The organism is Rhodococcus sp. IEGM 1307 (assembly GCF_030056915.1).
GTDB classification, from domain to species: domain Bacteria; phylum Actinomycetota; class Actinomycetes; order Mycobacteriales; family Mycobacteriaceae; genus Rhodococcus_F; species Rhodococcus_F opacus_D.
In genome coordinates, this window is record NZ_JASHKW010000020.1 from 1 (window position 1) to 56732 (window position 56732).

General features: G+C 66.1%; 55 protein-coding genes and 2 pseudogenes (1 of these 57 running past the window's edge). 41 read left to right on the plus strand and 16 right to left on the minus strand.

Translation table 11 applies throughout. The features are described 5' to 3' along the window. Positions 1-87: 87 nt before the first annotated feature. Both QM841_RS31315 and QM841_RS31320 read right to left on the minus strand, forming a co-directional pair. Positions 88-426, minus strand: a complete 339-nt coding sequence (locus QM841_RS31315; protein WP_283334968.1) for a YciI family protein — start codon at positions 424-426, stop codon at positions 88-90. Positions 427-534: 108 nt separating this feature from the next. Then, positions 535-975, minus strand: a complete 441-nt coding sequence (locus tag QM841_RS31320) for a VOC family protein (RefSeq protein WP_283334969.1) — start codon at positions 973-975, stop codon at positions 535-537. 719 nt (positions 976-1694) lie between these two features. On the opposite strand from QM841_RS31320, the gene QM841_RS31325 reads away from it, so the two are divergent. Then, entirely contained in the window at positions 1695-2156 is a 462-nt protein-coding gene (locus tag QM841_RS31325) for a MerR family transcriptional regulator (RefSeq protein ID WP_283334970.1), read from the plus strand. Between the two features lie 106 nt (positions 2157-2262). Then, the gene (locus QM841_RS31330) at positions 2263-3303 is read left to right on the plus strand and encodes an NAD(P)-dependent alcohol dehydrogenase (RefSeq protein WP_283334971.1); all 1041 of its coding nucleotides are present in this window, start codon (positions 2263-2265) and stop codon (positions 3301-3303) included. Between the two features lie 85 nt (positions 3304-3388). Here QM841_RS31330 and QM841_RS31335 read toward each other — a convergent pair whose 3' ends face one another. The 3 genes from QM841_RS31335 to QM841_RS31345 form a co-directional block, all read right to left on the minus strand. Beyond that, on the minus strand, positions 3389-3544 hold the full coding sequence (locus QM841_RS31335) for a hypothetical protein (protein ID WP_283334972.1): 156 nt from the start codon (positions 3542-3544) through the stop codon (positions 3389-3391). 209 nt (positions 3545-3753) lie between these two features. Further along, positions 3754-5106 carry an MFS transporter gene (locus tag QM841_RS31340; protein ID WP_283334973.1) on the minus strand — a complete coding sequence of 451 codons (1353 nt, stop codon included), beginning with the start codon at positions 5104-5106 and terminating at the stop codon, positions 3754-3756. Positions 5107-5136: 30 nt separating this feature from the next. Next, positions 5137-6027, minus strand: a complete 891-nt coding sequence (locus QM841_RS31345; RefSeq protein ID WP_283334974.1) for an SMP-30/gluconolactonase/LRE family protein — start codon at positions 6025-6027, stop codon at positions 5137-5139. Between the two features lie 333 nt (positions 6028-6360). Between QM841_RS31345 and QM841_RS31350 the strand changes: the two genes are divergently transcribed. The 8 genes from QM841_RS31350 to QM841_RS31385 all read left to right on the plus strand — a co-directional run bounded on the left by QM841_RS31350 (position 6361) and on the right by QM841_RS31385 (position 14310). After that, positions 6361-7065, plus strand: a complete 705-nt coding sequence (locus tag QM841_RS31350; RefSeq protein ID WP_283334975.1) for a LacI family DNA-binding transcriptional regulator — start codon at positions 6361-6363, stop codon at positions 7063-7065. Continuing rightward, positions 6971-7426 (plus strand): substrate-binding domain-containing protein, encoded by a 456-nt coding sequence (locus QM841_RS31355; RefSeq protein ID WP_283334976.1) that lies wholly within the window; start codon positions 6971-6973, stop codon positions 7424-7426. The genes QM841_RS31350 and QM841_RS31355 overlap by 95 nt, the downstream gene beginning before the upstream one ends. Before the next feature lie 152 nt (positions 7427-7578). Then, positions 7579-8913 (plus strand): MFS transporter, encoded by a 1335-nt coding sequence (locus QM841_RS31360; protein ID WP_283334977.1) that lies wholly within the window; start codon positions 7579-7581, stop codon positions 8911-8913. Further along, positions 8910-9923, plus strand: coding sequence for a ketopantoate reductase family protein (locus QM841_RS31365; protein ID WP_283334978.1), 1014 nt, complete (start codon positions 8910-8912; stop codon positions 9921-9923). Before QM841_RS31360 ends, QM841_RS31365 begins: the two co-directional genes overlap by 4 nt. Positions 9924-9975: 52 nt before the next feature. Beyond that, positions 9976-10902: a beta-keto acid cleavage family enzyme gene (locus QM841_RS31370; protein ID WP_283334979.1), complete on the plus strand. Its 927-nt coding sequence runs from the start codon at positions 9976-9978 to the stop codon at positions 10900-10902. 43 nt (positions 10903-10945) lie between these two features. Then, entirely contained in the window at positions 10946-12169 is a 1224-nt protein-coding gene (locus tag QM841_RS31375; protein ID WP_283334980.1) for a glycerate kinase, read from the plus strand. 21 nt (positions 12170-12190) lie between these two features. Continuing rightward, positions 12191-13744, plus strand: a complete 1554-nt coding sequence (gene pyk, locus QM841_RS31380) for a pyruvate kinase (RefSeq protein ID WP_283334981.1) — start codon at positions 12191-12193, stop codon at positions 13742-13744. Beyond that, positions 13741-14310, plus strand: a complete 570-nt coding sequence (locus QM841_RS31385; RefSeq protein WP_283334982.1) for a gamma carbonic anhydrase family protein — start codon at positions 13741-13743, stop codon at positions 14308-14310. Before pyk ends, QM841_RS31385 begins: the two co-directional genes overlap by 4 nt. A 183-nt stretch (positions 14311-14493) precedes the next feature. Here the strand turns inward: QM841_RS31385 and QM841_RS31390 are convergent, their stop codons facing one another. Beyond that, entirely contained in the window at positions 14494-15552 is a 1059-nt protein-coding gene (locus QM841_RS31390) for a LacI family DNA-binding transcriptional regulator (protein ID WP_283334983.1), read from the minus strand. Between the two features lie 250 nt (positions 15553-15802). Between QM841_RS31390 and QM841_RS31395 the strand changes: the two genes are divergently transcribed. The 8 genes and pseudogenes from QM841_RS31395 (at position 15803) to QM841_RS31430 (ending at position 24048) form a co-directional block, all read left to right on the plus strand. Next, positions 15803-16339, plus strand: a complete 537-nt coding sequence (locus tag QM841_RS31395) for a 2,4'-dihydroxyacetophenone dioxygenase family protein (RefSeq protein WP_280780192.1) — start codon at positions 15803-15805, stop codon at positions 16337-16339. 131 nt (positions 16340-16470) lie between these two features. Further along, positions 16471-17475 (plus strand): alcohol dehydrogenase catalytic domain-containing protein, encoded by a 1005-nt coding sequence (locus tag QM841_RS31400; RefSeq protein WP_283334984.1) that lies wholly within the window; start codon positions 16471-16473, stop codon positions 17473-17475. A 38-nt stretch (positions 17476-17513) separates the two neighbouring features. Further along, complete coding sequence (locus QM841_RS31405; RefSeq protein WP_283334985.1) at positions 17514-18875, plus strand: MFS transporter; 1362 nt, start codon at positions 17514-17516, stop codon at positions 18873-18875. A gap of 86 nt (positions 18876-18961) precedes the next feature. Continuing rightward, positions 18962-19750: an SDR family oxidoreductase gene (locus QM841_RS31410; protein ID WP_280780189.1), complete on the plus strand. Its 789-nt coding sequence runs from the start codon at positions 18962-18964 to the stop codon at positions 19748-19750. 28 nt (positions 19751-19778) lie between these two features. Then, complete coding sequence (locus QM841_RS31415; RefSeq protein WP_283334986.1) at positions 19779-20627, plus strand: HpcH/HpaI aldolase/citrate lyase family protein; 849 nt, start codon at positions 19779-19781, stop codon at positions 20625-20627. A gap of 69 nt (positions 20628-20696) precedes the next feature. Then, positions 20697-21415 (plus strand): annotated as a pseudogene (locus tag QM841_RS31420) (cyclase family protein). 1811 nt (positions 21416-23226) lie between these two features. Then, complete coding sequence (locus QM841_RS31425) at positions 23227-23718, plus strand: SRPBCC family protein (RefSeq protein WP_280780187.1); 492 nt, start codon at positions 23227-23229, stop codon at positions 23716-23718. A gap of 216 nt (positions 23719-23934) precedes the next feature. Beyond that, positions 23935-24048 carry a carotenoid oxygenase family protein gene (locus QM841_RS31430; RefSeq protein ID WP_280780186.1) on the plus strand — a complete coding sequence of 38 codons (114 nt, stop codon included), beginning with the start codon at positions 23935-23937 and terminating at the stop codon, positions 24046-24048. 305 nt (positions 24049-24353) lie between these two features. On the opposite strand, the gene QM841_RS31435 is transcribed toward QM841_RS31430, so the two are convergent. From QM841_RS31435 to QM841_RS31445, 3 genes are all read right to left on the minus strand, one after another. Then, complete coding sequence (locus QM841_RS31435) at positions 24354-25745, minus strand: DUF2252 domain-containing protein (RefSeq protein ID WP_283334987.1); 1392 nt, start codon at positions 25743-25745, stop codon at positions 24354-24356. A 226-nt stretch (positions 25746-25971) separates the two neighbouring features. Further along, positions 25972-26634 (minus strand): TetR/AcrR family transcriptional regulator, encoded by a 663-nt coding sequence (locus tag QM841_RS31440; RefSeq protein ID WP_280780184.1) that lies wholly within the window; start codon positions 26632-26634, stop codon positions 25972-25974. A gap of 125 nt (positions 26635-26759) precedes the next feature. After that, positions 26760-27347: a hypothetical protein gene (locus tag QM841_RS31445; RefSeq protein ID WP_280780183.1), complete on the minus strand. Its 588-nt coding sequence runs from the start codon at positions 27345-27347 to the stop codon at positions 26760-26762. A gap of 293 nt (positions 27348-27640) precedes the next feature. Here QM841_RS31445 and QM841_RS31450 point away from each other — a divergent pair, with 293 nt between their 5' ends. From QM841_RS31450 to QM841_RS31480, 7 genes are all read left to right on the plus strand, one after another. Then, positions 27641-28774, plus strand: coding sequence for a VOC family protein (locus tag QM841_RS31450; protein ID WP_283334988.1), 1134 nt, complete (start codon positions 27641-27643; stop codon positions 28772-28774). Then, positions 28771-29709, plus strand: a complete 939-nt coding sequence (locus QM841_RS31455; RefSeq protein WP_283334989.1) for a fumarylacetoacetate hydrolase family protein — start codon at positions 28771-28773, stop codon at positions 29707-29709. The genes QM841_RS31450 and QM841_RS31455 overlap by 4 nt, the downstream gene beginning before the upstream one ends. Further along, positions 29706-31595, plus strand: a complete 1890-nt coding sequence (locus QM841_RS31460) for an acyl-CoA synthetase (RefSeq protein WP_283334990.1) — start codon at positions 29706-29708, stop codon at positions 31593-31595. The genes QM841_RS31455 and QM841_RS31460 overlap by 4 nt, the downstream gene beginning before the upstream one ends. Next, on the plus strand, positions 31592-31948 hold the full coding sequence (locus tag QM841_RS31465) for a DoxX family protein (RefSeq protein WP_280780179.1): 357 nt from the start codon (positions 31592-31594) through the stop codon (positions 31946-31948). Before QM841_RS31460 ends, QM841_RS31465 begins: the two co-directional genes overlap by 4 nt. Then, positions 31945-33486 carry a bifunctional 3-(3-hydroxy-phenyl)propionate/3-hydroxycinnamic acid hydroxylase MhpA gene (mhpA, locus tag QM841_RS31470; RefSeq protein WP_283334991.1) on the plus strand — a complete coding sequence of 514 codons (1542 nt, stop codon included), beginning with the start codon at positions 31945-31947 and terminating at the stop codon, positions 33484-33486. Before QM841_RS31465 ends, mhpA begins: the two co-directional genes overlap by 4 nt. A gap of 198 nt (positions 33487-33684) precedes the next feature. Continuing rightward, the gene (locus QM841_RS31475) at positions 33685-34920 is read left to right on the plus strand and encodes a fatty acid desaturase family protein (RefSeq protein WP_283334992.1); all 1236 of its coding nucleotides are present in this window, start codon (positions 33685-33687) and stop codon (positions 34918-34920) included. Positions 34921-35187: 267 nt separating this feature from the next. Beyond that, positions 35188-35889 carry an MspA family porin gene (locus QM841_RS31480; RefSeq protein WP_280780176.1) on the plus strand — a complete coding sequence of 234 codons (702 nt, stop codon included), beginning with the start codon at positions 35188-35190 and terminating at the stop codon, positions 35887-35889. Positions 35890-35967: 78 nt separating this feature from the next. Here the strand turns inward: QM841_RS31480 and QM841_RS43520 are convergent, their stop codons facing one another. Then, positions 35968-36195: a three-helix bundle dimerization domain-containing protein gene (locus QM841_RS43520; RefSeq protein WP_411194590.1), complete on the minus strand. Its 228-nt coding sequence runs from the start codon at positions 36193-36195 to the stop codon at positions 35968-35970. On the opposite strand from QM841_RS43520, the pseudogene QM841_RS31485 reads away from it, so the two are divergent. Then, positions 36154-36333, plus strand: a pseudogene (locus QM841_RS31485) (MFS transporter); the annotation flags it as partial. The gene QM841_RS43520 and the pseudogene QM841_RS31485 overlap by 42 nt on opposite strands. A gap of 247 nt (positions 36334-36580) precedes the next feature. Here QM841_RS31485 and dmpG read toward each other — a convergent pair. The 3 genes from dmpG to QM841_RS31500 are packed head-to-tail and all read right to left on the minus strand — an operon-like array spanning position 36581 to position 39425. Further along, the gene (gene dmpG, locus QM841_RS31490; RefSeq protein WP_283334993.1) at positions 36581-37609 is read right to left on the minus strand and encodes a 4-hydroxy-2-oxovalerate aldolase; all 1029 of its coding nucleotides are present in this window, start codon (positions 37607-37609) and stop codon (positions 36581-36583) included. Next, a complete protein-coding gene (locus tag QM841_RS31495; RefSeq protein WP_283334994.1) occupies positions 37606-38589 on the minus strand; it encodes an acetaldehyde dehydrogenase (acetylating) in 984 nt (327 codons plus the stop codon). Before QM841_RS31495 ends, dmpG begins: the two co-directional genes overlap by 4 nt. A gap of 5 nt (positions 38590-38594) precedes the next feature. Further along, positions 38595-39425: a 2-keto-4-pentenoate hydratase gene (locus tag QM841_RS31500; RefSeq protein WP_283334995.1), complete on the minus strand. Its 831-nt coding sequence runs from the start codon at positions 39423-39425 to the stop codon at positions 38595-38597. A 151-nt stretch (positions 39426-39576) separates the two neighbouring features. Here QM841_RS31500 and QM841_RS31505 point away from each other — a divergent pair, with 151 nt between their 5' ends. Then, on the plus strand, positions 39577-40344 hold the full coding sequence (locus QM841_RS31505) for an IclR family transcriptional regulator (protein WP_283334996.1): 768 nt from the start codon (positions 39577-39579) through the stop codon (positions 40342-40344). A 61-nt stretch (positions 40345-40405) separates the two neighbouring features. Next, on the plus strand, positions 40406-41149 hold the full coding sequence (locus QM841_RS31510; protein ID WP_283334997.1) for an IclR family transcriptional regulator: 744 nt from the start codon (positions 40406-40408) through the stop codon (positions 41147-41149). Here QM841_RS31510 and QM841_RS31515 read toward each other — a convergent pair. Both QM841_RS31515 and QM841_RS31520 read right to left on the minus strand, forming a co-directional pair. Beyond that, a complete protein-coding gene (locus tag QM841_RS31515) occupies positions 41112-42356 on the minus strand; it encodes a multidrug effflux MFS transporter (protein WP_283334998.1) in 1245 nt (414 codons plus the stop codon). The genes QM841_RS31510 and QM841_RS31515 overlap by 38 nt on opposite strands. After that, a complete protein-coding gene (locus QM841_RS31520; RefSeq protein ID WP_283334999.1) occupies positions 42353-43204 on the minus strand; it encodes an alpha/beta fold hydrolase in 852 nt (283 codons plus the stop codon). Before QM841_RS31520 ends, QM841_RS31515 begins: the two co-directional genes overlap by 4 nt. Before the next feature lie 101 nt (positions 43205-43305). Here QM841_RS31520 and QM841_RS31525 point away from each other — a divergent pair, with 101 nt between their 5' ends. The 13 genes from QM841_RS31525 to QM841_RS31585 all read left to right on the plus strand — a co-directional run bounded on the left by QM841_RS31525 (position 43306) and on the right by QM841_RS31585 (position 55364). Continuing rightward, positions 43306-43791, plus strand: a complete 486-nt coding sequence (locus tag QM841_RS31525; RefSeq protein WP_283335000.1) for a hypothetical protein — start codon at positions 43306-43308, stop codon at positions 43789-43791. Next, positions 43788-44207, plus strand: coding sequence for a hotdog family protein (locus QM841_RS31530; RefSeq protein WP_283335001.1), 420 nt, complete (start codon positions 43788-43790; stop codon positions 44205-44207). Before QM841_RS31525 ends, QM841_RS31530 begins: the two co-directional genes overlap by 4 nt. Positions 44208-44302: 95 nt before the next feature. Next, positions 44303-45619, plus strand: a complete 1317-nt coding sequence (locus QM841_RS31535; RefSeq protein WP_283335002.1) for a Rieske 2Fe-2S domain-containing protein — start codon at positions 44303-44305, stop codon at positions 45617-45619. A 125-nt stretch (positions 45620-45744) separates the two neighbouring features. Continuing rightward, a complete protein-coding gene (locus QM841_RS31540; RefSeq protein WP_283335003.1) occupies positions 45745-47088 on the plus strand; it encodes a M20 family metallopeptidase in 1344 nt (447 codons plus the stop codon). Next, on the plus strand, positions 47088-48041 hold the full coding sequence (locus QM841_RS31545) for a DODA-type extradiol aromatic ring-opening family dioxygenase (RefSeq protein WP_283335004.1): 954 nt from the start codon (positions 47088-47090) through the stop codon (positions 48039-48041). Before QM841_RS31540 ends, QM841_RS31545 begins: the two co-directional genes overlap by 1 nt. A 36-nt stretch (positions 48042-48077) precedes the next feature. Beyond that, positions 48078-48950, plus strand: coding sequence for an alpha/beta fold hydrolase (locus QM841_RS31550; RefSeq protein ID WP_283335005.1), 873 nt, complete (start codon positions 48078-48080; stop codon positions 48948-48950). 334 nt (positions 48951-49284) lie between these two features. Continuing rightward, positions 49285-50265, plus strand: a complete 981-nt coding sequence (locus tag QM841_RS31555; RefSeq protein WP_283335006.1) for an ABC transporter substrate-binding protein — start codon at positions 49285-49287, stop codon at positions 50263-50265. Then, entirely contained in the window at positions 50262-51152 is an 891-nt protein-coding gene (locus tag QM841_RS31560; RefSeq protein ID WP_280780161.1) for an ABC transporter ATP-binding protein, read from the plus strand. Before QM841_RS31555 ends, QM841_RS31560 begins: the two co-directional genes overlap by 4 nt. Beyond that, the gene (locus QM841_RS31565) at positions 51149-51982 is read left to right on the plus strand and encodes an ABC transporter permease (RefSeq protein WP_283335007.1); all 834 of its coding nucleotides are present in this window, start codon (positions 51149-51151) and stop codon (positions 51980-51982) included. Before QM841_RS31560 ends, QM841_RS31565 begins: the two co-directional genes overlap by 4 nt. A 226-nt stretch (positions 51983-52208) precedes the next feature. Continuing rightward, the gene (locus QM841_RS31570) at positions 52209-53219 is read left to right on the plus strand and encodes an NAD(P)/FAD-dependent oxidoreductase (RefSeq protein ID WP_283335008.1); all 1011 of its coding nucleotides are present in this window, start codon (positions 52209-52211) and stop codon (positions 53217-53219) included. Positions 53220-53221: 2 nt separating this feature from the next. Beyond that, positions 53222-53542 (plus strand): DUF362 domain-containing protein, encoded by a 321-nt coding sequence (locus QM841_RS31575; protein ID WP_283335009.1) that lies wholly within the window; start codon positions 53222-53224, stop codon positions 53540-53542. After that, a complete protein-coding gene (locus QM841_RS31580) occupies positions 53542-54381 on the plus strand; it encodes an alpha/beta fold hydrolase (RefSeq protein WP_283335010.1) in 840 nt (279 codons plus the stop codon). Before QM841_RS31575 ends, QM841_RS31580 begins: the two co-directional genes overlap by 1 nt. Positions 54382-54470: 89 nt before the next feature. Next, positions 54471-55364, plus strand: a complete 894-nt coding sequence (locus QM841_RS31585; protein ID WP_283335011.1) for an IclR family transcriptional regulator — start codon at positions 54471-54473, stop codon at positions 55362-55364. A gap of 24 nt (positions 55365-55388) precedes the next feature. Here QM841_RS31585 and QM841_RS31590 read toward each other — a convergent pair whose 3' ends face one another. Then, positions 55389-56732, minus strand: partial view of an AMP-binding protein gene (locus QM841_RS31590; protein WP_283335012.1) — the 3' portion only. Its footprint extends 201 nt past the window's final position; the window shows 1344 of its 1545 coding nt (coding positions 202-1545); its start codon lies off the right edge, out of view — the gene reads right to left on this strand; the stop codon is at positions 55389-55391.

A 56732-nucleotide genomic window follows, 5' to 3' on the forward strand; every position in this document is an offset into this window, starting at 1 on the left:
TTGCCATGACCAATCTTAACAACCGATGGCTTATTTATGACTCAGGACACTAGGACCGTCCCGCTGCCTGCGTGACGGAGAGTGCGGCTACTCAGGCAGCGTGTCGCCCGGGAAGCCGAGGCACGGGAGGACCTCGCAGGTCATGATTCCGGCCTGCACACACGGGTCGGCGGCCATGATCTGCCGCGCCCGTTCAAGGGGCTCAGTCATGATCGCCACGCCGGCAAAGGTGTCAGAGATGACGGGACAGAGGATCGCGATCACACCTTCGGCGCGTAACGACACCATGCGACGTTGGTGTTCAAGTTCAATCGCCCCGGCTCCGTCCTGATATCGGTCCGAGCTCCAACGAAGCTGAACCAGACTAAAGGGCTTGGCGGTCGCGGCCAGGGCTTGAATCTGGTCGTCAGTCACGTCCGAGCTCATCTCGTTCACCTCCCACCTCTTGGCGTTCGACCTCGATCAAACCCACGACCCGCTCCTGATTTCGCCCGTACGGTGCTCGAACAGCCACACGTGGCACGCTCACGCGCGTCAGCCGATCTGCTCGAAAAGGGACACGATGATCCCTTCGGGCCCACGCACGTAGGCCATCCGCACGCTGTTCTCGTACTCGCCGATGCCGCCGATGAGCCCGTACCCGTCCGCAGCCACCGCGTCAACGGCCGCCTGGAGGTCGCCGACCTCGAAGGACACGTTGCGCAGCCCGAGCTCGTTGGCCATCGCCGTGGGCGATCCGGGTTCGTGGTCGGGCGTGACGAAGGCCGCGAGCTCCAGCCGGGACCCTCCGTCGGGCGGCCGCAGCATCGCGATCTCACAGTGCGCGCCGGGGATACCGCAGACGGTCTCCACGAACTCGCCCTCGACGGATCCGGTGCCCTCTAACTCGAGGCCCAGTCCGACGAAGAACGCCGTTGCCGAGTCGAGGTCCGCGACGGTGATGCCGATGTGGTCGAAACGTTGTACGTGTGCCATGGGATCCATCCTCCGGTTGTTGTCTTGTGTTGTCTTGCCGATTCGATGCTGGGACGGAGCCGGTGCCGGGATCTCGACATGTTCTTGCCGCAAAGCTGCGGTCAGCCCAGGGTTTCGAAAGATCGTTCGGGACGACAGGTTGCTGTCGCGGCTGGAAGACGCGGGAACGCCCCTGGTGCGTGACGGTCCCCGTGAACCTCTCGCGGCCTTTCGTTGAGTGCGTGTCCCCTACTGGCATCTGAGGGTCGAAGCCCATCCTCAAAATGCCGTCCTGACGCGTAATCGATCGGTCCACACGCCCGATCCCGCCAGTACCGTGCGTGTCGCTGGCCGTGCCGCCGGAGCAGAAGGGTGAGTCGCGGTAGTTGATCCGTCACCGGCAAAGCGGGGTCACCGGTGGGCATCTTGTGAACAAGTGGCTCGTAGTGCGCGAGAATTCGACAATGACGAGGTCGGACTCAGAAGAGAACCGGTCAGACCCGGGTCTGGTTCAGCTCAGCTCCCGCGCTGTCCACCCCTCAGCAGTCTTGGCTGCACCTTCACAGTCGGAGCGGTTCGATGCCGTATGTGCCGGTGTAGGCGTCGTGCAAGGTGGCCGGTCGCCAGCGAACTGATCGTGTGCCTGGCAACGAGCGCGCTGATCTATCGAGGTCGGGGAAGACGGGTGTGACTCATCCGACCTTTGACTTCAAGTACTTGAAGTTCCTAGCGTCGATGGTGTGAGTACACAAACCACCCCACGCGACTACACGATCAAGGACGCGGCCGCCCTGACCGGACTTCCGGCCAGCACACTGCGCTACTACGAGTCGGTCGGGGTGATCGCGCCGATCAGCCGCGGGGAAAGCAGTAAACACCGGGTCTACGACGAGAACGACCTGGGCCAGCTGTTGGCCATCGCGTGCCTGGCAGCGACCGGGATGTCGGTGAATGACATGAAGGAGTACGTCGCCAACGGGCAACTCGGGGCCGCGGCCGCCCCCGCACAGATCGCGTTGCTGACGGAACGCCGGCAGCAACTTGCACTCGAGGCCCAACAGATCGCCCTTCGTCAACGCTACGTCGACCTCAAAATCGACTACTGGCACGCGATCGACGCGGGCGACGAGCACCATGCCGCGCTCCTCGGTGCCGAGGCGAGCGCACTGGCCGACGAACTCCACAACACCAAGAAGCGATAACCCCACCCAATTCGCCCGGTGCGCCCCTCGACTGCTGCGCCACCGGTTACTCAGCCCTGCCCTGCTCACCACCACTGTGACCCCCAGAGAAGAAGGAAGATCTGCCATGCGTGTCAACGCGTACGCCGCCCCCGCCGCGGGCCAGCCGCTGGTCCCCACCACCATCGAGCGCCGCGACGTCGGCCCTGACGACGTCCTCATCGAGATCCAGTACGCCGGCATCTGCCACTCCGACATCCACACCGTCAACGGCGACTGGGGCCCGCAACCCTTCCCGGTCGTGCCGGGCCACGAGATCGTCGGCATCGTCACCGAGGTCGGCGCCGACGTCACCCGCCACAATGTCGGGGACCGCGTCGGCGTCGGCTGCCTGGTCAACTCCTGCGGTCACTGCACCAACTGCCAGGGCGGCGACGAGCAGTACTGCACCAACGGCATGGTCCCCACCTACGCCGGCGTCGACCGCGACGGCACCACCACCCAGGGCGGCTACTCCACTCATGTCGTCGTCGACGCCGACTACGTCCTTTCTGTACCGGAGAGCCTGGACCCGGCCGCAGCAGCACCCCTGCTGTGCGCCGGCATCACTACGTACGCCCCGCTGCGCCGCTGGGGTGCCGGTCCCGGCAAGAAGGTCGCCATCGTCGGCCTCGGCGGGCTCGGGCACATGGCCGTCAAGATCGCCCACGCCCTCGGCGCCGAGGTCACCGTGCTCTCCCAAACTCTGAAGAAGCAGGAGGACGGACTCCGCCTCGGCGCCGACGCCTACTACGCCACCTCCGACCCCAACACCTTCGAGCAGCTCGCCGGCCGATTCGACCTCATCATCAACACGGTCAGCGCCAGCATCGACCCCAACGCCTACCTCGGCCTGCTCGCCGTCGACGGCACCCTGGTCAACGTCGGCGCCCCAGCCGAACCGCTCAGCCTGAACGTGATGTCACTGATCGGCGGCCGCCGCAACTTCGCCGGATCGATGATCGGCGGCATCACGCTCACCCAGGAGATGCTCGACTTCTGCGCCACCCACGGCATCGGATCCGAAGTCGAGGTGATCCCCGCCGACCGAGTCAACGAGGCATACGAGCGGGTCCTCGCCTCGGACGTCCGATACCGGTTCGTCATCGACACCGCCACCCTGAACTGACCCCACCGTGAACGCCCGCCGCAGACAAGTTCCGGCGGGCGTTCACCAACACCACAAAAGTGCAGGGCGGGAATCAGTTCGGATCTCACGGCGATTGTTCGAGACTGTTGACCTCATCGAGAACCTGGTCGACGGCGGTGGTCAGGAGCCGGAAGTCTGTGCCCTCCCACGCCTGGAGGCGGTCCCGTACGTAGGCGGGCGTGGGAGTCACGCACGAGAATTGCTGCAGTTCGTCGCTCACGTCCTCATCCTGGGGCGAGCGGTTTGCGACCAGGATTCTTGCCCCACGGCGGCGTTGAGGAGAGCTGGTAACACCCGCGGCGCCGAGAACGGATCTCTTGTCAACTTTCCGGCCCTGTGCCGAGCAACTGCGCCGCACCATCTCCCCTGGCCCACTCAATCCGCTGGCGCAGGAATCTCGAAAGTCGCCAGCGCACAAGCGAATCCCGGTCACTGGGCCACCGATTCTTGTGATGCACTCTCATCATGCTGCGCCGAATCATGTTTCGGCCTTTCGGTGAAGAGCTGGAGCAGCACCCCGAACAGGGCGCAGCCAGACATGACGAAGAAGCAGACGATGTACCCCCCACGCTCACCCCATCCACCGCTGAGAGAGATCAGTTTGCCCATGAAGAGCGGTGCAATACCTCCGCCGACGAACATTGCCGTGGTGATGATGCCGTTTGCGGTGGACACGGCGCCTTCTGGTGCGGCATCAGAGGCGGCTGCGTAGTAGATCGGCCACACAGCGTTAGCGACCAGACCAAACGCCAACTGGATGAGGACAACCAAGAGCGAGGATGTGGCGAGGTAGAAGCAGGCCACGCTGACAGCCATCCACATACCGCACACCACGATGGTGGTACGCCGGCCGATGACATCGGACAGGGTCGGCCACAGCACCTGCCCAAGAATGCCGGTGAGGGCGAATACGACACTGAGTCCGGCTGATTCGGCTAGTGACAGTCCGACGACGTTGTACAGATACGCCGGGAGGACAACGTTGACGCCCATGTAGACGATCTGGGTCAGCATTGTGGTGAGTGCCGTCAAGTTGATGTTCCGGTTCCGGAAGCACGCTGCGATAGGTCCCCGTTCGCCGTTTGCGCGTACCTGAACCTGGTCGCGGTCCGGCGGGGTCAATCCCTGCGCGGAAATGTGCTCGTAGAGGGTGTCGATCTTGTCTGCGGTGGAGTACCGACCCCAGAAAATCATCACTGGTACTGCGATCATCAGGCCCAGAAACAGCGTGTAAGACCAATTCGCGGGACCGAACATGGCCAGCACCGCGGCGGCGGAGAGGCCGCTGAGAAGCGACCCGATCGGGTATCCGGTGTGGTGCACGCCGAGAGCAAAGCCTCGGCGTTCTTTCGGCCACCATTCGGCGGTGTTGCTGATACCCACCGGCTCACCCCAGCCTGCACCGAGATTGACGCCGACCCGCAGGGTGATGAAGGCGATGAGGTGCGAGCTCGCCGCCTTGAACCCGGAGACGAACGACAGGGCCGTGTATCCAATGACGAGAGGTACTTGGAACCGGGCACGTCTCCAGCCGCCGCCGTACTTGTCACTCAGCGTCGATCCGGGAATCGCCAAGACGGCGAGAGAGAGCATGATCAGCGAGGCGATCACGCCCCATGCTTCCGGGCTGAGGTCGAACTGCTCGGAGATCGTGGGTCCCAGGCGGAGAATGATCTCGCGGTCGTACGCATTGAGGATCCAGATCAGCCAGCACACGGCTAGTGAGATCCAGGAGTATTTGTGGGTGTTGCGCAGCGATCCGCGTCGTGAGGGGCGTGCCATGAGGTGTCCTTGGTCTGTGCGTGCTCGGCGCTATGCGCCGAAGCGGTGTTCCCGGACGCCACGTACGCCGAGGCCGTGGATGGCGAACAGGGATCCGCGCAGTTGTCCGTCGTCGGGGAATCTGGGCAGCGGCGGTTTCGCCATCGAAGTGACGAACAGGGTGTCGAGGTTCGGTCCACCGAACATGACACTGGTCGGCTTGAGTACGGGGAAGTCGATGGTGCGGTCGACCGTTCCATCCGGCGCGTATCGGATGATCCTGCCGCCGTAGACCAGGGCTTGCCAGAGGTAGCCGTCCGCGTCGACGGTCGCCCCGTCCGTCGCGCCGCCGAAACTGGTGTCGACGTGGGCGAAGGTGCGGCGGTTGGCGACTTCACCGGTGGCGAGGTCGTAGTCATAGGCCCAGATTTCGCCGGTCCAGGTGTCGGAGAAGTAGAGCGTCCTGCCGTCCGGGCTCCAGCACGGTCCGTTGGAGACGGTGATGCCCTCGTCCAGGACAGCGAGGGATCCGTCGGGGCTGTAGCTGTAGAGCCTGCCGCTGGGCGAATCTTCGAGGGTGTCCATCGAGCCGAAGACGAAGCGGCCGGCCCGGTCCACCTTGCCGTCGTTGAGGCGGTTGTTCGGCAGGCCCGGTTCGGGATCGACCAGGGCGGCGAGGTGGCCCGTCTGCAGGTCGAGGTTCCAGAGCCCGTTTTGCAGAGCGACAAGCGCGTTCGCGCCATCCTGGCACACTGCCATGGACCCGATCTTCTGGCCGACCTCCCATGCCCGGATGTGTGATCCCTGTGCCGTCGAGCGGAAGATTCTGCCCTCCGCGCTGTCGATCCAATAGAGAAGTTGCTGCTCGACATCCCACAGCGGTCCCTCGCCAAGCGTGGTCTTCAGATCTGCGACGACGTCGATGCTGAAACTACTGCGCATGGTCGTACTCCTCGGCTCTGACGGAGTCCTGACCGTAGCGATGTCGGGCATGGGCTGCTCCATTTCATGGGCGGTAAAAAGGCAGGGCGCGGACGGTGCGCCACGAGCGGCGCGGGGAAGAACGCTAGAAGCACCGGTCAAGTTCAGCAACGTTAAGTTGTGACGTGCATCATTCGCGAACCGTCTGACCCTTGCCGTCACTTCGGCACGCTCTGCATGCGCGGTCACGGCCCCTCCAACGGGCGCCAAGGGAGTCTTTCAACTTAACGTTGCTTAATGATTCGGGTCACACTTAACGTCGATGTATCCGATCAGTGAGGAGGAGGTGAACCAGTGAGAACAGCCAATGTAGGCAGCGGCAGGCAGCGGCCCCCTCGGGTGTCCGCGGCCGATGTCGCGCGTGCGGTCGGCGTCTCGCCGGCCACCGTCTCCTACGTGATGAACGGGCGATCGGGGGTGTCGGAGGAGACTCGAGAACGGGTTCTCGAGGTCGCGGAGGAGCTCGGACACACCTCGAGTGCCCGCGCGAACCGTCTCCGCTCGCATCAGTCCCGGGTGATCGGGCTCGTGCTGACCGATATCGCCAACCCGTTCTATACCGAGATCGCGGCGGGGACCATCGACGCCGCCCGCGCCCGCGGGTACGAGGTGTTCCTTGCCCACACGCAGGAAGATCCCGACACGCTGCGGTCCGTCGTGGACGCGATGATCGCCCGGCACGTCGACGGTGTCGTGGTCACCGTCCTGCACCCCGACGACGGTGACGTCGTCCGGTCGCTGCGCAGCGCCCGTATCCCGCTGATCCAGTTGTCCCGGCGCATCGAACGGGTCGAGGCCGACTTCGTCGGAATCGATGACCGAGCTGCGGCGGCGGAGATGATGGAACACGTTGTCGGGCATGGATATCGGGACATCGTCACGATTGTGGGGCCGCGCACCTCGAGTGCGTCTGCCGTCGGAGGAGGGGTTTACCCGTACCGCCGAAGCTCATGGTATTCGCAGTATCGCCTCGCATCGCATCAGCACCTACCTCAGTGAGCAGGGCGGGTATGCGGCGGTCGAAAAACTCCTCGCGCACAAGGCCCTGCCGAGGGTGATCGTCTGTGGCAGCGACGCTATTGCGCTCGGCGCGATCAGCGCCCTGCGTGCGCACTCGATCACCGTCCCCGGCGATGTCGCCGTCACCGGTTTCGACGGCCTCTTCCCCGGAGCCTCCCCGTTGGTCGAATTGACCACCGTCAACCAGCCGCGGCGAGAGATGGCCGAGCAGGCTCTCGAGCTTCTCACCCGCCGGATCGACGGTGCCGGGGGCTCGTACCAGTCCGTTCTTCGCGCCCACCAACTCCGCATCGGTATCACCTGCGGTTGCCCACGAAAGGATCCCACGGCCACCCCCTAGTGGCCGGGCCCGCCTCCCGAGCGTGCCAGAACCAACTTCATTCCCCACCCGGACTGTCGTTTCTCACACCATCCGGGGGTCCTCCCGACCGAGTTCTCCGGAGCGCTCCGCTCACGGGGACCACCTCTCGACACCCTGAGAAGGGCTTTGCCATGTCTGAAAACCACACTCCGGCGGCCTCCGCGCCTCCCGGTGAAGAACTGAACAGGCTCATCTTCCGCAAACTGATGCCGCTGCTGATCGCCGCGTACATCATCGCGTTCATCGACCGCACCAACATCGGCCTGGCCAAACATCATCTCGAAGCCGATCTGGGAATTTCTGCCGCCGCATACGGTTTGGGTGCGGGATTGTTTTTCCTCGCGTATTCGCTGTGCGAGGTGCCGAGCAACCTCATCATGTACCGAGTCGGCGCCCGGCTGTGGATCACCCGCATCATGGTCACGTGGGGTCTGCTCTCGGCGGCGATGGCATTCGTCGAAGGTCCCACCTCCTTCTACATCCTGCGAGTGCTTCTCGGTGCGGCGGAGGCGGGGCTGTTCCCCGGCGTGATGCTCTACCTCACCTATTGGTTCGGCCGGGAACAACGTGCCCGCGCGAACGGGTCGTTCCTGGTCGCGGTCTGCCTGGCAAACATCCTGGGAGCGCCCATCGGTGGCGCACTGCTCGGATTGGATGGGCTGTTCGGCTGGCACGGCTGGCAGTGGATGTTCGTCCTCGAGGGAATTCCGGCAGTGATCCTTGCCGTCGTGGTGTTCAAATACCTGCCCAACGGTCCTCTCGACGCGAAGTGGCTCGACCCGAAGCAGGCCCGCGACCTTACCACCCGTCTGGCCAAGGAACAACAGGAGGGCGCCGCCGCCTCGGGCACGCACTCGTTCGCCGGCGTCTTCAAGGACAAGCAGATTCTGCTGGTCATCGCGGTGTACTTCACGCATCAGATCGCGGTCTACAGCCTCACCTACTTCCTACCCAGCATCATCGGCGAGTGGGGGGAGATGTCGGACCTGACCATCGGGTTGCTCACCGCCCTCCCGTGGGTGGCGGCGGCGATCGGCACCCTCGTCCTGCCCCGGTACGCCACCGACGGTCGACGCTCCCGCAAGATCCTCTTCGGCGGAATGACGTCCATGGTCGTCGGATTCACGATCGGTGCCGTCTCGAGCCCGGCACTGGCCCTGGTCGGATTCTGTATCGCGGCCGCCACCTTCTTCGTCGTCCAGTCGATTCTCTTCGCCGTGCCCGCGTCCCGCCTCGCCGGCGCCGCCTTGGCGGGCGGATTGGCTTTGGTCAACACCCTCGGCATCCTCGGCGGCTTCGTGGGCCCCTTCGCGATGGGACTCATCGAAACGGCCACCGACAACCCGTCGGCAGGGCTGTGGTTCGTCATCGCCCTCGTCGCCGTCGGCGCCGCGGTCAGCCTCACCCTCAAAATCCAGGACCCCCAGATGAACGGCAACAAGAAAGAAATCCAGGTCAAAGCATGAATGAGCGCATTCTCATCGTCGGCGCGGGGGCCATCGGCGGAGTCACCGCCGCCCATCTCGCCCGCGCCGGCCACGACGTCGTCGTACTCGACGCCAACACCGAACACGTCCGGCTGATGAACTCCCCCGGTCTCCGGTTCGACGAACTCGGCGTCACCTCGCACATCACGATCGCTGCCGTCGATACCGCCGACGACCTCGAGGGACGCTTCGACTACGCGCTCGTCACCCTCAAGGCGCCCTATCTGGATGTGGCACTGACCCCACTCGTCCGTGGCGGCCTGGTCGACACCTACGTCTCTCTCGGAAACGGGCTGGTACAGAACAATGTTCAGGCCATGGTCGGCGCGGATCGGTTGGTCATCGGTATTACCGAGTGGGGCGCGACCAACCTCGGCGCCGGTCATCTCGCCCAGACCACCGTCGCACCGTTCGTCGTGGGGGAGGTCGACGGCCGCAGTACCGAACGCATCGAGCGCCTGGCTCGTATCCTCGGTGCGGCGGCCGAGGTGCACATCTCCCACCGCATCGTCGGGCAGATCTGGTCGAAGCTGCTGCTCAACAGCACCTTCTCCGGACTCGGTGCGGTTACCGGACTGCTCTACCGCGACATCGTTTCCGATCCGCTCGGGCGGGAAGTCGCCTACCGGCTGTGGACCGAGGCATACGACGTCGCGACCGCAATCGGTGTCGATCTCGACGAGATCGTGGGCGTCCGGCCCGAGCAGCTCGTGGTCCGGTCCGGCGACGACCTCAGTCGCGCCGACGCCGCACTGGCCATCCTGATGAACCGACTCGGGGCGACCAAGGCATCGATGCTCCAAGACCTCGAACGCGGCGCGGTTACCGAGGTCGACGTCATCAACGGCGGCGTCGCCGCGACCGGCGCATCCGCCGGTATTCCCAGCCCGCTGAACACCCGCATCGTCGAGCTCGTGCACGACTGCGAACGCGGCCTCCGCACGCCGGGCCGCGACACCCTGACGGCGCTGGCCACCGTTCCCGCCTGACAACACCGCCACCACCCGCCCTACCCAATCCCTATCCAGGAGCCGAAACATCATGAACGACACAGTCATCATCACCTGTGCGCTGACCGGCGGCATGACCGTCCCCGCCCAGAGCAAGGCCATCCCGATCACCGTCGACCAGATCGTCGAGGAGGGTGTCAAGGCCGCCGAGGCCGGCGCCTCCGTCCTGCACGTGCACGTGCGCGAAGAAACGACCGGACGCCCCGTCGCCGACCTCGATTTGTTCGAACGCGCCCTGTCCGAGCTGCGCAAGCACACCGACGCCGTCCTTCAGCCCACCACGGGCGGTGGCCGCGGGATGACCGTCGAAGAGCGCGCCTCGGTCCTGAAGTTCCGCCCCGAGATGGCAACCTTCAACGCCGGCAGCTTCAACTTCGGCTTGTTCCCTGTCGCCGCCCGTGATTTGCCGTTCGCCGACTGGGAGCGCGAATACCTGGAGGGCACCACCGATTACATCTTCAGGAACACTTTTGCCGACATGACCTACATGGCCGAGCAGATGCGCCAGTCCGATACCCGCCCGGAGATCGAGGTCTACGATGTCGGCCAGATCTACAACCTCGAGCAGTTGGTCAAGGACGGGGTGCTCGAGGCGCCGTTCAACCTGCAGTTCGTGCTCGGCGTCCTCGGTGCGAATGCCGCCGAACCCGACCAGCTCATCCACATGCTGCGCACTGCCGAGCGTGTTCTCGGCAAGGATTCGTTCACCTGGTCGGCCGCCGGAGTGGGCTACCGCGGTGAGTTCAACCTTGCCGCACTGTCCTTGATGCTCGGCGGCAACGTTCGAGTCGGTCTCGAGGACAACCTCCGCGTGAGCAAGCGCGAGCAGGCCACCTCCAATGCGCAATTGGTGACGAAGGTGGCGGACCTGGCCGCGATGTTCGACCGCACCCCCGCGACACCGGATGAGGCACGTGCGCATCTGGGTCTCAAGGGTTCGTCCTCAGTGGCGTTCTGATTCCTCAATGTCGCAGGTCTTCTCGAGCACCGAAGGGGAACGGGTGAGTACTCAGTCCGTACTAAGGGCCACCGGCCATGTGGTGGTGGCGCCCGACAAGTTCAAGGGCTCCGCTACGGCAGCGTGCGCCGCAGCCGCCGTCGCGCGCGGGTTGCGTTCCGCCGCACCGAACTTGACGGTGGTCGAGTTCCCGATCGCCGACGGCGGCGAGGGCACGGTCGAGGTGATGATCAGGCAGGGCTACACAGCCGTCACGTGCCCGGTCACTGGGCCACTGCAGCAGACGCTCACCGCAACCTATGCGCTGCGGGGTGATACCGCGGTGATCGAGATGGCCTCAGCGGCGGGCCTGTCCCACCTCGGTCACCATGGGCCGACCCCCACCACCGCACGGACGGCGTCCACCCGCGGTGTCGGGCAGCTGATGGTGGATGCACTCGACCGAGGGGCGCAGCGGATCGTCCTCGGCGTCGGCGGCAGTGCGTCCACCGACGGCGGCGCCGGCGCGCTGAGTGCGCTCGGGGCGCGCATCCTCGATGCCGACGGGGACCCGCTCTACCCGTGCGGCCAGGACCTGGCCGCCGCGGACGTCCTCGACGTCGATTCACTCGATCCGCGGCTGCGGGACATCGAGGTGATCGTCGCCTGCGACGTCGACAATCCACTCACCGGGCGGCACGGCGCGGCGGCGGTCTACGGGCCGCAAAAGGGTGCCGACCCGCACACCGTGACCCGACTCGATCACGCACTAGGCCGCTGGGCCGACGTGGTCGAGCAGGCTGTCGGCCGGGATGTTCGGGACCGGCCCGGTGTGGGGGCGGCAGGCGGATTGGCGTTCGCCATGGCCGCGATCCTCGGAGCGCGGCTGACCTCGGGTATCGACCTCCTCCTGGAACTGACCTCGTTCTCCGAGGTGGTGCGGGGGGCGGCGTGCGTCGTCGTGGGAGAGGGATCTCTCGATGGGCAGAGCCTGCGAGGCAAGGGCCCCGTCGGCGTCGCCCGGGCCGCCCGGCAGGTCGGGGTACAAGCGGTAGCCGTGGCGGGCCGTTGCGTCGTCACCGCCGACGACGCCCGCGCCGCCGGCTTGGATGCTGTGTACACCCTCACCGATCTCGAACCCGACGAAAGCCGCTGCATGGCCAATGCGGAAAGCCTTCTGGAGCAGGCCGGCGCGGGCATCGCCCACGGCCGGTGGTCTTCTCGACCGGCCCGCAGACTCGACACGATCGGCGCCGACGCCGCACCCGCCCCTACCCCCACGCCCTAGCCGCGACTTCCAAGGAGACCAATGGATACCACTCTCGACTCGGCAGTTGCGGAACGCCGCACCACCCCTTACCTCGACGCCACCGCCCTGTCATCACTGCGGCGCGCGAAGATCGTCTGCACGCTCGGGCCCGCCACCGCCACGGACGAGCGCACCCGCAGTCTCGTCGAAACCGGGATGGACATCGCCCGACTGAATTTCAGTCACGGCGACCACACCGACCACGAAGCCAACTACCGGCGCGTCCGCGCCGCAGCCGACAACACCGGCCGAGCCGTCGGAATCCTCGCGGACCTACAGGGACCGAAGATCCGCCTCGGCCGCTTCGCCGACGGCGGGGCGGTGTGGGCGACCGGCGAACAGGTCCGGATCACCGTCGAGGACTGCGCGGGCACCCACCACCGGGTCTCGACCACCTACACCCACCTCGCCCAGGACGCCCGGCCCGGTGACCGACTCCTCGTCGACGACGGCAAGATCGCACTGACCGTCACCGACATCGACCGCAACGACGTCGTGTGCCGGGTGACCGAAGGCGGCCCGATCAGCAACAACAAGGGCGTCTCCCTCCCCGGAATGAACGTCTCCGTCCCCGCCCTGTCCGACAAGGACATCGACGACCTCGAATTCGCCCTGCGGCTCGGAGTCGACCTGATCGCCCTGTCCTTCGTGCGCGCCCCCACCGACATCGACCGCGTCCACGACGTGATGGACCGGATCGGCCGTCGGGTCCCGGTCATCGCGAAAATCGAGAAACCCGAAGCCGTCGACGACATCGAGGCGATCGTGCGCGCCTTCGACGCCGTCATGGTCGCGCGCGGTGACCTCGGGGTGGAACTCCCCCTCGAGCAGGTGCCGTTGGTGCAGAAACGGATCGTGCAGATCGCCCGGGAGAACGCCCGACCGGTGATCGTGGCCACGCAGATGCTCGAGTCGATGATCGACAACTCCCGCCCCACCCGGGCCGAGGCGTCGGATGTCGCCAACGCGGTCCTCGACGGCGCCGACGCGGTGATGCTGTCCGGGGAAACCTCCGTCGGCGCCTACCCGACCGAGACGGTCGCGACGATGGCGCGGATCCTCTCCGCCGTCGAACACCAATCCACCACCGTCCCCGCCCTCACCCACACTCCCCGCACCCACGGCGGGGTGATCTCGTTCGCCGCCCGCGACATCGGCGAACGCCTGAACGCCACCGCGCTGGTCGCGTTCACCCAGTCCGGGGACACCGTGCGACGACTCGCCCGGCTCCACACCCCGCTGCCGCTGCTGGCATTCACCCCGGTACCCCAGGTGCGCAACGAACTCGCCCTCACCTGGGGCACCGAAACCTTCCTCGTCGACCCGGTCGAATCGACCGACGAGATGATCCGCCAGGTCGACACCGCCCTCCTCCGACTGGGCCGCTACCGGCGCGGTGACCTCGTCGTCATCGTCGCCGGCTCACCCCCACACACCGTCGGATCCACCAACCTCATCCACGTCCACCGCATCGGCGAGAACGACTTCACATCCGCCCAGCCTTATCCCGGCACGAATCATCGGCGACTCGACACCGAGGAGCTGCAGCGGTGAGGATTTCCCTGACCCCAGGCGATCAGGACATCGCAGAGGATGTGTGGATCGCGCCGAACGCCACCGTCGTAGGAACTGTGCGAATCCGGTCGGGGGTGGGTATCTGGTATGGCGCAGTGGCCCGCGGCGATGCGGAGAGGATCGACATCGGTGAGCGGACGAACATCCAAGACGGCTGCGTCCTCCACGCAAATCCCGGGTTCCCGCTCGTCATCGGCACAGGGGTGTCGGTGGGGCACAACGCGATCCTGCACGGCTGCACGATCGGCGACGACGTCCTGGTCGGAATGGGTGCGACGGTGATGAACGGCGCCCGCGTCGGGGCGGGCACCCTGATCGCCGCCAACGCCCTGATCCCCGAGGGAATGCAGATTCCACCCGGGACGCTCGTCGCCGGCATCCCCGGAAAGGTCCGGCGTGCTCTGACAACACAGGAACTGGCTGCCATACGCACCAACGCGGACCACTACGCGCAGGCTCGTGTACGTCACGCGGCAGCGACAGGCACAGGCACAGGCACAGGATCACCGACCTCTGCCTGGCGTCACGGTGCACCTCGAATCTGAGCGATGAGTCCGCCGACGAGGGGGTCCACTCGACGAATCGCCGGGGTGGGGGCGACCGCATCACAGTGAAAGGACTGGCGGGTTCCGCCGTGCGCGTCCTCGAGAGATGACAGTCCGCAGGCCTAAGCGGTTCGGTGCGATGCGTGTCTTCCGACGTTCGAATGTTTCTCGGCCGAGCGCGCCCTATACGCGTCGTGCGGTGGTCTCTCGCACCTGAATCCCGTACGGCAGTAGCTCTTTGCGTGCGGGTCCCTTGTCGCCGGCGAGACGTTGAAGAAGCATGCGTGCGGCGCGTTGGCCCATCAGATCCCGCGGCACGGTCACGGTGCTCAACTGGAGGGGGCCGGCGCTGGAAAAGCTCATGTCGTCGAACCCGGTCAGCGCCAGGTCTTCCGGCACGCGCTTGCCGATTTCGCGGGAGACGTCGAGAACGCCGAGCGCGATCATGTCGTTACCGCAGACGACGGCCTCTATCTCAGGGTGTTCGGCGAAGAGTGCTCGGGCGCGCAATGCACCGGCCGGTCGGGTCAACTCCCCCCACACGTCGGGTTCGTTGACCGCGCGCAAACCCGCTTTGGCCAAGGCGTCACGGTATCCGTTCATGCGGTTGACCGACACGCTCGAGGTGTCCGGGCCGCCGAGGATGGCGACCTTGCGACGCCCGGTGGCAACCACGTGGGAGGCCATTTCGAACGAGGCGGAGTAGTCGTCGATGCCGACCCAGTCGGACGGTTCGTCTTCGATCTGCCGGTAGAGCTGCACGACGGGGATGTTCTCGTGGCGGAGCTTGTCGAGGAGTGGTTTGTCGGCGGCGACGAGCGAGGTGAAGATCAGGCCGCTGCAGTTCCGGTCGACCTGCGCGAACGCGACGTCCGATTGCCGCGAACCGTCCACGCCGACGTGGGAGACGAACACCTCGTAGCCTTCTTCGGCGGCGGCGGCGACCACTCCCCCGGCGACCTCGGTGTAGAACGGGTTGGCGATGTCCGCCAGGAGTAACCCGATTGCTTTCGTGGTGCCCGAGCGCAGTTCCCGGGCGATCCTGCTGGGTCGAAACCCCAGCTCCTCGGCGATGGCAAGGATCCGCTGGCGGCTCTCGTCGCTGACCCCGGGCGCCCCGCTGAGTGCATAGGAGACCGCGGCAGCAGACACCCCCGCCTTGCGGGCGACATCGCTCATCGTCACTCGCCGGGATCGGCCACCGTTGGACGTACTGCCTGCGCCGCGGGATGTATCAGTCACGCGTGCCAGCTTACGCGGTTAAGTAATGCTTCCAGGAGGTGACGCCGCGAAGAGTCCTGCACAAGCGGCAGCACTGATTCGTTTAAGTTACCCGTAAACCCGCCAATGACTACTTAAGAACTCCGACGACTGCCCGGCCTTGGCTCATTTATCCAGTTAACGGCCCGCTGAAGCCCTGAAACATCACCGCTTGTGCGTTGGAACACAACGATGTACCGTTACTTATGCGATTAAGCGAAAGGAGAGCATCGTGAGTTCCACCGTTGAGATGAAGAATGAAGAGGCTGTGCCCTACACGGGTCCGAAGCCGTACGGGATGAGTGACGACCTGATCGTTCCGGGTGCACTGGATCTGGACTGTGACGAGCGGCTGTGGGTTCCGCAGTCGCAGGATGTCGAGTTCCGCCCGCTGGTGTTGTCGGCGAGTCAGGGCTATTTCGTGAACATTCTGCGGGTGCGCCGCTCGGGCATCCTGTCCCGCCACCGGCACGCCGGGGCGGTGCACGCGTTCACCCTGCGGGGCCGCTGGCATTACCTCGAGTACGACTGGTGGGCAGAAGAGGGCACCTACGCGTTCGAGCCGCCCGGCGACATCCACACCCTCGAGGTCCCCGAAGACGTGACCGAGATGGCGACCCTGTTCCACGTGAGCGGTGCGTACATCTACGTCGACGTCGACGGCAACACCGTCGGCATCGAGGATGTGTTCAGCAAGATCGAGAAAGCCCGCGCGCACTACGAGAAAATCGGTCTCGGCGCCGACTACGTCGACCGCTTCATCCGCTGACACTGCGGCGGACACCGCCTGACATGGCGCAACCACACCGAGTGCCCTCGGCACTCAGGGGCGGTGTCCGCCGGCATCTCACCCTCTTTCATCCGTCAGCCCGGCAGCGGGCGAAAGTTAGCAGGTTCCCCATGCGAGCTCTGACCAAGAGAAGTGCCACTCCCCACGACGTCCTGGTGCAGGATCTGCCCAAGCCCGAACCGGGCCCGGGACAGGTGCGGGTTCGCACCGAGGCCTGCGGGCTGTGCGGCAGCGACGTGCACGCCTGGCGTCACGACACCGGCTACGAATGGATCCGCCCCCCGGTCGTGCTCGGACACGAGGCGGTCGGATACGTCGAAGCCCTCGGCGAGGGCGCCGACCCGACCTGGCTCGGCAAACGCGTTGTCCCCGTTGCCATCGACGGCTGCGGCGTGTGCGATCTGTGCGAGCGTGGTTTCCGGCAGATCTGCCCCCGGCGCACCGTGCTCGGATTGTCCTTCGACGGCGCGGCCGCCGAATCGTTCGTCGTCCCCGAGGTCCGCCTCGTCGAGGTCGACCGGCATCTGCCGGCGTCGACCCTGGCGCTGACCGAACCACTGTCGGTCGCCTGCCGCGCCGTCGCGCACATCGAGAACGCCGCCGACGGCCCCACCCGGGTGGTGGTGTCCGGGCCCGGACCGATCGGAACAATGGCCGCCCTCGTCCTCGCCCAGCGCGGCCACGACGTCGTGCTCTCCGGGGTAGGCAACGATGAGAACGCGCGATTGCCGCTCGCCCGCGCGCTCGGTCTACGCACCGTGATCGCCGGCCGGGACGAGCTACCGTTCATCCCCACCGCCTGGGTCGACGCCTCCGGTTCGACGGCCGCGCTCGACGCCGCCATCGCCGCGGTCCTGCCCGGCAGCCCCATCTCCGTCGTCGGCCTGTTCGCCCGCACCGGACCGGTCGACTTCAACGCCGTCACCCGCAAGGAGATTCGCCTGCAGGGCAGTTACGGATCGACCAAGGTCGACTACCGGGCCGCAGCCGACGCGATGGCCGCCGACCCGACACCGTGGCCACAACTGGTGACCGAAATTTCCCTCACTGATGCGGCTTCGGCGCTCGAACGCGCCGCGGCCGGCCACGACATGAAGGTCGTGCTCGTCCCATGACCACACCGGACCCCACCCCTGTCCCGAAAGGACACGCCATGTCCACACCCGACATTGCGGCCGAACCCGCTACCCACGCGGCCGGGCGCACCTCGATCGTCAAGGTCGCCTTCGCCAGCATGATCGGCACGGCCGTCGAATGGTATGACTTCTTCCTCTACGGCTCGGCCGCCGCGCTCGTCTTCGGGCCCCTGTTCTTCCCCGACAGCGAACCGGCCACCGCCACCCTGCTCGCCTTCGCCACGTTCGCGGTGGGCTTCTTCGCCCGCCCGCTCGGCGGAATCGTCTTCGGCCACTACGGTGACAAACTCGGACGCAAGAAAATGCTGGTCGTCAGCCTGCTCATGATGGGCGCCGCGACCTTCGCCATCGGCCTGCTGCCGACCTTCGCGAGCATCGGTATGGCCGCACCACTGCTGTTGATCGGCTGCCGACTACTGCAGGGCTTCGCCGTCGGCGGCGAATGGGGCGGAGCGGTCCTGATGGCCGCCGAACACGGCGACAACGACCGCCGCGGCTTCTGGACGTCGTGGACCCAGGCCGGCGTACCCCTCGGGAACCTGCTCTCCGCGGTGGTGCTGTGGGTGCTGGCCATGTTCCAGAGCGACGAAGCCTTCGATTCCTGGGGCTGGCGAATTCCCTTCCTGCTCAGCGCCGTTCTCGTCCTCATCGGGTTGTGGATCCGGCTGAGCATCGAAGAATCCCCGGTCTTCGCCGCCAACAAGAAAGCCCTCGAGAACCACAAGGCCGAGCACGCACCGATCATCGAGGTCCTGCGCAAATACCCCCGCGAGGTCCTCATCGCGATGGGCCTGCGGCTGGTGGAGAACACGTCGTACTACATCTTCACGGTCGTGGTGATGACCTACATGGTCACCTACCTGGATATGCCCAAGAGCGCCGCCATCGCGGGTGTGCTGATCGCCTCCGTCGCGCAGTTCTTCCTCACCCCGATCATCGGCGCCCTGTCCGACCGGGTCGGCCGGCGACCGCTGTACTTCACCGGCGCACTCGGTGCCGGCATCTGGGGCTTCGTGTTCTTCCCCCTCATCGACACCGGAAACCAAACCGTCATCGCGGCGGCCATCTTCATCGGGCTGATCTTCACCACCCTGATGTACGCGCCGCAGGCGGCGATGTTCTCCGAACTGTTCGGCACCAGCGTCCGCTACAGCGGCGCCTCCCTCGGCTACCAGCTCGCGTCCGTCTTCGCCGGCGGCCTCGCCCCCGTCATCGCGGTCGCACTGCTCGGCACCGTCGAGGAAAAGAACACCATCGCCGTCAGCATCTACCTCGCCGTCCTGGCCGTGATCACCATCATCGCCGTGATCGCCGCCAAGGAAACCGCCCGCACCTCCCTCGAACACGACCGGGTCCTCGACGAGGCCACCCGCACCTGATAGCCGCCGGGCCGGTGTGCGGTGCTCACCCCGCACACCGGCCCGGCCACCAGTCGTCTCCCGATCCGAGTAGAAAGAGCTCTCGCATGAACGCACCTGTCCACACCCCGGTCCTGGACCTGTTCCGCCTGGACGGCAACGCCGCCCTCGTGACCGGGGCCTCGCGCGGCCTGGGCCGTGCACTGGCCATCGCTCTCGCGGAAGCAGGAGCCGACATCGTCGCCGTCGACATCGGCGACCTCGACCAGGTCGCCAAGGAGGTGCGTGCCCGGGGAGTCCGGTGCTCGACCCGCACCGCCGACCTCGGTCACCTGACGCCGGAAACCGCGACAGAGCTGATGTCCTGGGCGGGGACCGAGTTCCCGCATCCGACGATCCTGGTCAACAACGCCGGCATCATCCGCCGTGGGCCGGCGACCGAAACCACGCCCACGGACTGGTCGGCCGTGCTCGACCTCAACCTCACCACCCCATTCCTGCTCAGCCAGGCCTTCGCACGGGCCGCCCTCGACGACAACGCCGCCGCCAGCATCATCAACATCGCCTCGATCAACTCCTTCCAAGGCGGGATGGAGGTCCCGTCCTACGCCGCCTCCAAGCACGGCATCCTCGGACTGACCCGAGCTCTCGCGAACGAGTGGGCCGCACACCGCATCCGAGTCAACGCAATCGCCCCCGGCTATATGGAAACCGAGTTCACCGCCGCGCACCGCGAGGACCCCGCCCGGGCGGAGAACATGCTGCGCCGCATTCCCGCCGGCGTCTGGGGACGGCCGGAGGATCTTGCCGGCGCGGCGGTCTTCCTCGCCTCGGCCGCGTCCTCGTACGTCACCGGCACCGCCCTGTCCGTCGACGGTGGATGGCTGTCCCGATAGAACAACGACGACCCACCGGAGGACCCCCATGGCATCGACACAGCAGAACCATACCGACATCCCCGCCGCCGATGCCCGATCGTGGCTGCTCGTCTCGGCCGCCCACAGCAGGCACTTCACCGAGACCAACGCCGGAGCGGCCGACGCCGTCATCTATGACCTCGAAGACGGTGTCGTCCCCTCCGCGAGACCCACGGCACGAGAAGCCCTCCACCTCTGGTTCTCTCGCGGCGGCACCGGCTGGGTCCGCATCAACCCGGCCGAAAGCGAGGACTGGAGCCGCGACCTCGACGCACTCGAGGCAACACCCGGGCTCTTGGGTGTGATGCTCGCCAAATGCGAGTCGGCAGAACACGTCACCGAGACCGCCGCCCGATTGCCCGCCCAGACCCCCGTTATGGCACTCGTCGAATCGGCACTGGGCATCGAACGCGCCTACGACATCGCCTCCGCACAGCCGACTTTCCGGATCGCCTTCGGCAGCAATGACTTCCGCCGTGACGCCGGGGCCGCCGACCTCGCGCCGGCCCTGTCCTATGCCCGGGGACGGCTGGTGGTGGCAAGCCGGGCAGCGGGTCTGCCCGGCCCCATCGACGGCCCCACCCTCACCACCGCAGAGGATCCGCTCACCGACGCCCTCACCGTGACCCGCACCATGGGCATGTCAGGCAAGCTGTGCATGCACCCCGGACAAGCCCCCGTCATCAACCGCGCACTGAGCCCCACCGACACCGACATCGACTGGGCCCGCCAGATCATCGACCGACTCGGCGTCGACGGTGCGCGCATCGAAAACGGCAGTGACCTGCCGAAACTCGCCCGAGCTCGGACGATCAGCCGCCTCGCCACCGTCTTCGCACCCGCACCAATGGCCTAGCCGCAGAGCGAGCACCAGTTGTCGCCGAATGCCGACCGATTCTCTCCCCGCTTCCAAGGTGTCACCATCATGTCCGACACAGGACGCACGACGAGGGTTCCGACCACCACCGAGTTGCTCGAGGACCAGCCCAAGAACTGGGGCAAATGGGGGTCCGACGACGAGGTGTGCGCACTGAACTACCTCGGCTCCCGCGAAGCGCTCGTCGGCGTCGCCGAAGTCAGGCAGGGAAAGACGTTCACGTTGCAGGTGCAGATCGGCAACCCCAAGGGGGATCCCACCTTCCTCGGCCCTCGCGGACCGGCGCGGCGGGTCAACATCATGGACCGTGGTGTATCTCGGCGGTGCCGGTCGCCCAGCAAGGCGTCGAGATCCGCAAGCGTGACATCCTGGTGGTCCACACCGGATGGCTCGAATACTTCTACAACACCCCGCGCGAGGAGTTCTACGACAACTTCAACGAGCCGGGTCTGACGTACTCACCCGAGCTGGTCGCGTGGTTCAACGACCTGGAAATCCCGAATCTCGTCACCGACACGATCGCCAACGAAGTCACCCACGACCCGGTCTCCGGCGTCTGGCTGACGCTGCACAACGCACTGATGCGCAACCTCGGAATCACCTTCGCCGAGATCATCGCCCTGCACGAACTGGCCCAGGACTGCAACGGCGACGGCCAGTACTCGTTCCTCTACACCGCAGCACCATTGAAGGTTGTCGAAGGAACCGGCGCCCCGGTCAATCCGATCGTCATCAGGAAGCCGTCCACCCGATGGAGGAATCACTGACTCGCGCGTGGGCAGGACCCACCATCGGGCGACCTCTGTAGGTTCCAGCCGAATTTGTCAGCTGAGTGCGGCGGGATTTCAACATCATTCAGTGGAGGATCCTCTCGCTGCCGCGTCGAGCGAGCAGGCCGAGGGTGTTGTTGATGCTGGTCTACGGCATCCCCAGCGACCGGGCGTTCGACGTTCGCGTTTGGCGCTCCCCGCAGACCAAATACCCGGCTCCGCGTCTGACTCCGGCGCGAGTCTGCGCACCCAGTTCGATCACCTGCTGCTCACCGCCCATAAAGGAGCCGACGCCCGGTGTAGGCGGCGGTCGCGGGCGGTGTTCTCACCCCGTGGACCCGGGACCGGAACATCCGAGCACTCCGTCATCGGGCACCGTGTCGGGTCAGCCGCCAACCGCGTTGGGCGGCTGCGTAACCGGCGAACGCGCCGAGGCACGCACTGACAATCAGGCCGGCAACCAGGAACGGCATGGGATCAACCGATTCCATGTGCAAGGCGCTAGACCCGACGTACCCCGTGGTGAAGCGCACCGGGTGCGACAACCACCGGGCAAACAGACTGGTACACACCAGGCCCGCGCCGAGCCCGAATGCCGTTCCGATCAGTATCAGTGTTCGCACAAGATCAACTTCGCGATCACCGGCTGTGCTGTTATCGAGCGCCCCCGGCGCCGTTCGTCACGGCCATTTCGGCCCTCACCTGCACGAAATCCACGGTCGAGGCACTGGGACGGGATTTTGCAGAGCAAAAGTGTGCTCACCTGGCCTTTTGGTCGAGACGCTGGAAATGTTTTTTCAGCAGTCACTCCACTCACTCCACTCCCCCGGCACTGCGCCCACCAGAACCATCTGCAGCAACCACCCGTTCGCCTGGAGTGCGCGAACGTGCCCGCAGCAAGCGGAATCAGGTGTGATCAGTAGCCCCTCGTACGCGTGATTACCGGCGAGTCAGTTCATGGAGCTACCAAGCCCCACATCACCGCTCGCCATAGGTGAACACCCCTCCATCCATATCCATCCATCCACGTGTTATCGGCCGGTTGGTAGTCCCCGCATCCAGTCGCGGATGTCTTCCATGACCTTGCGGGGACGCGGCACCATCGAGTGCACCCGTATTTCCCGGCAGTGGGGATGGTCGAACGCTTAGGGACGGCAAATCGTCTTCCCGTAGCCGCACCACTACACACCCGGCCGCGAGCAGATCCCGGCTCTTTCGCTGATCGACGAGCACCTTCGCCTCCGCTGTCAGTGTCGATAGTTCACTGCACGGACCCCCGAGGAGTCGGCCGCTTGTGCAGACGTCTTCGGAAACAGCGTGGCTGGAGTCATCTGCGCGATGCGCCCACCCGCTTACGGTGGGGTCGTGCCCCGGAGTCCGTCCACTGCTTCCCCGAGACGGGGCGCCGCGTCCCGCGCAGGGTGAGGCGTCCCCACCCGGTTTACGGCAGGTGACAGTCACTCTCGCGTAGGCCCGCGGCTTCGGCCGGTCGGAGTGCGGCGTGGTACATGACCGCGTAGAACGCCACGAGCCGCCGCCCGCGCTTCCGATGCCAGGAACCAACGTACGACACGGCGGTGAGCAACTGTGCCGCCCCAGGGCCCGCACCTCGTGGTGGACAACCGCTTCGGCGAGCCGCACGTCGCCGTGTGCGACGCCGGCCGCAGCGCGCCCTCGCCCTCCGCTGGCAGGGCGACACCCGCCGTGACCACGCGGACCCCGGGATCGTTGAACATGCCGTGACCTCATAATATCAAGCGAGGCTGCTAGCGTAGTCCTCTTTACTCGGGACCCAGGAGCGCTCCGCCATGAAGAACACCGTCTCGATCGAGATCGCCCTGCCGCGGGAGACAGTGGCACAGCTGCTCGCCGACTCGGCACACCTGCCGAAGTGGCTGCGGGGTCTGGTGCTGCACGAGCCGCTGAGTGGGGTGCACGGACAGGTCGGTACCACATCGCGGGTCGTGATGCAGATGGGGAAGCAGAAGATCGAGTGCACCGAGACCATCACGCGTCGGGAACCGGCAGACCTGCGCGGGATTCCGAAAGGGAGCGTCGTTCACTTCGACCGCGAGATCGTCGGCGAGGGCATGTGGAGCGCCGTGCGCGACCGGCTGACCGAAGCCGGTCCGGAGATGACGCTCTGGGTGAGCGAGAGCGAATACCGGTTCAGCGGCTTGCTGATGCGGTTGGTGGGGGTCCTGATGCCCGGCGCCTTCCGCAAGCAGTCGCAACAGCACATGCAGGACTTCAAGGCGTTCGCCGAGCAGGGAAAGGACGTCCGCGAAGCGAAGGACTGATCTACGATCAGCGCTCGTCTCCCGAACAGTGGGGAGAAGCCGGACGTGACAGCGGGCCGACCACTGTCGGGAACGTGCTCGGGGCGGGTGGAGCGGCAAGGATCGATGTCGGAGCCTGGGTAGCGAAGCCGAGCGGCCAGCGAACCGAACTGCCTTCACTATCGTGGGCGGGCTCGTGCAGGCCGACCGGCTGCTGCCGAGCACCGCTCCGCCCTGGTGGTTCTCGACGCCCGCGACCCCTCCCGCGCACCAATCGCCGTCGCCAGGTTGGACCGGCACTTCTTCCCCGGATTCCACGGCAGCTTCACCAGTCGAGTGACAGCCTCATGATTTGGACACAAACGCGCGTGCGTTCTCTCGGTACGAGATTCCAACCCGTCATGGAAACGTGTGCCCCGATTGCGGCTCCGAAAAGAGGGCCACCAACGACCAGTCCAATCATGATCGGTAAACCGGGACCATGTCGATCCGTATCGAATGGAACTCGTTCGGCTGGTAGCCGGCCGTGCAGATCGTGAACGGCTTGGAGGGCGTACCACCACAAGACGGCAGCACCTACGAGTCCGCACCAAGCCGAAACGGACGGGCGACCAGAGGGTGGCCGCAGCGAAGCCGGACGACAAATACGCACCGATTCACGTCGGCGGCTCACACGGCAACTTCCCCCGCTTCACCGCGTCGACCAAAGTCGCGTGGTCGCGTTCGGTCTGATCCGCGTAGGCGTGCGCGAAGCGGCTCAGTGCGACGTCGAGCGTGTCCGACTTCCCGACGTAGCCGCCGATCATCGACGCACCACTGGTCCGCGCGTGGCCCTTCGCGAGCAGGCGCCCGCAGATGCCGGCGTAGTCGGTCAGCGCTGCCGCGCTGAGGTGGTCGATCGGGACCGCGCCCTTCATGTTCCGGAACTGCCGCACGTAGTACTGCCGACCCTCCACCGTGGTCCAGCCGAGCAACGGATCGCTGACGGTCTGCAGGGCCTGCTGATACTCGACCACGCGCCGGCCCTGGTGGTCGTGCCAGGCGGACTCGCCGTGTACGAAGCGAGCCACGACAGATCGACGTGCCTGCTTGAGCTGCAGGAACACCACGTCGTCGGCACTGCTCCCTTCGCACAGCACGACGTAGGCACGCAGTCCGACGCTGCCCACGCCGACCACTTTGTGCGCGACGTCGACGACGGTGTAGCCACTGAGCAGTCGTGCCCAGTGGCTGGGCAGCGTGGTGAGGTATTCGTCGAGCCCGGCGGCGATTTGCTCAGCCTCCGCCTCGGGCACCCGGGTGATCAGCGGCGGCTCCTCCACGATGCGCCGGCCGGTTTCGTCCTGCTCGGTGAATCGGGGCAGCGCCCGGTCGCTGACGCGGCGCCGAGCCCGCTCCGCGGCGCGGGTGATCTCGTGGCGCAGCGACTCGTCCGACGCCGTCGTCTGCAGCCGGTCGAGGTCGAGTCGCTCGAACGAGCGCGCCAGCAATGGTTGTTCCGCGAGCCAGCGCACATGCTCGCGATAGGTGGCGACGCAGGACTGCACTGCACTCTCGCACTGCCCCTCGGTCGCCGAGTTCTGCCGGCCCGCCACCCAGATGCTCGCAGTCAAGCGGCGCAGGTCCCATTCCCAGCCGCCGGGATGCGCCTCGTCGAAGTCGTTCAGATCCAGCACCAGGTCGCGCTCCGGCGAGGCGTAGAACCCGAAGTTGCCCAGATGCGCGTCCCCGCAGATCACCGGCTGGATTCCGGTCGCCGGCAGCCCGGCGAGGTCCTGGGCCATCACGATCGCGGTGCCGCGCAGAAAACCGTACGGCGAGGCCGCCATCCGCCCCACCCTGACCGGTATGAGCGATTCCACCCGACCCTGGTGCGACACACCGATCTGATCCACCACATCGGGGCGATCGTCCGGTGCGCGCCACTCCCCGAGCGCGGACCGCGGTGTCTGCTTGCGCAGGCGTTTCCCGAGCGCGTACCGCTCCGCCCTCGGCGTGGCCCGGCGGCGCAACGACGCGAACGACTGCCCGTCGATGGTCGGCAACACGATGTGCGCGTCCGCGGTTACTGCGCGCCGACGTGGAGGATCGGGCCGACCACCACGGCGTGCAGCTTGTCCGGGTTGGCCACGTTGCGCATCAGACAACTCGATCACCGTCTCTTCGCTGTGAGCATTAAGGATGCGTGCAGCATATCGACGGGCCCCTCGCCGGGATCGGCCCAACCCCATTGTGGGACGGGTCCGGTGCGAGCATCGTGACGACGCGGACACGCTATGTGGCGGTTGCGCCTTGGGGTTGATCGTCGGTGTCGGGTAAGGGGCGTCGGCAGATTTCGTGGGCTTCGTCGGCCGAGATGCCGAACATGCGCAACAGATCCTCGGTGATTTGGTCGGTGTCCTCCGCGTCGTCACGTTCGGGGTGGTCGTGCAGCAGTTGACCCAGGCAGAGTGCGGCCCCTGCTGTGATCGTCAGGGCCAGTTCGGGATCGCGCACGCTGAACCGGCCCGCACGGGCTGCTGCCTCGATGTCGCGGCGGGCTCTCGGCGCGAGGCCTTTGTCCGAGTTGACCAGACTTGGCCCGTCGCGGAGCAGAACTTTGCTCAGTTCGGGATTTCTGCGATGCAGTCGTCCGGTCAGACGAAAGCTCTGCGCAAAGATCTGGGCAGGGTCGTCCAGATCTGCGGTCAGTTCGTCGAGCACCGCGCCGTGGCGGTCGAGGGCCTCCTCCACTGCCGCGTGGAAGAGCTCCTCCTTGGTCTGAAAGTGGTTGTAGAACGACCCCATTCCGACATCTGCGGCCTGGGTGATCTCGAGAATCGGGGCGGTCAGTTTCCCTGCCGCCATGAAAGACTGGGCTGCGCGTACGAGTGCGGCGCGGGTACGCGCCTTGCGCCGTTCCAGGCGGTTCGGTGCATCGGCGATCTGCTCGGTCATGCCTGCGTGCCCTTCTCCTGATCCGTCCGACCTTGCCCTACACTACCCGCGCGTCATCAATATTGACGAATTCCTCAAACTCGGCGATTGCTCCACTCCGCGAGCAGTCGCCACATCGATCCAGCCTAATGGCCGAGGATCTTGATCCCGACCACGAGAACGCCCACACCGACCAATCCTGTGACGGTGAACAGCTGTTGCCACCAACGTAATTGGGCCATTCGCACGGCGAGTAGAGCAATGACGCCAAGCTCGACTACGAGGATCCACATCGCTATCCACATCGCTGTGGATGTGCTCAGTAGTCCGAAGGCGGCTGCGACCAATGCCAGCAGGGGCAAGACCGCGGCCTCCACGATCTGGCCGGACGCCTGGAGCATCCGCAGCGCTGCCCGTCCGCGCGGAGCACGGTGGTACGCGCCGAGGTGTGCTACCCAGTCGGCCAGCAGGCTCGCCGCCCAGAGCCCGCCGGTGGCCACCGCGACATCCATGACCCGCGCCCATGGGCTCGTCTCGGGAGCCGTATAGCGGACGAGGACGGCGAGCGTCGCCAAACACGTCATCGCGCCGTACACACGCTCTCGCAGGAGCGCGACGACATGCTCCACGGGAATCTCTTCCCGATTCGTCTCGCCGGCCCCGCCAGTCACTTCAGTCACGACGCGAATCGGTTCGAATCTGTCTTGTCCGAGCAACCCTTGCACCAATCCCATTCCAGCCATTCGTATCCCGTCGACGACGCGTCTGCCCGTGGCCGTCGAGGGCCTCCTCCACTACCGCGTGAAAGAGCTCCTCCTCGGCCCGGAAGTGGTTCGCGCCGCGCGCGGTTCCAGGCGCTTCAGTGGCTCGGCGACCTGCTCGATCAGGCCTGCGCGCTCATCTCCTGATCCGCGTGACCTCGCCCCACCCTAGCGCCCGTCATCAATATTGACGAATTCCTCAAATACTCTTGACTGACGATATGGTCGTAAGTGACGATATCGTCATAAATCGAAGGGAGTGGTCAATGAGTGTCCACCATGACCCGCATACCGGTCTGCACAGTGAGCAGGGCGCCCTGGAGGGCGAACACCGGGGGCGGGCCGCCGAGCCGATCATCAAAGTGCATGACCTCGCGTGGCTGGAGTTCGAGAAGCCCGACCTCGAGCGGGCGGAGGCGTTCGCCCATGCCTTCGGTTTTACGACGGCGTTCCGCACCGCACACGAACTGCAGTTGCGCGGGACAGACCCCGGTTCGCCCTGCGTGCTCATCCGCCGAGGCCCACGGTCGCGGTTCGTCGGTCCCGCCTTCCGGGCGGCCGACGCGACCGACGTGCTGCGACTGGCGGACGCGGTCGGAGGTGCGGTCGTGCCCCTACCCGAGAGTCTGGGCGGGATCACGGTCGATCTCACGGATCCCAGCGCTCTGGGAGTCCGCGTTGTGTCCGACACGTTCGAGTTGCCGGCGCTGCCCGCCCAGGCTCCGCTCCCACTGAACTTCGGACACGACGGCGGCCGGGTGAACGCCACCCAGCGGCCACCCCGCGCGCCGGCCACTGTGCAACGACTAGGGCACGTCGTGCTCCAGACGACCAGGTACCTCGAAACGCTCAACTGGTATCTCGAGCACCTCGGACTGATCGTCAGCGACTTCCTCTACTACCCCGGGCAACGGGCCCGGGGCCCGGCCATGAGCTTCATCCGCTGCGACCGGGGCGCCACGCCCACCGACCATCACACCCTCGCGATGGTCCTCGGCCCGGCCAACCGCTATGTGCATTCGGCATATCAGGTCGCCGACCTCGACTGCCTCGCCGCCGGAGGCGAATACCTCCTCGACCGGGGCTACCGCCGGTCCTGGGGCATCGGCCGACACATCCAGGGCAGCCAAATCTTCGACTACTGGCGCGACCCCGACGGATTCATGGTCGAGCACTTCAGCGACGGCGATCTCTTCGACAGCACGCTCGACGCGGGCTGGGCACCGATGACCGCGTCCGGACTGGCCCAGTGGGGGCCGCCCGCCACCAAAGACTTCCTCGGATTGAACCCCGGTCGGGAATCACTCCAGGAACTGCGCGCCATTGCCAACGCGCTGCGCGCCGACAACGAATTCGACCTCCACCGCCTCCGCGGCCTTCTGAAAGTTGCCAGCTCATGACCATCTCCGTCCTCCGCACCGCCGACGCCTGGTGGGTCGACACACCCACGGGCGCCGCACGGGTAGACACCGAGGCCACCACCACCGCCCAACTGCTGGCCGACCGACCAGCCGTCGAGGCCGCGGCGTCCAGCAAGGGCGCCGTGCCCGTCGAGACCCTCTCGTTGCTCTCCCCGGTCACCGCCCCCTGCCGGGTGGTCGCACAGATGACGAACTTCGCCTCGCACGTCGAGGACTCCGGGATGAACCCCGACACCATTCCGTTGACCTTCTTCCGAAAGACCTCCGGATCGATCAGCGGCCCCAACGACGACGTGATCCGTCCTGCCCATGTCCGGCTACTGGACTACGAGGTGGAGATCGGGCTCGTCCTCGCCCGCGACATCCCGGTCGGGTCGGCGATCACCGCAGACAATCTCGCCGATTACGTTGCCGGGCTGGTCGTCACCAACGACATCTCCGCGCGCGACATTCAGCTTCCGAAAACGCAGTTCTACGAAGGCAAGTCATACCCGACGTTCACCCCGGTCGGCCCCGCGCTGGTACTGCTGGACGGCGACGAACTGAAGCGGTTCACCGACCTGCGTCTGCGGCTCTGGGTCAACGGCAAGCCGCGCCAGAACATGACCGTTGCCGACATGATCTACCAACCGACCGAGACTTTGCAGGCGCTGACCCGGTTTCAGCGCCTCGATGCCGGGGACTTGCTACTCACCGGAACGCCGGTCGGGACGGCACTGAGCGCCCCACCGAAGCCGATCGCAATCCTCTCCTCCCTGCTACCGCCCGCAGTCAAATGGAAGCTCTTCTTCGCGAGCCAGGCCAAGAATTCGAACTATCTGCAGGATGGAGACCTCATCGAAGCCACCGTCTTCACAGACGACGGGACCATCGACTTGGGGCGCCAGCGCACGGTGGTGAGGTACGCCCGATGACCACCGACCTGCTGTGGCCGCATTACGCGGCGCCCACGGATCTCGCGACGATCGAGGCCGTGCCGCTGCGCGATCGGGGGCTTCCGGAGTCCACCTATGCGTTACTCACCCGAGCGGCCCGCATGTGGCCGGATCGGCTCGCGCTCACCGTCCTCCCCGACGGTGCACGGTGGCGGGAGCCGGTGCAGCGCAGTTTCTCCGAACTACTCGACGATGTTCATCGTTACGCGAACCTGCTCCATCGTCTGGGCGTGCGGCGCCGGGACGCGGTCGCCGTGATGGCGCCCAACTGCGCCGAGTTGATCCCCGCGACTCTCGCCGCGCAGCTTGCCGGCATCGCTTCTCCCATCAACGCCGCGCAGTCGCAGCAGCACATCGCTGAATTGTTGCGCCGCTCAGGTGCCCGGGTACTCGTCGCGGCTGGACCGGAACTTGCGCCCGAGACATGGGAGGCCGCGCACCAGATTGCCGTGAGCGGGAGGGTGGATGCCGTGTTGGCCTTGCGGCCCACCGGCGCCGCCGGCGCGCCTGCGGACCTGCCCGAGGTCGACGGAGTGCGGATCGGCTATCTCAGTGCGCTGGCGGCCGATATCGATTCCTCCGACTTCATCGGTGATCCTCCTGGCGGGTGCGACGTGGCCGCACTGTTTCACACCGGTGGTACCACCGGTGTTCCGAAGCTGGCCGCCCACACCCAGGAAAACGAGGTCGCCGATGCCTGGATGCTGGCCGCGAACTCGTCGTGGGACTCGGACTCCGTCGTATTCGCCGCCCTGCCGCTGTTCCATGTCAACGCCTTGATGGTCACGCTGCTGGCGCCGCTGTTCAAGGGCCAGGGTGTGGTGTGGGCAGGCCCGCTCGGCTATCGCGACCCGGCACTGGCCAGCGAATTCTGGAAGATCGTCGAGCACTACCGCATCGCGTCGATGAGCGCGGTGCCCACCGTCTACGCGGCCTTCGCGCAGCGCCCGGTCGATGCCGACATCAGTAGTCTGCGCTTCGCCATGGTGGGAGCGTCGCCTCTGCCGACCGCGGTTGCCACGAAGTTCCAGGACCACACGGGTGTGCCCCTGCTCCAAGGCTACGGACTGACGGAGGCAACCTGCGCGAGTGCACGCAGCTTTCCCGATGCACCACGACCTGGCTCGGTCGGGCTACGGATGCCCTATCAGCAGGTCAAGGTGGTACGCGTCCGTGAAGACGGCGCCTGGGACGACCTGCCCACCGGAGCCACCGGAGTGCTGGCGATCAGCGGTCCGACGGTGTTCGCCGGCTATGTTTCCGGCCACGACGAACACGGACCCGTTCTCGACGGCATGGGCAAACTGGTCGACGGCTGGCTCGACACCGGCGACCTGGCGCGCATCGACAGCGACGGTTTCCTCTACCTGGTCGGACGCGCGAAGGACATCATCATCCGGGGCGGGCACAACATTGATCCAGCGGTCATCGAAGACGCCCTTCTGGCCCATCCACAGGTCACCGCGGTCAGCGCGGTGGGACGCCCCGATGCCCACGCCGGCGAAGTGCCCGTTGCCTACGTCACCGTCGTCGCAGACGCCGGTGTCACCGCGCACGAGCTGCAAGCCTGGGCGGGCGAGCGCGTTCCCGAACGGGCCGCGGCACCCAAGGCGGTCACCATCCTCCCGGCGTTGCCCGTCACGGCGGTAGGCAAGCTCTACAAACTCGCTCTGCGCGCCGACGCGACACGGCGCGAGCTCGAGCATGCCCTCGCCACCCTCGCAGGCATCGGCAGCATCCAGGCGTCCGTCCAGGACGGTTCGATCCTTGCCACCGTCGAGATCGACGGAACTGCCAGCGAACCGGCGGTCAAGGCGATCTTGAACCGATATGCGATCAATTGGAAGGTCACGGTGCGCACATGACCACCGCATCACTAGTTCTGGCACTCTGCCTCGCAGTCTTCTACCTCCTGCTCGGCGTCGGCAAGATAGCGGCAACCGCGCCGATGCGGGAACGGGCAGCCCACGTCGGTATGCCCGTCAGCACGTATCGGGGCATCGGTGCGCTCGAGGTCGCCGGTGCCGTCGGTCTCGTGATCGGCGGACTCGTGCCGGCGCTCGGCGCAGCCGCCGGCATCGGGCTGCTGCTCCTGATGGTAGGTGCCGTCGTCACACACGTACGGAACGGTGACGGACTGCGTGAGATGGCACCCGCCATCGTCGTCGGCGTAGCGATCGTGGCCTACCTCGTAGTCCTGTTCGGATCGATCCGATGAGCGAACGGGTCGTCCCAGTCGTCATCGTCGGTGCCGGACCCACCGGACTGACCGCCGCCACGCTGCTGGCTCAGTACGGTGTCGAGTGCCTGCTACTGGAGCGCTGGGAGGGCGTCTACGCGCAGCCGCGGGCAGTCCACCTCGACGGTGAGATCCACCGGATAGTGGCGCACCTCGGGATCGCCGAAGAGTTCGCGGCGATCTCCCGGCCGTGCCTCGGGTTGCGACTTGTCGACCGGAACATGCGCGTTCTCACCGAGTTCCACCGAGACCCCGGTCCGGGCGTCCACGGCTACCCTGAGGCCAACATGTTCGACCAGCCGCAGTTCGAGGAGATCCTGCGCGCCAACCTGACACGGCACCCGAAGGCGTCCGTGCGCGGCAACGTAGAGGTCACCGGGCTGGCCGACGACACGACCGACAGCGTTCGCGTCGACTTCACCGACCGAAACACCGGTGTGCAGGAATCGGTGCAGGCCAGATACGTCCTCGGCTGCGACGGCGCCAACAGCCTGGTCAGAAACCAGATTCAGGCAACGATGCGGGACCTGAAATTCGACCAACGCTGGTTGGTTGTCGACGTCGCGACCACCGCCGACCTCGGCGTGTGGGAGGGCGCCCACCAGGTGTGCGACCCGGTGCGCGCGGCAACATACATGCGCATCGGACACACTCGCTACCGCTGGGAGTTCCGGCTCGAACCCGGCGAGACCGCCGACGACTATCGCGACATGGCTCGACTGCAACCCCTCATCTCGCCGTGGACACGGAACACACCGGTCGACGAATTGACACTTGTCCGCGTGGCCGAGTACACCTTTCGAGCCCAAATCGCGGACCGATGGCGCAACCGGCGCGTGTTCCTACTCGGCGACGCCGCCCATCTCACACCCCCGTTCATCGGACAGGGGATGGGCGCCGGGATCCGCGACGCGATGAACCTCGCCTGGAAACTTGCCGGCGTACTCACCGGAGATCTGCCCGAAAGCGCACTCGACACCTACGAGATCGAACGCAAGCCCCACGCGCTCGCACTGATCCGGCGCGCCAAGCTGATCGGAATGGCCATGACCGAAGGCGGCGAACTCGGTAACCTCATCCGTCGCATCGTCGTACCACTGCTGCACCGCATCCCGGGTCTCGGCGACAAGATCATGGACGGCGAAACCCCGGCCCTTCACCGCTCCACTCTGATAGAACGACCTCGACTGCGCAGAAGCCGAGCGGGCCGCCTGATCCCGAATCCGGACCTCGACCAGGGTCGCCGATTCGCCGAGGTCGTCGGCGGCCGGTTCGCGGTCGTCACCTCCCTCTCCCCGACCCCGACACAACGCACCGACATCGAACAACGCGGTGGCACAGTCCTGCTGGCTCGACCCGGCACCGATCTGCACCGCTGGCTACGCCGCGCCCGCGCCCGCGCCGCCATCATCCGGCCCGACGGTACCGTCCTCAGTAGCGGCAACGACCTGTCCGCCCTCTGCCCCGCCCTCCCCCGCTTCCACACCCACCGCACGCCCACCTTCCTCACCCAGTGACCCCCTAACAGCGATACGACCGTCCCCACTGTCCTGCAGGACGGTGCGGTCGGTCGTCGCCGCAGCCCGAGAGCGCGGTAACAACTCACCCAGTCCGCCACTCGACATCGAAAATCGCTGCGTACCAGTCGAAGTGATTCGCATCATAAAATACTCGCCCGTAACCTACGGGACCGTAACCTACGGTACCGTAGGTGCATGGCGATATCGGACATCGAGGAATATGCACACCTGACACGCGCCGACGTCGAGGCCATCGGCCGCGACCTGGATGCGATCCGACGAGACATCGAGGAATCCCGCGGTGCACGCGACGCCCGGTACCTCCGCAACACCATCCGGCTGCAACGCGGCCTGGAACTCGGCGGCCGGGCGGTGCTCTTCGGTTCCCGCAAGCGCTCGCTGTGGGTGCTGGGCACCGGGATGCTCTCGTTGTCGAAGATCATCGAGAACATGGAGCTCGGGCACAACGTGATGCACGGGCAATGGGACTGGATGAACGATCCCGAGGTGCACTCCGTGAACTGGGAATGGGACAACGCCGATCCGTCGGCGCACTGGAAGATCACCCACAACTACGCGCACCACAAATACACCAACGTCCTCGGCATGGACGACGACGTGGGCTTCGGCCTGCTCCGCGTCACCCGTGACCAGCGCTGGAAGCCCTTCTACCTCGGCAACCTCGCCTACAACGCGATTCTCGCGGCGCTGTTCCAATACGGCCTCGCCATCCAATTGCTCGAACTGGGCAAAGTGACCCGAGGCCGGGACGACCGTGAACTCACCAAGACGCGCGGCAAGGAAGTGCTCGCCAAGCTCGGCAGGCAGACACTCAAGGACTATGTCGTGTACCCGGCACTGACGGGCAAGGCATGGAAGTCCACCGCAAAGGCGAACGCGACCGCCAACCTCGTCCGCAACCTGTGGACCAACGCCGTAATCTTCTGCGGCCACTTCCCGGACGGCGCCGAGAAATTCACCAAGACCGACGTCGACAACGAGACGCACGCCCAGTGGTACCTGCGGCAGATGCTCGGTTCCGCCAACATCTCGGGCGGCCCCGTCATGGACTTCATGACCGGCAACCTGAGCTACCAGATCGAGCACCATATTTTCCCGGACCTGCCCTCCAACCGCTACCACGAGATCTCGATCCGCGTGAAGCAGCTATGTGACAAGTACGACCTGCCGTACACGACCGGCCCGCTCGCGGTGCAGTACTGGAAGTCGTGGCGGACCATCGCGAAACTCTCGCTTCCCGACAAGTACCTCACCGACACCCGCGACGCCGCACCAGAGACCGCGTCCGAATCCGGGTTCGGCGGTCCTCCCGCCACCGATCCACTCACCGGCCGCCGCATCGGCCTGGCGACGACGATCACGAAGACGCGCAAACGCGGTCCCGTCCGCCGAATCCTCGGAATGCGCTGATCAGCAGCTATTCCGGGCTGCTGCGCTGGGTGAACGTTCTCGGGAGTCTCGGTGGTCGAACGCCCGGCGCGCGCTACGACTGACCTGCCCCGCACGCTCGCCGTCGTCGACCGGCCCATCGTGCCACGAACAACCAGGTCAGCGGTGGCGGACCCGCACGAAACGCTCGTGAACTTCTGAACAACACGAAGACGGCGAGGGGCTTGAATGGTTACGCTTCGCATGCTTTTTCGTATCGGTTGCAGTACGTACTGAATGGGGATCGGCATGACGAACATCAGCACAGCTCCACCCGGACACAGATCCTTCACCCGCCTGGCGGCGGTCGCAGGTATCGCCGTACTTGCCATGGTGATGGGTAACGGCACCGCCGCGGCCGGTGTCGACAACTCCAGTTCCGTCATCGACGCGGACGGCAACCGCATCGAGGTCCTGCAGGGCGACACGCAGTATCAGGTCGTTCCGCCGCTCGACGGCGTACCGACCAGCGTCGAGTTCTTCCACAACGGATACGCCGGGGTGAACATCAGCGGCCCCGACGCCGCGGAATTCGAGGGCACACAACTGACCGTCGGATACCAGATCGGCTACCCGGTTGCGCTGGCAGGTGCGACCATCGTCCTCAATTCGCCCGGCCTGGGGTTCGCGATCGGGTCGGACACCGGCATCGACCTGGGGCTTATCCCCGACTTCACGCTGGATCTGAGCGCGGGGACCAACGTGGAGCTGGCGGGTGACATCATCCCGTCGCAGGAACTGGACATCGACCTGGAGCCGGGCGGTATCACCGAGGTCCCGCTGCTCGAGGGTCAGGAGTTCGACGGACCCGAGGCGCTGGTGCGGATGCAGGGCGTTCACGGTTCCATCTCCGGAGCGATCGGACCGGTCACCATCCGGCCGTATGCGAAGGCCGTCACAGCCAACGGCGACACCGTTATGACCTACGGTGTGCCGCAGAAGCTCAACTGAGAGAGAACACGAACAGGTTTCGGTGAAACACGTCGGGTCGCCATCTCGATCGTGGATGGCGACCCGACGCGACCACGCCTACGACGTCACCAGTTCCTGGATCTTCTCGCGGGCAGCCCGCTCGACGAGAAGGGGCACGAAGCCGCATACCTTCCGGTCCGCGAAGTGGCTGTGCGCGGAGCGCACGACCTCTTCGATGGCCTCCCGGGAGATGTCCGGGTGACGCGTCTCCAGGCGATCGATGACCCTGGTGACGTGGAGTTCACGATGACCTGGGTTGCGGGACTGGTCCCGCCCCCGAACCACGCCTCCGCGCTCTCCCTCCGCCTGACCGGCAATCGACTCGGACAAGTCTTCATCCCGCTCACCGCCGGCGCCGACGCCGTCTTCGTGCTGACCGGTGGGGCGGCGATCTCGACCTGGCTGGCGCTCGCGAGAGGCTGACATTGCTCTCTCCCCCACTCCACTCGGTCGATCGGCCAGCTCGCCCTCATCGTTGCGCCGCAACCGAACCGCGTTTCCAGAACGTTTGTGGCAGTCCTGGCTCGACGAGGGTCACCGAGCAGAGCGCGATGCCCGCGTACCCGTTCTGACGACATGGCACGCACCCTGGCGTCGCCGTTGCATGCTCGTGCACTCGGGCGGCTCACTGAGTGTCGGTGGTCCGAATTCCGTTCCTCTGCAGCCGGACTCAGCTCGCTGCGGGCTCAGGGTTCGTGGCGAGCAGGTCGAGGGCGATGTCGACGATGAGGTCTTCCTGTCCGCCGACGAGGCCGCGGCGGCCGACTTCGAGGAGGATGGTGCGCACGTCGATGCCGTATCGCTGGGATGCGGCTTCGGCGTGCCGGAGGAAGGACGAGTACACGCCGGCGTAGCCGAGGGTGAGGGTTTCCCGGTCGACGCGCACGGGCCGGTCCTGGAGCGGCCGGACGAGGTCGTCGGCGGCGTCCTGGAGGGCGAACAGGTCGCTGTTGTGCTTCCAGCCCTGCAGGTCCGCGACCGCGATGAACGGTTCGATCGGGCAGTTGCCGGCGCCGGCGCCGTGCCCGGCCAGTGAGGCGTCGACCCGGGTGACACCCTCTTCGACGGCGACGACGGAATTGGCGACCGACAGTGACAGGTTCTCGTGGGCGTGGATGCCGATCTCGGTGGCCTCGTCGAGCACGTCCCGGTAGGCGCGGACCCGGTCGCGGACGCCGTCCATGGTCAACCGGCCGCCGGAGTCGGTGACGTAGACGCAGTGCGCGCCGTAGGACTCCATGAGCTTGGCCTGGGCGGCGAGCTCGGGTGCGGTGGTCATGTGGCTCATCATGAGGAAGCCGGAGACGTCCATGCCGAGTTCCCGGGCTTTTCCGATGTGTTGGGCGGCGACGTCCGCTTCGGTGCAATGAGTCGCTACGCGGACGGACCGCACGCCCAGTCGGTAGGCGTGTTCGAGTTCGGCGATGGTGCCGATGCCGGGCAGCAGCAGGGTGGTCAGCCGGGCGTGGGTGAGGTTGGCGGAGGCGGCTTCGATCCATTCCCAGTCGGTGTTGCTGCCGGGGCCGTAGTTCAGCGAGCCGCCGGCGAGTCCGTCGCCGTGGGCGACCTCGATGCCGTCGACACCGGCGGCGTCGAGCGCGGCCACGATCTTGCCGACGTCGTCGGGGGTGATGCGGTGGCGGACGGCGTGCATGCCGTCGCGGAGGGTGACGTCTTGGATGAACAGCCTGGTGGTCATCGGGTGGCTCCCTGGGTTGCCGTCGGGGCGGCGATCGTGTCGGCGACGGACTCGGCGTAGCGCACTGCGGCCGAGGTCATGATGTCGAGGTTTCCGGCGTAGGCGGGCAGGTAGTGGGCGGCGCCTTCGACTTCGAGGAACACCGTCACCTGGTGGGTGGGGGCGGCCGTGTCGCCGGAGGCGAGCAGGGTGTGCACGGGTTGGCCGTCCGGGACCGGGGTGATCTGGACCTGTTGCTTGAGTCGGTAGCCGGGCACGTAGGTCGCGACGTGGTCGACCATCGTCTGGATCGAGTCGCGGACCTTGTCGTGGGTGGCCGGGTGGGGGGCGGAGATCAGGCACAGGACGGTATCGCGCATGATCAGCGGCGGGTCGGCCGGGTTGAGGATGATGATGGCCTTGCCGCGGCGGGCGCCGCCGACGGTTTCGATGGCGTGGGAGGTGGTTTCGGTGAACTCGTCGATGTTCGCGCGGGTGCCCGGTCCGGCGGACTTCGAGGCGATGGAGGCGACGATTTCGGCGTAGGCGACCGGTGTCACGCGGGAGACGGCGGCGACGATCGGGATGGTGGCCTGACCGCCGCAGGTGACCATGTTGACGTTGGTGGCGTCCCGGTGTTCGTCGAGGTTGACCGCCGGCACCACGAACGGGCCGAGGGCGGCCGGGGTGAGGTCGATCAGCCGTTTGCCGAGCGGTTCGAGCAGGGCGGCGTTGGCGGCGTGTGCCTTGGCGGAGGTGGCGTCGAAGATCACGTCGATCTCGTCGAAGTTCGGCAACTGAAGGAGGCCTTGGACGCCGCCGGCGGTGGTGGGGACGCCGAGGCGGCGGGCGCGGGCGAGCCCGTCGGAGTCGGGGTCGATGCCGACCATCGCGCCCATCTGCAGGACGTCGGAGTGGCGGATCACCTTGATCATCAGGTCGGTGCCGATGTTGCCGGATCCGATCACCGCGACGGTGACCTTACGGGTGTTTACGCTCATGATGCTCACTCCTGGGTGAAGGTGGCGGTGACCGATCCGAGACCGGTGATGTCGGCGCGGACGGTGCCGGCGGTGTCGATGACGGCCATCGGCCCGAGGGCGCCGGACAAGATCACCTGCCCGGCGCGCAGTGGTTGACCGAACTCGCGTGCGGTGCGTGCGAGCCAGGCCAGCGCCCGCAACGGGTCACCGAGGCAGGCGGCGCCGGTTCCGGTCGACACCTCGGTGTCGTCGATGAACATCTGCATCTGCGCGGCGACCGGGTCGACGGAGTCGAGGGTGCGCCGGTCGGCGCCGAGGACGAACAGTCCGCTCGACCCGTTGTCGGCGACGGTGTCTCCGAAGGTGATGTCCCACCCGGCGATTCGGCTGTCGACGATCTCGAGGGCGGCCACCGCGTAGTCGACGGCGCCGCGGATCTGGGCGTCGTCGAGCGGCCCGTCCACCAGATCGTGTGCGAGGACGAACGCGATCTCCGCCTCCACCTTCGGCTGCAGCAGCCGCGACAGCGGAATCGGGCCGGCCTCCTGGCAGTGCATGTCGTCGAGCAGCACCCCGAAGTCCGGTTGGTCGACGCCGAGCTGCTGCTGGACCGCCGGGGAGGTCAGGCCGATCTTGCGGCCGACGACACTCGCTCCGGCGGCGATCCGGTCGGCGACGTTCCGTTCCTGGACGGCGTACGCGGCGGCGACGTCGTCGGTACCGATCAGGTTGCGGACCGGGGTGCACGGCGTGGAAGTAGCGGCGGCGGTGCTCAACCGCTCGGCGGCGGCGGCGACCGCGTCGGCGGAGGCTCGCGCCGTGGGGGGCAGGCTGGTGCCCTGAGGTGTGCTCATCTGACGTCCCGATGTGATCGTGGGGAATGGACTGTGGGTTCCACTGTCGCCGCCGGGGGATGGTCCGCCAAGCAGTGCGTTCCACTGAGCCGAACACACGCCGGTATCGTGGACAAACGTCGCAGGTGGCAGCGGAAGGGAGGAACCGACAGTGTCCGATCAGGAGTTCGACCGCACGACGGTGCTGGGCAAGGTCATGATGGTGCTGCACGCGTTCACCATCGACGACTCGACCCTGTCGCTGGCCGAACTGGTCCGCCGGACGTCCATCCCGAAGGGCACGCTGCACCGGGTGCTCACCGACATGGTGACGGTGCGGATGCTGGACCGCACAGATGCCGGTTACCGGCTCGGCGGCTCCCTGTTCGAGCTGGGCATGCGCGCGTCGGTCGAGCGCAGCCTGCTCGAGGTGGCGATCCCGTTCATGGAGGACCTCTATGTCCGCACCCACGAAACGGTGCACCTGGGCGTCCTCGACGGGACGGAGGTCGTGTACCTGTCGAAGATCGGCGGCCATCGGCAAGCCAGCGCACCATCGAGGATCGGGGGCCGGATGCCGGTGCACTGCACCGCAATCGGCAAGGTACTGCTCGCCCACGCCGACAAAGCGCTGCGGGAGCAGGTGCTTTCCGCTCCACTGCCCCGCTACACCCCGCGCACCATCATCCTGCCCGGACCGCTGCGCACCCAACTCGACCGCATCGCCGCCGAGCGCATGGCCTACGAATACGAGGAATCCGCAACCGGAATCGTGTGCGTAGCCGCCCCCGTCCGCGAGAGCGAGGACGTCGTCGCCGCGATCAGCGTGACAGGTCCGTCCCACCGCTTCCGGCCGGACAACCACACCAGCTCGGTCCGCGCAGCCGCAGAAGAAATCGGAGCCACCTTAGCGCGGCGATCAAGCCTGCTTCGGAAATGAAGGCCGGGGGTATGCTCGACTGGCTGGTCCGCTGAGTGGACCCGCCTGTCGGAGGATGTACATGAACGCGTCGTTGCTGGGAAAAGTGCGACTGCTACTCGACAGCTTCGATGCAGAGTCGGGAGCGCTGTCGTTGACCGAGCTCTCACGTCGGAGCGGGGTGGCGAAGGCGACCGTGTACCGACTTGCCGGGGAGATGGTCCAGATCGGGCTCCTGGAGCGGGTCGGAACCGACTACCGGCTGGGACTGCGCCTCTTCGAACTCGGCCAGCTGGTCCCGACGCAACGCATCATCCGGGATGCCGCGGTTCCGTTCATGCAGGACCTGCACTCGCTCACCCTCGAGACGGTGCACCTGGCGATTCGGGACGGCCTCGACGTCATGTTCGTGGAAAAGATCTCCGGTCACCGCAGCGCCCGGCTCCCATCTCGGATCGCCGGCCGTTTGCCGATCGAGGCCACGGCGACCGGTAAAGCAATTCTCGCGTACTCGCCATCGAGGGTGTTCGACGAGGTGGTCGCTCGTGGGTTCGCCCCCCTGACGACTCGGACCGTTGCCTCGGCTCTCCGCCTTCGCCGGCAACTCGATCGGGTCCGTACAGAGGGTTTCGCGTTGGAGGTCGAGGAGGTCGGAATCGGTATGACCAGTATCGCGGTACCCGTCTTCACCGGTTCGATGGTGGTCGGTGCGGTAAGCGTGACCACCACGACGTCGCGGATGAATGTCGGACGGGTGGCGAAGCCGTTGACGGCTGCGGGATCGAACATCAGTCGTGCCCTCCGTGGCGTCGCGCGTTCGGCCTGACACCGAACCCGAGCGAGAGAACGGCAAGGACAGCGCACCCGGTCATCGTGACGGCCACGGCGAGCGCGGTGTTCCCCAGGACGCCGACGACCGGGGCCACCACGGCGGCCGTACCGAACTGCGCGAACCCGACGATTGCCGCCGCGGTCCCGGCCGCGTCGCCGTGCCGGGTCAATGCCAGAGCCGGCGCATTCGGCATGACGAATCCGGTGGCACACAGTAAGGCCAGCACCGGCACCGCGAATCCGGCGAATCCCACAGTGCCATGAAGAGCCACGGCGACGAACATGACTCCAACGACGACGCTGACGGTGAGCGCGACGATACAGATCCGCACGGGAGACCAGCGGTCCAGCAGCCGTACGTTGAGTTGGGCCGCCCCGATCAGGACGACGCCACCGGCCGCGAATGCCATTCCGTACACGGTCGGATCCAGTTCGAACTCCCTCTGCATGACAAACGAGGATCCGGCGATATACGCCCACAGGACCGCACGGCCCAGTCCACACACGAGGACGAGCGTCATGAAGCGGCCGTCGCGGACGAGCCGGGTGTAGGTCCGGAGTGCAGGGGCAAGTCCGCGTCGGCTCCGGTGCGAGGGCGGAAGCGTTTCGGGCAATGCGACGGCACCGATCAGCATCAACAGGGCCGCGAGCGCGGCCAGCACGAGGAACACACCGTGCCACGACATGGTGGTCATGAGGATTCCGCCGATGCTCGGCGCCAGGATCGGGGCCACACCCATGACCAGCATCAGATGGGAGAACATGACAGCAGCGGCGCGGCCCGAGAAGAGGTCCCGGACAACGGCGGTCGCGATGACCGCAGTCGCCGCGGCGCCCACCCCCTGAACAGTCCGGAACGCACCGAGCACCGTGATGGTCGGCGCGAAATAGCACGCCACGGACGCGGCGACATGGACTGCCGTGCCCAGCAGGAGTGGGCGACGCCGACCGTAGCGGTCGGAGACCGGGCCGATCACCAGTTGTCCGAGAGCGAGACCGATCAGCGTTCCGGTCAGTGTCAGTTGCACCGTCGACTCCGAGGTCTCGAAGTCGACGGCGATGGCTGGTAGTGCCGGGAGATACATGTCCACGGTGAACGGGCCCAGTGCGGTGAGCACACCGAGGACGAGGACGAGCTGGATGCGTTTCATCCCGGCGGGTGGTGCGGGTATCAGCTCCGAGTAAGTGCTGCTCGTGGTCACGGGTGTCGCTGTTCGAGGAATCCCGTAACGAGCGAGTAGAAGTCGTGCGGACGTTCCTCCTGCAGGTGGTGGGACGCGCGGTCCATTATGTAGAGGTGGCCGTGCTTGATCATTCGGGCCAGCATCAGTGGATAGTCCGGCGTCAGGAAGGCGTCGTGCATTCCCCACGCGAACAGAACCGGTGCCTCGATCATCCCGAGTTCGGTCGTCAGATCCTGCCAGTCCCCACGCGGATTGTCCGACGCCGCGGCCAGCGCCATCTCGTCGGGATCGAGACTTTGCCGGTACCGCATCTCGAGCGTGTCGTCCGGCAGCTGGACTCCGTCGAACCATTCGAGGCGAGTGATGAGTTGCCGCATCTTCTCGCGGGTGGGACCGTCGCCGCCGTAGTACACGTCCCGGGCGTTGCGGCCGCGTCGGCCGTCCTCCGGCAATGGGGCGAGCGGTCCGTAGAAGACCGGCATACTTCCGGTGATCACCAGAGCACGCACCCGGTCGGGGTATTTCGCCGCGAGATTCAGTGCGATCGTCCCGCCCCAGGAATTGCAGACGAAATCAGCTCGGGCGATGCCGAGTTCGTCGAGGAGGGCGACCATCTTGGCTGCGTGGAAGTCCCACATCGGTCCGCTGATGGTGCACTTGTCGGACTTGCCGTACTGGAGGATGTCGACGAGCACGGCTCGACGATTGTCGGCGAAGAGTGGTGCGACGGGTCCGAAGTCGGACCACGCCGTGCAGCCGGGGCCGCCGCCGTGCAGGAAGATCGTCGGAGACCCCTCGCCCATGTCGTGGTAATGGAACTTCACGCCCGCGGCGGTGGCGTACAGACTGTTCGGTGGATGTGCCATGACCACACCTGACCCGATCGGCGGCGGCGGCGGAAGCATCGCGGTCCGCTGGATGGTCCGGGACCGTGGTGATGCCGCCACACCGGATCTAGCTTTCGCCCATGCGAACTGGTCTAGATTCAGCCTTCGAACGCGCGTGCCGGATGATCGGGACCACCACGCATCGCCGCCTCGGGGCGGTGAGAGCAGCGGAGTCCGTGGCATTCGCGAGAGCGTCGGCGGAACGCGATCCTCGGTTTCTCGACTCCGGACGAGACGACTTCCGGGTCCACCCGATGTACCTGCCCAGCATGCTGCGAGGACCGGACGGCGCCGACAGCGAGGAGTATCGCCCCGACGGCATGTTCGCCGATGAGGTGCCCGGCACGGCGGGGCTGGACGTGCGCCTGCTGGCGGGAGGACAGACCATCGAGTTCTGTTCGACACCTCCGCTCGGCGAGCCCATCGAGGTCACACGCACCGTGAACGGTGTCGACTGGAAGGACAGTGATAGCGGTGAGTTCCTTCTGATCACCGTGTCCAAGACCTACCGCGTCACGGGATCGGTCACGCTGGCAATTGTCACGGAACGGTTCATCGTCCGATGACGCCCAGTGGCGGATGGATGGTCGGCGATGCTCTCGAACAGGTTGCGCTGCAGTGCGATCCGGTCCAGATTCTACGTTTCGGTGCAACCACCCACAATGCACACCGCATTCACTACGACACCGACTACGCCCGTGCCGAGGGCCTTCCCGACCCGGTGGTGATGGCTCAGCTGCAGGGGACGCTGTTCTTCCGGGCCGCCGCCCGCCTGGCCGGCGAGGTCGGTGCGGTGACGTCCGTGACGTGGCGCAACCGAGCGCCCGCCCCCGTGGGGTGTGTCCTGACGGTCAGCGGAACCGTCACCCGGATCGAGGGTGACCGGATCGAGGTCACCCTCGTCGAACACGCCGACGACGGGGCATTGTGCGCTGAGGGCAGCGCGGTGATCACCACGACACCTCGATCGTCACGACGGTGAACCCGGTCTGCTGAGCGAACCGGATTTGTTGAGGTGCGGGGCGATCGATCGGAAGATCTCCTGCATCACTTGATCTCATCTCGAGAGGACTTCACATGACTGGTGTCGAGGCGCCGGAGAACTCGCAGGTTCTCCCGGAGAGGCCGCGCGCGGCCGGTCGGCAGGACTGGACCGCCTGGCCTCGATACAACGAGGCAGGCAGTGGTTACCGCGGATACTGGTACCCGGTGACGTGGGCGAACCATGTAACAGGTGAGCCGACGAGCTACACCATCTGCGGCGAGAAGCTCGCGCTCATTCGCGACGCGGGCAAGGTCTACGCACTGCATGACCGCTGCCCCCATCGTGGCGTCCCGCTGTCGGAGGGCGATCAACAGTTCCCGGGGACCGTCAGCTGTCCCTATCACGGGTGGACGTTCCGGCTCACCGACGGCAAACTGGCCGCCGTCATCACCGACGGGCCGGATTCGAAGATCTGCGGCAAACTGTCCGTGCAGACCTACTCGGTGGAAGAACGCCTGGGCCTGGTCTGGGTGTACATCCCGATCGGCAACGAGCCCGTGCCGTCGATCGACGAGCAGTTGCCCCGTGAGCTCGTCGAGAACGAAGGCGTCGTCGGGGGCCGGATCCAACCGCGGGGCGGCAATTGGCGCTTCGCCTGCGAGAACGGATTCGACGAAGGACATGCGAAGTACCTGCACCGCACCGCGTTGTGGCGGTTGTTCAAGCCGATGCCGACGTGGAACATCACCAGCATCGTCCCCGAAGGCCGGTGGATCTACCGGGTCCAAGACGAGGTCTACTGGGAGGCCGAATTTCCTGGCGTCGGGAAGTGGACGAACAAGCGCTGGTGGAAGAAGAAGCCCGACGAGAGCCAGATCTCGCAGATCGGCAACGTCGGCGCCGGCGTGAAGGTGAATCCGGTGATCGCAGCCCAGAACTTCCCGGGCTTCGCCTCGTTGTCGATGCCGGGTGTGCTGCGGATCGCCTATCCCAACTTCATTCACTACGAGTTCTATGTTCCGGTCGACGAGGATCACCACCAGTACGTGGGACTCATGGTCAACTTCGAGACCGGGATGAAGAGGCTCGGCTTCTACGCCAAATACCTCGGTGCCGTGCGGTGGCTGTTCCACGGCCAGTTCTCGGGCCAGGACGAGTGGATGGTCCGCGTCACCGACGCTCCGCCGGAGAAGCTGTACCGACCCGACGTCTCGCTCACAACGTGGCGCAATCTCGCCGAAGAGGAATATGGGGAGAAGATCGCGGCTGCAGTCGCTTTCGCGCCGGCAACATCCGATCGACCGGTTCGTGAGCGCCGTGCCTCCGCGGCGCGGAAGACTGCGCAGCCGGCGACATCCACCGAGTCGGCCAATGGGGCGAGCGCACCCACTGCGGCCGACGCCGACTAGAGGAGAATTTCGATGTTCAAGACTCTGACCGGCGTGACGTTCGGCGTCCTGCTCGCCACCGGCGTGCCGAGGGCATGGCGTTTCGTCGCCGCACGCAGCAACACCCAGGTTCACCGGATCAACTCGTGACGGCCGCAACCGCAACCCCGCTCGCGGGCCTCGACGAGCAGCGCCGCGCCTGGACCGAACAGGCGTCGGCGACGGTCGATCGTGAGCGATTGCGGGAGTTGATCATCGGCCTGGTGGACATTGCCAGCCCGACCGGCGACGAAGCGCCACTCGCACAACACATCACAGAGACGTTCACGGCCAGCGGCATCGAAGCGCACACGATGGATCTCGACGACCGCCAAGCCAACTCGTGGGCACGGTTGCGCGGTGACGGGTCGGGGCCGGACCTCATGCTGTACGCCCCGATCGACACCGTCACCAGTGGCAACAGCGAGGAAGACCTGCCCTGGGCGGCGGAGACTCTCCGTCCCGACATGACGCCGCGGGCCCACAGCCAGGATGACTACGTCATCGGCCTCGGTGCGTCGAATCCCAAGGGACATGCCGCCTGCGTAATGGCGGCGATCGAAGCAGTGCATGCTGCGGGAATACCGCTCACCGGTGACCTGGTCGCGGCTTTCGGGGCCGGCGGAATGCCGACGAATCCTCGCCCGGGCGTGGGAAACCCGCGCCGCAACACCGGCCAGGGCGTGGGCTGTTCGTTTCTCCTCGAACAGGGAGTCTGCGCAGATTTCGCGCTCATCGCCAAGCCCGGGTGGACGGTCTCATGGGAGGAGGTGGGCCTGGCCTGGTTCGAGGTCACCGTGCACGGCACCCACACTTACGTCGGATCCCGGCACCGACTGCCGTACCGCAACCCCGTCGCGCTGGCGGGCGAGGTGGCAGTACGCCTGGAGCAATGGTTCCCGCAGTACTCGCAGGCGCACCGGAACGGCCTGGTGCTTCCCCAGGGCATGGTCGCGAACATCCGGGGTGGGTGCGAGCGGACCGCCTCGTTCACCCCTGCTCAGGTGCGGATGATGGTGGATCTGCGCCTGAGCCCACGGACCACACCGACCGCCGCCAAACGCGAGCTGGTCGACGCTGTGCGGCGGATAGCCACCGAACTGGACGCCCGCATCGACGTGGAGCAGATCCTATCGATCCCGGGCGAGTCGTCCGACGAGCGGATGTGGCTCTGCCGCAGCGCCGTAGCGGCCTGGGAGGCGGTCGAGGGTCAACCGCACCGCCCGGTCCGCGACGGCAGCGGCGCCACGGACGCGAACATCCTGCGCAACCGGGGAATCCCGACTGTCCGGGTCGGCATGCCCAAGGTCGTGGACGCACCGTTCGAGGTGGACTTCGCCATGGGCATGAACACCGTCGACCTGGCCGAGGCCGAGAAGCTGACCCGATACCTGATCCGTGTTGCCGTCGACACGGCGACCCGCACACTCGAGGAAGTAGGAGCAGGCTGATGGCCGAGATCGTCTTGGGGGTGGGTGCGTCGCACAGCACCCTCATGAACACCCATTGGGAGGAAACGACACACAAAGCCGAGGCGGAACGCTTCCGGGAGGCGCTGGTCACTGCGCGGGAGCGGATCGCCGCGGCGCGGCCCGACGTGGTGATCCTGCTGGGGTCGAATCACTTCAGAGGGTTCTGGCTCGATCTCGTTCCGCCCTTCACGCTCGGCGTGGGCGAGTGCATCGCGAGCGGCGAGTCGGGTACCCCGAAGGGCCCGCAGCGTGTCGACGCGCACCTGGCCGGCCACCTCGCCGCGCAGGTGGTGGAGAGCGGACGGTTCGATCTCGCATTCTCCGCCCGCCTGCAGATCGACCACGGGCAGTCGCATGCCATCCAGTACCTGCTGGCGGACCTCGACGTGCCCATCGTGCCTCTGGTCGTCAATGTCTTCGCACCACCGCTGCCGACCTTCGGGCGCTGTCAGGCGCTCGCACACGCGCTCCGCGCGGCGCTCGACTCGTATCCGGAGGACAAGCGGGTGGTCGTGATCGCGTCCGGTGGTCTGTCGCACCGGCTGCCATGGCCGGACTGGCGTGATCCGCACGGTGAGGACGACGACTTCATGGTGCAGGCCTGGCTCGACGGTCGCGAGAACTGGTCGGACTACGACGTGCGCCGGCGGGAGATCATCCGCGCGGCCGAGGCGGCCATCTCACCGCAGTTCGACGACCGGATCCTCGATCTCTTCGAGACCGGCAAGGCGGCCGAACTCGCGGAGTTCTCGACCGACGAGGTCGACACCGAGGCAGGTAACGGTGCGCAAGAACTCCGCACCTGGCTCATGATGGCCGCGATGGTGAACTACGTTCCCGCGGAACGCCTTGCCTACGAGCCCATGCCGGAATGGCTCACGGGGATGGGCGTCGTCGTCCTCGATCCCACCACTCGGCCGCTCGCGCCGTGACTCGTCAACCCTTCACACCCGACAAAGGACACACACATGACAATCTGGAACGAACTCGCCGGACTCGACTTCGCGGTCAAGACGGTGGACGCAGCCGGAGTTCCCACCCGGTCGCTACAGGCCGGCGCGGGCGAGGAGGCAGTGATCTTCCTCCACGGCACCAGCGGTCACCTGGAAGCCTTCGCGCGTAACATCGCCGCACATGCTCCGCACTACGAGTGCCACGCGATCGACATGCTGGGCCACGGCTACACGGGCAAACCGGACTACCCGTACGAAATTCCCCGCTATGTAGACCATCTCGTGAACTACCTCGACGCGGTCGGGCTGGACAAGGTCCACCTCGTCGGAGAATCGCTGGGCGGCTGGGTTGCCGCGTACCTCGCAAGTGAGCAGCCCGAGCGAGTGCTGTCGCTGCAACTGCTCGCCGCCGGAGGCACCGTCGCAAACCCCGACGTGATGCAGCGCATTCGCACTTCGACCACCAAGGCCGTCCAGAGCAACGACATCGAACTGACCCGGGCTCGGCTGCACCTGCTGATGCACGATCCGGTCGACGCCACCGAGGAACTGGTGGAGGCCCGGCACCGGATCTACCACCAGCCCGATTTCGTCGCCAACATTCGCAACCTGCTGTCGCTGCAGGACATGGACACACGTCAGCGAAACCTGCTACGGCCCGATCGGCTCGCACGCATCCAGGCACCGACATTGGTCGTATGGGGCCACGAGAACCCCTTCGGGGACGTGCCGGAGGCCGAGCAGATGGCCGCAGACATCGCCGGTGCGCAGCTGCAGCTGTATCCGGAATGCGGCCACTGGCCCCAGCACGAGCAGGCGGCGCTGTACAACCCGCTGAGTCTGGAGTTCCTGGCGAAGGCGTCCGAGCGCGTGAAGAGCGTCGTCTGACCGGAGCCGACAGCACGAAACCGTGAAGCCGGCCGCGTCCTCGAGCGCGGCCGGCTTCGTGCATCGAAAGGTCGGCCAGCGCCTTCGGCGGCCTGACCGACTGTGCCATGTAGTTCAGTCCCCGCCCGGCGACCGCACTCGCCGGAAACGCCGATGTGTTTCCTTTGCGTTTCGAACAAGCCGCACCTACCAGCCACGATGTTCCGCGCGCGTAAATTCTACGACTCGGTCCGCACGGTGGACCCGGTCGATTCACGCCCCATCGAGGTGGCATTAGGTTTCTTCACCACAGCCCCATAAATGACGTCCAGATCACAATAGGAGGTGTACAAACATGGCCTGGCGATCGATACTCGGCAAGGTGACACTTGCCTCCGCGGCGGTGGTTCTCACGGTCTCGACCGGGGCGTGCAGCCGCCCCGCCACGCAGACCACCGCCGATTCCGCCGGCGGTCCGCTCCGGATCGCCGTGGGCATCGACGCGTCGTACGCGCCCTTCTTCGTCGCCGACCAGGAGGGCATGTTCGCCGATGCCGGCCTCGACGTCGAGCTGGTCCAGTTCGGCCGGGGTGGCGAAGCCGTCGACGCGCTCGCGACCGGCCAGGTCCAGCTGGCCGGCAGTTCGGACACCACGACGATCGCGCAGCTACGCCAGAATCCGTCCCTGCGGGCGATGTACTCGTACGAGGTGTCCGGCGACTACCTCAAAGTGGTGTTGCGTAACGGGGTCGACTCGGCCGCTGACATCCGCAAGATGGGTATCGTCCCGGGGCTGAGCCAGATCTCGACCGACAGATACCTCCAGGCCAACGGAGTTCCTGCCGGGTCGGTCGAGACGGTCTCCGCCACCCCCACGGACATGCCGGCGCTCCTCGACCGAGGTGACATCGACGGATACGTCCTGTGGGAACCGTGGCCGGCCACCGCGCTCGCGCAGGGCAGCGGGCACATCACAGCAGTCACCGGTGACTTCGACTGGTTCTACCACCACTGGGCGATCACGACCGAGCCCTGGCTCGACCAGAACGAGGGCACCGCCCGTGCGGTTGCCCGGGTGCTCGTCGACGCCACCGCGCGGGTGGAGTCCGATCCTCGAACCGCAGCCGCCGCGACCAGGACTGCCGTCAACGTAGCCGACGACCAGACCGTCACCGCGGTCGACGAGATCAACTTCGGCGTCGAGAACCTGACCGACAAGAGCATCGAGACCGCACAGTCGATCGTCGACTTCTACAAGAAGATCGGCGTTCTCTCCGAGCAGCCGGATCTGGCCTCGGCCATGCTGCTCGATTGGTACCAGGAGGAAAAGAAATGACCGTCCCCACACGCGGCACAACCGCCGTCCCCAGCGGCGGCACGACCGCCGTTGCATCGGGCGGCCCAGCCGCCGCGCCCAGTCCGGCCAGAACCGTCACCGGCGTCCCTATCCAGATCCGCGATCTGGGCATCAGTTTCGGAGCCGCCGAGATCGTGTCGGGAATCGACCTCGAGGTGCGACCGGGCGAGTTCGTGTGCCTGCTCGGCCCGTCGGGGTGCGGCAAGTCGACACTGTTGTCCGCGATGGCCGGATTCATCGAGCCCCGCGCCGGCGAGATCAGGTGCGACGGCGACGAGGTGAACGGCAGCAACCCACACGCCGGCATGGTCTTCCAGAGTTCCGAGGCCCTGTTCGAGTGGATGACCGTGACCCAGAATGTCGCCTACGGACCCCGGATGCACGGGGCCGGCAAGGCCGACCAGGCGCGCATCGCCGCCGAGTACCTCGCGATGGTCGGTCTCCCACACGCCGGCAAGAAGTTTCCGGCACAGCTGTCGGGCGGTATGCGGCAACGGGTACAGATCGCGAGAGTCCTGGCCAACCAACCGTCGCTGGTGTTGATGGACGAGCCCTTCGGCGCACTCGACGCCCAGACCCGGCAGGTCCTGCAGGTCGAGCTCGACAGAATCTGGCGGCACACCGGGTGCACCGTCGTGTTCGTCACACATGACATCGACGAGGCCCTGACGCTCGCCGACCGTGTCGTGGTGATGTCGGCCGGACCCAAGGCGCGAATCAAGAGCATCTACGAGGTGCACGCACAGCGCCCACGGGACAGGGCGCACCCCGACGTGATCGATATGTACGAGAAGTTGCGTGACGACATCCGCGCCGAGGTCGTGGCCTCGCTCCGCAATCAGGGCATCGAGGAGGACCAGCTATGACCGCAGCGATACAGAACACCGTCCCCACCCGCGGCGAACGAGCGCAACCGGCCCGAACGAGACGCTCGAGCGCAGGTGGGGCCGCCCTGCGCACGGCGGCGCTGTGGGTCGCTTCCGCGGTCATCGGTCTAGGGGTGTGGTCATTCCTCGCCTGGTGGTACGGACCGACGACCGTCGCCTCTCCCGCTCAAGTCGTCACAGCAGCAAGGGAACTGGCGGAAAGCGGTGTCCTCTGGACATCGATCTGGGCGTCGGCACAGCGCATTCTGGTCGGGTGGAGTCTCGGCGTCGTGATCGGCGCCCCCGTCGGCATTCTCATGGGCCGCGTCAACCTCGTGCGTCAACTGCTCGACCCGTATATCGAATTCTTCCGTTTCATCCCCCCGATCGCGTTCGTGACATTGGCGGTGGTGTGGTTCGGCATCGGTGAGACGTCCAAGATAGTGCTGATCTTCTACACGTCGGTGTTCATCGTCACCGTGAGCACGATCGCCGCGACCGTCGCGATCAGCGAGAACAAGCTGCAGGCCGCCGCCAACCTGGGGGCAGGCAAACTGCAGATCATGAAAACCGTGGTGCTGCCGTCGTCGGTGCCGGGCATCGTCACCGGCGCCCGTCTTGCGATGGGCAACAGCTTCCTCACCATCGTCTCCGCCGAGATCGTGGCGGCCGACCACGGCATCGGCTCGATGATCTGGCAGGCCCGGAACTACGGGCGCATCGACTGGACATTCGTGGGCATCATCGTGCTCGGGATCATGGGCTTTCTGTTCGACCGTGTCCTGAGGGTGCTGTCGGGCCGGTACCTGGCGCGGTACGGCGTCAAGTAGCAGTCTTCGTGCCTGCCTGTGCACAGAGCACCGGGTAACGAGTCGTCGGACGACTCCGGCGTCGATAGAACAGAACTACAGGCGGGTCCACCGGCGTTTCTCCTTCGCCGGCGGACCCGCCTTTTCCGTGTTCGTGTCCGTTCCTGTCAGCGGCAGGAATGAACACAGTCTGCTGACCGGACCGGTTTCATTTATCCGGCACGGCAACATGATTAGCGTTGCCGGCATGAACGCTTCGCTCAACGCGTCGACCGGCACGGACCTCGACGTCGACATTCTCATTATCGGTGCCGGCCCGGCCGGTCTCTACGCTGCGTACTACGCCGGATTCCGCGGGCTCCGGGTCGCCGTTCTCGACGCTCTGTCCGAGCCCGGTGGCCAGGTGAGCGCGATGTACCCGGAGAAGGCGATCCTCGACATCGCGGGTTTTCCGGAAGTGAAAGGGCGAGATCTCGTGAATGGATTGCTGGCGCAAGCCGCACCGTTCGATCCGGCATATCTGCTCGGCGAGCAGGCCCGGAGGCTGGATCATGCCGAGGACGGACGTGTCATGATCGGGACGAGCAAGGGACGCACCGTCACCGCCGGTGCGGTCGTGATCACCGGTGGGATCGGGACATTCACGCCACGCCCGCTGGTGAAGGGGCTCGATTTCGTCGACCGCGGTCTCAGCTACTTCGTGCCCGACCTGTCCGCGCACACCGGTAAGGACGTGGTAATCGTGGGCGGCGGCGACAGCGCCTTCGACTGGGCGGTCCACCTCGAGCCGATCGCATCGTCGGTGACCCTGGTGCATCGTCGCGACAAGTTCCGTGCACACGCGGCGACGGTGACGAAGGTCCGTGAGAGCACTGTGCGGATGCTGGTCAACGCGGACATTGCCGAGGTCCGTGGCAACGGCTGGGTCGCAGAGGTGGACGTCGCGCACAAACTCGACGAGACCACCACGACGTTGCCGGCACAAACCATCATCGCCGCTCTAGGATTCACCGCCGACCTCGGGCCGATGACCGAGTGGGGACTCGAGATCGATTCGCGCCACATCGTCGTCAATACCCGAATGGAGACCACCGTGCCGCGCGTATATGCGGCCGGCGACATCACCGACTACCCGGGAAAGGTCCGGCTCATCGCCGTCGGATTCGGTGAGGCCGCGACCGCGGTCAACAACGCCGCGGCCGTCCTCGACCCGGATGCGGAAATCTTCCCGGGCCATTCCACCGAAAAGGAGAGCTGACAATGGCATTCGTCATAGGCGAAGCGTGCATCGACTACATGGACCGCTCCTGCATGGAGGAGTGCCCGGTCGACTGCATCTACGAGGGTGAGCGCAAGCTCTACATCAATCCGAACGAGTGCATCGACTGCGGCGCCTGCGAACTCGCCTGCCCGGTCGAGGCGATCACGGTGGATCGGAAGGCAGACCCCGATTTCAAGGAGGACGCGAAACGTTTCTTCCTCGACGTCCTGCCGACCCGGGCGGAGCCGGTCGGCAATCCGGGCGGCGCCGCGAAGATCGACGTGATCGGCGTGGACACCCCCATGGTCACGGCCTACTGATGGCGATACGGTTCGGCTACGCCGACACGACGTTCGGACAACTGCACTATGCGGAATCGGGCAGTGGCCGGCCGCTCCTCCTGCTGCATCAGACCCCGCGGTCCTGGGACGAGTTCCGCGAGTTGATCCCGCTCCTGGACGACGAGTTCCGGGTTCTCGCCCTGGACATGGTGGGGTTCGGAGCGAGTGCGCCACTCGCTCCGCCGCAGACGATCGAGTCGTTCGCCGACGCCGCCTGGGAGTTCCTCGACGCCGTGAACGCCGGACCGGTGGCGGTCCTCGGACATCACACCGGCGCCGCGGTGGCGATGGAGATGGCCGCCGGCCGCCCCGGTGAAGTCGATGCTGTGGTGCTGTCCTCCTGCCCGTGGACGGAGGGTAACAACCGCAACGGCGAACCGGATTCGGGAGTCGTGGACCGCGCCGTCCGCGAACCCGACGGCAGCCACCTGCAGACCCTGTGGAACCTGAGACGACCGTATTACCCTTCCTCGGCAACGGATTTGCTCGACCGCTTCCTGCGCGACGCCCTCGCGCACGGTGTCGATCCCGCCGAGGGACACCGTGCCTGCGCTCGTTACCACATGGCGGACCGCATCGAAGCGGTGACGGCGCCGGTGCTGCTGCTCGCTGCCGGCGCAGACCCGTTCTCGATGCCCCACCTACCGACGTTGAGGAAACAGTTCACCGGGGCGCGGGTGGTGCTCGAGGAGGTGATCGAGGACGGGACCGTTGCGTTGATCGAGCGAGAGGCACCGCGGGTAGCCGCGGTGGTCCAGTCCTTTCTGAACTCACCGGCCGTGCGGGTCGCGTCCGAAAATTTGGGACGGGTCCGGTGACCGAACCCTGTGGCGTGCGTCTCGCCATTGTTCAGCCCTAGCGTAGCTGTGATCGGGACGAATGCCCCGCCAACCGCCAGGAGGCAGCAGTGACTACAGAGGCGCAGCATTCGGCCGGCCTCGGCCCGGTCGTACCGATCCCCCCGGCACACCGCGTTGCGGGACAAGACATGTCGTCCGTTCTCGGCAAGGCCCGGCTCATTCTCGACGCGTTCGGGAGCGAGCACAGCGACCTCTCGCTCACCGAGCTCGCACGTCGAAGTGGTGTCGCGAAGGCGTCCGTGCACCGGCTGGCCGGCGAACTCGTCGAATGGGGACTCCTCGAGCGGGCGGGCACGAAGTACCGCTTGGGCCTGCGGCTGTTCGAACTCGGACAGCTCGTCCCCCGGCAGCGCATCCTGCGTGACGCCGCCCTGCCCTTCATGGAAGACCTGCTCCTTGCAACGCAGGAGACGGTGCACTTCGCGGTTCGGGACGGCATCGACGTGCTCTACATCGAGAAGATCGTCGGTCACCGCGGATTACAACAGCAGTCGCGGGTGGCGGGCCGGTTGCCGCTGTATTGCACCGCGACCGGGAAGATGATCCTGGCGTTCTCGCCGCAGGCGGTGTTCGACGAAGTGATCGAGCAAGGATTCACCGCTCTCACCGCCCGCACCACGATGTCGGTCGCCGTCCTGCGCCAGCAACTCCACCGCATGCGCAACGAGCAACTCGCAGTCGAAGTCGAAGAAACCCGCATCGGCTACATGAGTGTTGCCGTGCCGGTGTTCAGCGGACCCCGGACCCTCGCCGGAGCCCTGTCGGTAACGGGTCCGACGGCGCGGCTCAACGTCAGCCGGGTTGCCGGCGCCCTACGAACCGCGGGCATCGGGATCTCCCGAGCACTTCACGCGATGCGCTGCGCATACTCGGCGACCGACATGGCCGGCGCCGAGGCATGTACGCCCGCGATGTGCTCGTTCAACGGGTGCGGCCGGTAACCGGTGGTTCGAGGCGGCTGCCGGTCACCCGGACGGTACGGCGTCGGCATCCCAGGTGCCGCGGCCGACCCCACGCGAACGGAGTACCTCCTTGCGGACCTTGCCGGTCTCGGTCAACGGCAGTTCACTGACGAAATCGATGAACCGCGGCAGAGCAAAGTACGCCAGTTGTGTTGCCGCATGGTGCCGTAGGTCCTCGGGGCTCGACTGCATTCCTTCCCGGAGTACCACGGCAGCCATCACTTCGTCCTCGGCGAGTTCCGACGGCACCGGAAAGACCGCGACCTGCGCGACCGCCGGATGCCGCGCCAGGGCCTCCTCGACCTCGGCGGAGGAGATGTTCTCGCCGCGCCGCCGGATGACGTCGCGGACGCGATCGACGAACCGATACCACCCGTCGGGTTCCCGGACCACCCGGTCGCCGGTGTCGATCCAGTCGCCCGCCATGCGGGGAGGCTCGGACAGGTATCCCGTGGCAAATCCTCCGGGAAGGTCTGTGCGGACGACGAGTTCGCCGGGCAGGCCGTCCGCGACGGGGGCGCCGGCGTCGTCGACGACCTTCGCGTCGTAGCCGTCGCGCACCGTTCCGAGATAGCCGGGTCGGCGATCGCCGGGCACAGTTCCGAGAACGAGATTCGTCTCGGTGGTGCCGTAGCCGTCGACGAGTTCGACGCCGAAACGCTCACGGAAGGGAGTCCACAGGCGGGCCGGAGTCGCCGGTGCCAGGGCGCGGGTGGCGCGGTGCTTCTTGTCTTCCACAGCGGGTTCCCGGCCGGTGAGCATCGCGACCATCGCACCGAGCAGGTAGATCACCGTGGCGTCGCTGTCGGCCACCTGCGCCCAGTATCGCCGCACAGAGAAATGTTCACCGAGCACAAATGTTCCTCCCGCAACCAGCGCCTGGAACAGTGTGTTGAGTGCATTCGTGTGGAACAGGGGAAGGCCGTTGTACAGAACGTCGTCGGGTCCCAGCCCCAGCGAGGCTACCACTCCTGCGCCCCACCACAGTGATTGAGCATGCGGGCAGCGGACCCCTTTCGGTTGCCCGGTCGACCCGGATGTAAACAACACCGCCGCCGTGTCGAGCGCGGTTACCGCGGGGTCGGCCGCTCGTCCGGGGGTTCGGCTGTCTCCCGGCCCGGGAACGGACGAAGTGCCGAGTATCCAGGATTCACCGGTGAATCGCGTCTGCCGGAGCCGGGGCAGAAAGGTGGGCTCGATCAACAGGTGGCCCGCCCCGGACTGCTCGAGCACGCTGTCGAGGGCGGCGCCACGCAGTGCTGTGTTCAATGGCACCGTGACCGCTCCTAGCCAACTACAGCCGAGCAGCAGATCGATCAATTCGATGCGGTTGGCGCACATCGCCGC

What these genes read in the sequence shown, in the direction of transcription:
- QM841_RS31315 (WP_283334968.1), bottom strand. Translation starts at nt 426, where the DNA reads ATGAGCTCGGACGTGACTGACGACCAGATTCAAGCCCTGGCCGCGACC.
- QM841_RS31320 (WP_283334969.1), bottom strand. Translation starts at nt 975, where the DNA reads ATGGCACACGTACAACGTTTCGACCACATCGGCATCACCGTCGCGGAC.
- QM841_RS31330 (WP_283334971.1), top strand. Translation starts at nt 2,263, where the DNA reads ATGCGTGTCAACGCGTACGCCGCCCCCGCCGCGGGCCAGCCGCTGGTC.
- QM841_RS31340 (WP_283334973.1), bottom strand. Translation starts at nt 5,106, where the DNA reads ATGGCACGCCCCTCACGACGCGGATCGCTGCGCAACACCCACAAATAC.
- QM841_RS31345 (WP_283334974.1), bottom strand. Translation starts at nt 6,027, where the DNA reads ATGCGCAGTAGTTTCAGCATCGACGTCGTCGCAGATCTGAAGACCACG.
- QM841_RS31360 (WP_283334977.1), top strand. Translation starts at nt 7,579, where the DNA reads ATGTCTGAAAACCACACTCCGGCGGCCTCCGCGCCTCCCGGTGAAGAA.
- QM841_RS31365 (WP_283334978.1), top strand. Translation starts at nt 8,910, where the DNA reads ATGAATGAGCGCATTCTCATCGTCGGCGCGGGGGCCATCGGCGGAGTC.
- QM841_RS31370 (WP_283334979.1), top strand. Translation starts at nt 9,976, where the DNA reads ATGAACGACACAGTCATCATCACCTGTGCGCTGACCGGCGGCATGACC.
- pyk (WP_283334981.1), top strand. Translation starts at nt 12,191, where the DNA reads ATGGATACCACTCTCGACTCGGCAGTTGCGGAACGCCGCACCACCCCT.
- QM841_RS31400 (WP_283334984.1), top strand. Translation starts at nt 16,471, where the DNA reads ATGCGAGCTCTGACCAAGAGAAGTGCCACTCCCCACGACGTCCTGGTG.
- QM841_RS31405 (WP_283334985.1), top strand. Translation starts at nt 17,514, where the DNA reads ATGTCCACACCCGACATTGCGGCCGAACCCGCTACCCACGCGGCCGGG.
- QM841_RS31410 (WP_280780189.1), top strand. Translation starts at nt 18,962, where the DNA reads ATGAACGCACCTGTCCACACCCCGGTCCTGGACCTGTTCCGCCTGGAC.
- QM841_RS31415 (WP_283334986.1), top strand. Translation starts at nt 19,779, where the DNA reads ATGGCATCGACACAGCAGAACCATACCGACATCCCCGCCGCCGATGCC.
- QM841_RS31425 (WP_280780187.1), top strand. Translation starts at nt 23,227, where the DNA reads ATGAAGAACACCGTCTCGATCGAGATCGCCCTGCCGCGGGAGACAGTG.
- QM841_RS31440 (WP_280780184.1), bottom strand. Translation starts at nt 26,634, where the DNA reads ATGACCGAGCAGATCGCCGATGCACCGAACCGCCTGGAACGGCGCAAG.
- QM841_RS31445 (WP_280780183.1), bottom strand. Translation starts at nt 27,347, where the DNA reads ATGGGATTGGTGCAAGGGTTGCTCGGACAAGACAGATTCGAACCGATT.
- QM841_RS31450 (WP_283334988.1), top strand. Translation starts at nt 27,641, where the DNA reads ATGAGTGTCCACCATGACCCGCATACCGGTCTGCACAGTGAGCAGGGC.
- QM841_RS31455 (WP_283334989.1), top strand. Translation starts at nt 28,771, where the DNA reads ATGACCATCTCCGTCCTCCGCACCGCCGACGCCTGGTGGGTCGACACA.
- QM841_RS31460 (WP_283334990.1), top strand. Translation starts at nt 29,706, where the DNA reads ATGACCACCGACCTGCTGTGGCCGCATTACGCGGCGCCCACGGATCTC.
- QM841_RS31465 (WP_280780179.1), top strand. Translation starts at nt 31,592, where the DNA reads ATGACCACCGCATCACTAGTTCTGGCACTCTGCCTCGCAGTCTTCTAC.
- mhpA (WP_283334991.1), top strand. Translation starts at nt 31,945, where the DNA reads ATGAGCGAACGGGTCGTCCCAGTCGTCATCGTCGGTGCCGGACCCACC.
- QM841_RS31475 (WP_283334992.1), top strand. Translation starts at nt 33,685, where the DNA reads ATGGCGATATCGGACATCGAGGAATATGCACACCTGACACGCGCCGAC.
- QM841_RS31480 (WP_280780176.1), top strand. Translation starts at nt 35,188, where the DNA reads ATGACGAACATCAGCACAGCTCCACCCGGACACAGATCCTTCACCCGC.
- dmpG (WP_283334993.1), bottom strand. Translation starts at nt 37,609, where the DNA reads ATGACCACCAGGCTGTTCATCCAAGACGTCACCCTCCGCGACGGCATG.
- QM841_RS31495 (WP_283334994.1), bottom strand. Translation starts at nt 38,589, where the DNA reads ATGAGCGTAAACACCCGTAAGGTCACCGTCGCGGTGATCGGATCCGGC.
- QM841_RS31500 (WP_283334995.1), bottom strand. Translation starts at nt 39,425, where the DNA reads ATGAGCACACCTCAGGGCACCAGCCTGCCCCCCACGGCGCGAGCCTCC.
- QM841_RS31510 (WP_283334997.1), top strand. Translation starts at nt 40,406, where the DNA reads ATGAACGCGTCGTTGCTGGGAAAAGTGCGACTGCTACTCGACAGCTTC.
- QM841_RS31520 (WP_283334999.1), bottom strand. Translation starts at nt 43,204, where the DNA reads ATGGCACATCCACCGAACAGTCTGTACGCCACCGCCGCGGGCGTGAAG.
- QM841_RS31525 (WP_283335000.1), top strand. Translation starts at nt 43,306, where the DNA reads ATGCGAACTGGTCTAGATTCAGCCTTCGAACGCGCGTGCCGGATGATC.
- QM841_RS31530 (WP_283335001.1), top strand. Translation starts at nt 43,788, where the DNA reads ATGACGCCCAGTGGCGGATGGATGGTCGGCGATGCTCTCGAACAGGTT.
- QM841_RS31535 (WP_283335002.1), top strand. Translation starts at nt 44,303, where the DNA reads ATGACTGGTGTCGAGGCGCCGGAGAACTCGCAGGTTCTCCCGGAGAGG.
- QM841_RS31545 (WP_283335004.1), top strand. Translation starts at nt 47,088, where the DNA reads ATGGCCGAGATCGTCTTGGGGGTGGGTGCGTCGCACAGCACCCTCATG.
- QM841_RS31550 (WP_283335005.1), top strand. Translation starts at nt 48,078, where the DNA reads ATGACAATCTGGAACGAACTCGCCGGACTCGACTTCGCGGTCAAGACG.
- QM841_RS31555 (WP_283335006.1), top strand. Translation starts at nt 49,285, where the DNA reads ATGGCCTGGCGATCGATACTCGGCAAGGTGACACTTGCCTCCGCGGCG.
- QM841_RS31560 (WP_280780161.1), top strand. Translation starts at nt 50,262, where the DNA reads ATGACCGTCCCCACACGCGGCACAACCGCCGTCCCCAGCGGCGGCACG.
- QM841_RS31565 (WP_283335007.1), top strand. Translation starts at nt 51,149, where the DNA reads ATGACCGCAGCGATACAGAACACCGTCCCCACCCGCGGCGAACGAGCG.
- QM841_RS31570 (WP_283335008.1), top strand. Translation starts at nt 52,209, where the DNA reads ATGAACGCTTCGCTCAACGCGTCGACCGGCACGGACCTCGACGTCGAC.
- QM841_RS31575 (WP_283335009.1), top strand. Translation starts at nt 53,222, where the DNA reads ATGGCATTCGTCATAGGCGAAGCGTGCATCGACTACATGGACCGCTCC.
- QM841_RS31580 (WP_283335010.1), top strand. Translation starts at nt 53,542, where the DNA reads ATGGCGATACGGTTCGGCTACGCCGACACGACGTTCGGACAACTGCAC.